Genomic DNA, 57,453 nt, shown 5'->3' with positions numbered 1-57,453 from the left:
GGCGCGGGGAAGAGCGACAGGGGCAGCGGCCCGATCCCGGTGGAACCGGCGGCGGCGGTGGCGAGGGAGACGAGGGCGAGGCGACGCAGCATGAGATCTCCAGGGGCGGGCCCGGCTGGGGGCGGGGATGAGGGAGGGACGGGGGTGGGACGGGGGCGTGTGCGGTCCTGATCCGGCCCGACCCGGACCGGGCGTGTCGGATCGGATACGACGCGAGGGACCGGCGAGCGAGACCGGCGAGCGGGGCCGACGAACGGGACCGGTGAACGGGACTGGCGAGCGGGACCGCCCGGGACACGGGACGGACGCCGACGCCGCCGGGCTTAACGCGTGGGGGGCGGGGTCGTTGCGGAGGGGAGGGCGGGAGGACGGGACGGGAGGGGCGGGGGAGCTGGAGGTACGAGGGCGCCGGGGCACGAGGGAGCCGGGCGGGCCGGGGGATCGGGAGGGGCGGGTGCCGGGAGGGACGGGCGCGGAGGGGCGCCTCGCCCGTCCCTGTGGTCGGTCCCGGTGGGTCGTCACGCCGAGACGGCGTGGGGAGGCGCGGGAAGGGCACGGGGGCGACTGGGGAACGGGGCGGGGAAGGCGTCGCGGTGGGGGCGTGACGGGGGCGCGGCGGGGCGCGCGGGGCTTTGCCCTCGACCCCGGAGGACTAGTACGGTGAGAATCGATTGGTGGCGCACGGTTCGCCTGTGTCATCATCTGCACGCACCACACGCGTCAGCGCGCGGTGCATGGAGGCGTCGCCTAGTCCGGTCTATGGCGCCGCACTGCTAATGCGGTTTGGGTCTTAAAGCCCATCGAGGGTTCAAATCCCTCCGCCTCCGCCCCACCCGAAGCCCCGGCCCCCAAGGCCGGGGCTTCGGCCGTTCCCGGCCGAAGTTTTTTTCGATCCCGACCGCCGCCCTCCCCGCTTCCAGCGGACGACCCTGCGGCAGGCCGCTCGACGTTTTCGCAGGTCACAAGGGGTGTGCCCCATGGATTTCACATGTCGGCGGCAGTCATGTAATGTTCTTCCTGTCGCCGCGAGCGGGTCGAAAGACCGGGGAGCGAAGGCAAGAAAAAAGAACAAGCACTCGTAGCTTAACGGATAGAGCATCTGACTACGGATCAGAAGGTTGCAGGTTCGAATCCTGCCGAGTGCACAGAGACAAGAGGCCCGGACGAGAGTCCGGGCCTCTTGCGTTGTGTGCGGGGGCGTGCGGCAGCGAAGTGTGCCGTCGGGGCCTGGGGGGGAAGGCCCCGGGGGAGAATTCCCGGGGCCTTCCCCGCGGCGACGTGGCTCTGGAGGGTGCGGCCGTGTGCTGGGTGGCCGTGTCTCCGGCTGGTCGGTCAGGGGGGTGCGGGCTTTCGCCGGAGTGAGGTCAGAGCCATCCCCGGATCTGCTTGCCCGCGACGCCTTCCGGGCGGTTCAGCGCGTCGTACACCTTGTGGCCGGAGTCGCGGGCGCCGCCGGCGAAGGAGACGGTTCCGCGGTCGGAGACCTTCGCCGCGATGCCGCCCCAGTACTTCGCTTCGCGCTCCCACTGGACGTCCTCCAGCAGGCGGTCCAGCGTGAGGCCTTCCGGCAGGGGCTCCGAGGCCCAGGACATGGTGCGGTTCATGGTCGCGCCGAGGCCGGCCACGACGGCGGTCTTGGCGTGGAAGAGCGAGGCGTTCTCCTGAAGGAACGCTCCCACCGTCTCCATGACTTCGCGCTGGACGACCGCCTTGTCCGGGCGGTCGCCGTTCTCGTCGGTGGGGAGGTCCTCGTGCTCGATACCGGTCGAGGCGGCATGGATGCCGGCCTTGCCGAGCATGGCCGTGGCGACGAGGGTCCGCTGAATCTCGGAGCGGGTGAGGGCGTACTCGCTGACCGGTTGTCCGGCCTTCTGGGCTTGTTCCACGTCAACGAGTAGCGCCAGAGGAGGTGGCGGCGGAAGTGGCTGCCCGGGAGGAGGTGGGCTGCCTTCCTGCGGATGTCCGACCAGGGCATGGCCGCGTCCTTGACCGGCATGCCGGGCGGGTCCGTCTTGCCGCCGTGGCGGTGGGCGTGCAGACGGGCCGCCGGGACGCCCGCGGCGCTGACCGTCCAGTCCAGCAGGGTCCGGTCGCGGGCCAGGCCGATGATCAGCAGGCGTCCGCCCGGGGACAGGAGGCGGGCCATGGTGCCGATCGCAGCCGTGAAGTCGACGTGGTGGACCACTGCCACCGCGCTGATGAAGTCGTAACGGTCCTCGGGCAGCAGGCCCTTGGTCAGGAAGTCCCCCTCCGTGAAGGTCGCGTTTCCGAGATGTGCGCCGCGTTCACGGGCCAGGCGGATCATCGCGGGGGAGCTGTCCACTCCCGTCACCGCGCCGACCCGCTGGGCCAGCCGGCGGGCCAGCAGGCCCTCGCCGCAGCCGATGTCCAGGGCCTCTCGGCAGACTTCCGGCACCGCGTCGAGTACGAGGGGGTGGTACTGCACGTTGTGGTTCCAGTACTCCATCGCCCCAGCCTGCCCTACCCGCGCGGAGCTGCGTCCCGGGGTGACACGCGGTGGGCGAGGGTTTTTTGCCCGGGGAGTGGGCAGGGGCGGATGATCGGTATTTCTTCATTTCTTCTCTATGGGGGTTTTGGTCATGGCGCTCTTCGGCAACGCGCACTCGATCGATCCGGCGCAGGCGCAACAGGAGTTCGCGCGGCTGTTCGCGCAGGGGGAGCAGGTGCATGCCGCTTATCTGCTGGTTCGTGACACGATCCTCTTCACCGATCGGCGGCTCGTGCTCGTCGACAAGCAGGGGATCACCGGCAAGAAGGTCGAGTACCACTCGATCCCGTACCGGAGCATCACGCACTTCTCCGTCGAGACCGCCGGGACCTTCGATCTGGAGGCCGAGCTGAAGATCTGGATCTCGGGCACCCCCGTGCCCGTCCAGAAGACCTTCACCAAGGGTGTCGACATCTACGAAGTGCAGGCGGTTCTCACGCAGTTCGTCGCCAAGTAGGCGTCCGGTACGGAGGGGAGGTCGCCCGGGTGCCACCCGGAGACCTCCCCTTTTGGGTGAACCTGTCTGATTTGCATGTCAGTTGAATATGCCCTCGGCCTAACTTGCGTGCGGAGGTGATGATCGATGGACGCGATCGACATCGATGACTTTGCGCACGCCGCCACGGGTGGGCCCCTGCGGCGGCTGACCGCGGCGGACGGGACCCATTGGTTTCCTGTGGTGGACGTGGCGAAACAGCTCGGGTACGGCGGGAGCCGGGAGGTGCTGCGGACGGTGGCGCTCGCCTCGGGCTGTCTGGCGTCCGCGCGGGAACTGGTCGACGGCGAGGAGTTCCTCGGCCGGTCCGGGATCAGGGCCTCGACGCGGATGGTGAGCCTCCAGGGACTCGTCCAACTGGTCGGCGCTTGCCGAAGGCCGGAGGCGGCGCCGTTCCGGGCGTGGAGCGCCGAAGTGGTGGCGACCGTCCAGCGGAACGGTGGCTACGGGCTCGAAGCCTCTCCCGTCCACGCCGGGTTCGTCCTGCCACCGGAGCTGGTCGACGTCCTCGTGCGGCTTGAGGGCCGGTTCGACGACCGGGCCGCCGACTACATCGAACACACCGAGTACGTGGAGCTGCTCCGCGAGACCCGGCACAGCCTCTCCAGGGTCGCCGACTCCCTTGAGCGGCTCGCCGTGCCCCGCCAGCGCACCGCCGCCGTCGTCACCCTCACCCCCCAGCAACTCGTCGAGTCCTGGGCCCTCAGCGGGGACGTCCGCACGGTCGCCAACTGTCTGGCGCCCGCGCTCGTCCGGGGCGGGGTCCGCTACCGGCCCCAGGACGTCACCCGTCACACCGGACTCTCCTGTGAGCGCGTCCACGACTGCGTACGCCTCCTGCTGGAGCGGGGCTGCATGCGGGAGGTCGGCGAACCCGACCCGGACGGGGCCCGGATCTACGTCCTTCCCTGACCCGGACCGGGCTTTCCCACCGTCCCTCCTGCCCAGGGCCTGTCCGGCTCGTGGCCCCTGTGGCGGAGACTGGAGAGGTCGGAGAGTACGGGAGGCAGGGCGTGGAGTGGTGGAGCCGGGGGATCACCTGGGCCGGCGGCGAACCCGGGCTTCGATGGCGAGGCGGGCGGGTCAGCCCGCTCGGCCAGGGGCGTGAGCTGGCCTTCCGGGCGGTCGGGGTACGGCGGTGCCCGGGGGCCCGGGGAAATCCGTGCCCGATCGCGGCGGCCGTCCCCGGGCGGGCCACCGGCGGCCGGTGTCCCGAGTGCGCGCGGCTCGACCGGGCCCACTCCGTCGCCGCCGACACCTTCCTCGACGACCCTCGCCCGTACCGCGTCTACCTGGCCTGGTTCGGGCCCGGGATGACCAAGGTGGGGATCACCGGCGAGGAACGCGGGCCGGTCCGGCTGCTCGAACAGGGAGCCGTCACCTTCGGCTGGCTCGGCCGAGGGCCGCTGATGGCCGCCCGGCGCACCGAGGAGGTACTGAGGCAGGCCCTCGGCGTGCCCGACCGGATCGCGTACGAGCGGAAGAGGGCGGTACGGCACGCGCTGCCTCCCGCCCCGGAACGGGCGGCCGAGGTCCTGGCGCTGTACCGGCGGGCCCGGGAGGTCGGCGGCTGGTCGGAGACGCTGGAGCCGCTGGAGTGCGAGCCGTACGACCACGCGGCCGTCTTCGGTCTCGACGGGCTGCCGCCGCTCGACGGCACGGTCACCGAGCTGACCGACGGGGGCGTCGTCGCCGGGCGCCTGCTGGCCACCGCCGGGCCCGATCTGCATCTGCTCGCCCCCGACGGGCGCTGCCTCGTCCTCGACACCCGGTTGATGGGCGGGTGGATGCTTCAGAGTGCCGGGGGCGGGGAGGGCGACGAGCACGGGCACGGTCGTGGTTTCTCCGTGCCGGTGGCCGTGACGGGGGCGCCCGCCGTCGACCCGAGTGCGCAGGGGGAGCTGTTCTGACGGGTCTCGGCCGTCGTGCCGCCGACCTCCTGTCCTTCCTTTCGTGAAGAAGCGGAGCCCTTTTCCCGTCCGTCGTGGACATTCCGGTTCCGGTCCGGCGAGGGTGAGCGCATGAGCCCCGATGGGAACGCCGCCCCCGACCTCCAGGCCCTCGACCCTCAGGGCCCCGCCCCCCAGGCCCTCGCCCGGCGGCTCGGGATCCCCGGGTTCGTCGATGTGCACACGCACTTCATGCCGCAGAACGTGCTGGACAAGGTGTGGGCCTACTTCGACGCCGTGGGGCCGCTGACCGGGGTCGCGTGGCCCATCGCCTACCGCGAGGAGGAAGACCGTCGGCTCGCGCTGCTGCGCGGCTTCGGGACGGTCGCCTTCACCGCGATGCTCTACCCGCACAAGCCCGGCATGGCGGAGTGGCTGAACGCCTGGGCCACCGACTTCGCCGCGCGCGTCCCCGACTGTCTGCACACCGCGACCTTCTTCCCCGAGCCGGGCGCCCACGCGTACGTCCTCCGGGCGCTCGAAGCCGGTGCCCGGGTCTTCAAAGTGCACCTCCAGGTCGGAGGCTTCGATCCGGCGGACAGACGGCTGGACGCCGTCTGGGGAGCCCTCGCCGACAGCGGCACCCCGGCCGTCGTCCACTGCGGATCGGGGCCCGCCCCGGCCCCCTTCACCGGCCCGGGGCCCATGGCGAGGCTGCTCGCCCGGCATCCCCGGCTCCGGGTGATCGTCGCCCATATGGGGATGCCGGAGTACCGGGAGTTCCTCGACCTCGCCCAGCGGTACGAGGGCGTCCGTCTGGACACCACCATGGCCTTCACCGACTTCGGCGAGCGGTTGTCGCCGTTCCCCAGGGAGGAGCTGAAGCGGCTCGTGGACCTCGGTGATCGCATCCTGCTCGGCTCGGACTTCCCGAACATCCCGTATCCGTACGCCCACCAGCTCCAGGCCCTGGAGCGGCTCGGGCTCGGGGACGACTGGCTCCGTGGGGTGCTCTACGGGAACGGGGCCGCGCTGTTTCACGTGAAACCGTAGAGCCAGGCGGGTGGTGTTTCACGTGAAACGTAGAGCCGGGTGGGTGGTGTTTCACGTGAAACCGCAGGGCGGGTCATGGGCCGGTCGGCGAGCGCCGCTCTGACGGAGGCTCCGGGGCGACCTGGCGAGGGGCCGCCGTGCCCGGTGTTTCACGTGAAACCGCATGGCCGTTTCTCAGGGAATTCACAGGAAAGGGCAAGAGGCCTCTCAGCGGCGGTCGGCACCGTGGTGCCATGACCGTCACCACATCCCGCACGAGCACCCGAAGCGGCTCCCGCGCCGAACTGCTCCGCGCCGACGGAACCGCCGTCCGAGTGCTCGTCGTCGACGACGAAGCCTCGCTCGCCGAACTGCTCTCCATGGCCCTGCGGTACGAGGGCTGGCAGGTGCGCAGTGCCGAGGACGGCGCCGCCGCCCTGCGTACCGCGCGCGAGTTCCGGCCCGATGCCGTGATCCTCGATGTCATGCTTCCCGACGCCGACGGGCTGAGCCTGCTCGGGTGCATCCGGCGCGAGCTGCCCGATGTCCCGGTCCTCTTCCTGACCGCGAAGGACGCGGTGGAGGACCGGATCGCCGGGCTCACGGCGGGCGGCGACGACTATGTCACCAAGCCCTTCAGCCTGGAGGAGGTCGTGGCCCGGCTGCGTGGGCTCATCCGCAGGTCGGGGGCGGCGCTCGCGCGCAGCGAATCCCTGCTCGTCGTCGGGGACCTCACCCTCGACGAGGACAGCCACGAGGTCACCCGGGGCGGTGACTCCATCCACCTCACGGCGACCGAGTTCGAGCTGCTGCGCTACCTCATGCGCAATCCGCGACGGGTGCTCAGCAAGGCGCAGATCCTCGACCGGGTCTGGTCCTACGACTTCGGCGGCCAGGCCAATGTCGTCGAGCTGTACATCTCCTATCTGCGCCGGAAGATCGACGCGGGTCGCGCCCCGATGATCCACACCCGGCGAGGGGCCGGCTATCTGATCAAGCCGGGGGAGTAACGGCAGGTGAGTGCCAGGCGCCACGGGCCCGGCATGACCCGAAGGCCACGCCCCGGGGCAGGGCGACGGACCTGGTCGTTGCGGACCCGGCTTGTCGTCTCCGCGGTCGCGCTGATCGCGATCGTCGCAGCCGTCATCGGCACGGTCACGACGATCGCGTTCCGCTCGTATCTGTACGACCAGGCGGACGAACAGCTCGGCGGTCTGACGCAGCGGGCCGCCGGGCCACCGGTCGCCCTGCCCGTCCCCGACCCCGTCCGGGCCCGGGAACCGCTCGCCTTCCTCGGCGGGCCGGGCGTCCCCATCGGAAGCCTCGGCGCCGCCCTGACCGAGGACGGCGTCTCCGCCGCCGGGTACTCGACGGAGGTCGCGGGCGGCGACGGCACGGAAGGCCCGCGCTTCCCGATCCGGTCGCTCGACGAGGCCCAGAGCGCCGCACTCGCCACCGTTCCGCGTGACGGACGACCGCACACCGTCGAACTTCCCGGCGGTCTCGGCTCGTACCGGGTCGCCTTCGCGCGGGGTGGCCACGGAGCCTTCCTCGCCGGTATCCCGCTCGCCGAGGTCGAGGACACCCTCTCCACCCTCGTCCTCGTCGAGCTGAGCGTCACCGGTGCCGGACTGGTCGCCGCCTCGCTCGCCGGGACCGTGCTCGTCGGGGTGGCCCTGCGGCCGCTGCGCCGGGTCGTCGCCACCGCCGGTCAGGTCGCGCAGCTGCCCCTGCACAGCGGCGAGGTCGCGCTGCACCAGCGGGTCCCGGAGACCGAGGCCGACCCGAGGACCGAGGTCGGCCAGGTCGGCGCGGCCCTCAACCGGATGCTCGACCACGTCCACTCGGCGCTCGACGCCCGCCAGCAGAGCGAGACCAGGGTCCGCCGGTTCGTCGCCGACGCCAGCCATGAACTGCGCACCCCGCTCGCCTCGATCCGGGGGTACGCGGAGCTGACCCGGCTCGGCGGGGAGGAGTGCGGGCCCGACACCCGGCACGCCCTCGGCCGGATCGAGTCCGAGGCGGTCCGGATGACGGGCCTGGTGGAGGATCTGCTGCTGCTGGCCCGGCTCGACACCGGACGGCCCCTCTCGTACGAGGACACCGATCTCGTCCCGCTGGTCGTGGACGCCGTGAGCGATGCCCGTGCCGCCGGGCCCGAGTACCACTGGAGCCTCGAACTGCCCGAGGACGGCGGAACCCCGGTCCGCGGGGACCGGGCCCGGCTCCACCAGGTCCTCGTCAATCTCCTCGCCAACGCCCGTACCCACACCCCGCCCGGGACGCGGGTCACCGCCCGGGTCCGCCCGGCGGCCGACTCCGTCACCGTCCTGATCGAGGACGACGGCCCCGGCATCCCGCCCGAGCTGCTTCCCACCGTCTTCGAACGGTTCGCGCGCGGCGACGCCTCCCGTTCCCGGACCGCCGGGTCCACCGGGCTCGGGCTCGCCATCGTCCGCGCGGTGGTCCTCGCCCACGAGGGCGAGGTGAGCGTCGACAGCGCCCCGGGCCGCACGGTGTTCACCGTCCTGCTGCCGTACGCCTCCCCCTCACAGGCAAGGCACAGGCTCGTCATACGGGCGTGACAGCGGCCCCGGCAAGGGTCGGACCATGCGAACCCCAACGATCGCGGGGCCCACGTCCGGCGCCCTCCCCGCCAGGGAACACCTGCCGGTGCACCCGGCCGGACGGCCCGTACTCGACGTGGTGATCCCCGTCTACAACGAGGAGAAGGACCTGGAGCCGTGTGTCCGCCGCCTCCACGAGCACCTCTCCCGGACCTTTCCCTACGGCTTCCGCGTCACCGTCGCCGACAACGCCTCCACCGACTCCACGCCCGCCGTCGCCGCCGCGCTCGCCGCCGAAGTGCCCGAGGTGCGCTCCGTACGGCTCGAACAGAAAGGGCGCGGGCGGGCGCTGCGGACGGTGTGGTCGGACTCGGACGCACCGGTCCTCGCCTATATGGACGTCGACCTGTCCACCGACCTCAACGCCCTGCTTCCGCTGGTCGCGCCGCTGATCTCCGGCCACTCCGACCTGGCGATCGGCTCCCGGCTCACCCGCTCCTCGCGGGTGGTGCGCGGCCCTAAGCGGGAGTTCGTCTCCCGCGCCTACAACCTGATCCTGCGCGGCTCGCTCGCCACCCGGTTCTCCGACGCCCAGTGCGGGTTCAAGGCGATACGGAGGGACGTCGCCGAACGGCTGCTCCCGATGGTCGAGGACACCGGCTGGTTCTTCGACACCGAGATGCTCGTCCTCGCCGAGCGGGCCGGGCTCCGCATCCACGAGGTGCCGGTCGACTGGGTCGACGACCCCGACTCGACCGTGCGCATCGTGCGCACCGCCACCGACGACCTGAAGGGCGTGTGGCGGGTGGGCCGGGCCCTCGCCACCGGTTCGCTGCCGCTCGACCGGCTCGCCAGGCCCTTCGGGGACGACCCCCGGGACCGCGAGCTGAACGGGGTGCCGGGCGGGCTCGCCCGGCAGCTGGTGGGGTTCTGCGCGGTCGGGGTGCTGTCCACGCTCTTCTACCTCGCCCTCTACTCGGGCTTCCGGCTCGGACTCGGGCCGCAGCTCGCCAACGCCGCCGCCCTCCTGGTCTCCGCCGTCGCCAACACGGCGGCCAACCGGCGGCTCACCTTCGGGGTCCGGGGCCGGGACCGGGCCGTCCGCCACCAGGCCCAGGGCCTCGTGGTCTTCGCCATCGGCCTGGCCCTGACCAGCGGTTCGCTGGCCGCCCTCGGCGCGGCGGGCGGCGATCCCGCGCACTCGACCGAACTCGCCGTGCTGGTCGTCGCCAATCTCGCCGCGACCGTCCTGCGCTTCCTCCTCTTCCGGCTCTGGGTCTTCCCCGAGCGGTCCACCGCAAGGAACACCCGATGACGCTGAATCCGACGACTCCGGTGGTGCCCGCGTTTCCCGCAGGCGGGCCCGGCAGGGCCGCCCGGCTCTGGCGCGGGCGCGCCGACGACGCCCTCTGGGTCCGGCCGGCCTTCCTCGGTCTGCTCGCCGCGACCACGCTCCTCTATCTGTGGAACCTGGACGCCTCCGGCTACGCCAACTCCTTCTACTCCGCCGCCGTGCAGGCGGGCGGCGAGAGCTGGAAGGCCTTCTTCTTCGGCTCGCTCGACGCGGCCAACGCCATCACCGTCGACAAGCCCCCGGCCGCCCTCTGGCCGATGGCCCTCTCGGTACGGCTCTTCGGCCTCGGGTCCTGGCAGATCCTCGTACCCGAGGTCCTCATGGGCACCGGCACCGTTGCGGTGCTCTACGCGGCCGTACGGCGCCGGTTCGGCGCGGGCGCGGGCCTGATCGCGGGCGCGGTCCTGGCACTCACCCCGGTGGCCGCGCTGATGTTCCGCTTCAACAACCCGGACGCGCTGCTCGCCCTGCTGATGACGGTCGCCGTCTACGCAGTGCTGAGGGCCCTCGAAGAGGACAAGGGCGCGACGAAGTGGCTGGTGGCGGCGGGGGTGGCGCTGGGGTTCGCGTTCCTCGCGAAGACGCTCCAGGCCTTTCTGATCCTGCCGCCGCTCGCGCTCGTCTACGCGGTGTGCGCGCCGGGCGGGCTCGGGCGCAGGCTCGGCCGGCTCGCCCTCGGCGGCCTCGCGCTGCTGGTGTCGGCGGGCTGGTGGGTGGCCGTGGTCGAGCTGTGGCCCGCGTCCTCCCGCCCGTACATCGGAGGTTCGCAGCACGACAGCTTCCTTGAGCTGACCTTCGGCTACAACGGGCTCGGGCGCATCAACGGCGACGAGACCGGCAGCGTCGGCGGCGGGGGCGGACCCGGTGGCATGGGCGGGGGCCGCTGGGGCGAGACCGGGCTCGGCCGCATGTTCAACGACTCGATCGGCGGCCAGATCTCCTGGCTGCTGCCTGCGGCGCTGATCCTGCTGGCCGCCGGGGTCGTGGTGACCCGGCGGGCGCCCCGGACGGACACCGCGCGCTCCGCGTTCCTGGTGTGGGGCGGCTCCCTGCTGATCACGCTGGCCGTGTTCAGCTTCATGGCGGGCATCTTCCACGAGTACTACACGATCGCCCTGGCCCCGTACATCGCGGCGCTCGTCGGCATGGGCGCGGCGGTCCTCTGGGAGGAGCGCACCCGGCTGCTCGCCTCGGCGACCCTGGCGGTGACGGCGGCGGTGACCGCGTGGTGGGGCTGGTCGCTCCTCGGGCGGACCCCGGAGTGGCTGCCGTGGCTGCGCTGGACGGTCCTGGTGGCGGGCGCGGTGGCCGCGCTCGGGCTGCTGCTCGCGGGCCGCACGGACCGGCGGCTCGGGCTCGGGGCGGCGGGGCTCGGCCTGGCGGCGGGGCTCGCGGGGCCGTTCGCGTACACCCTGGCTACGGTCGACACCGGGCACCAGGGTTCGATCGTGACGGCGGGCCCGGCGGGCGCGGGCTTCGGCGGCATGCGGGGTCCCGGCGGTGGCCGGGGCCGGGGCATGACCTTTCCGTACGGCTTCCCGGGGATGCCGGGCCAGGACGGCGGCCAGGGCCAGGGGATGCCCGGCCAGGGCCAGAACCAGGGGCAGGGGCAGAACCAGGGCATGCCTGGGCAGAACCAAGGCCAGGGACAAGGCACGCCCGGCCAAGGCCAGGGCCGGAACCAAGGCGGTCGCCCCCCGGGCATGCCCCCCGGTATGCCCAGCGGCGAAGGTTTCGGTGGGCCCGGTGGCTTCGGCGGCGGCGGTATGGGCGGGCTTCTCAACGGCACGGCCGTCGGTGCGGAGGCGAAGACCGCGCTCCTCGCCGACGCGGACGTGTACACCTGGGCCGCAGCCACCGTCGGCGCGCAGAACGCGGCCGGATACCAGCTCGCCACCGAGAAGCCGGTCATGGCGATCGGCGGCTTCAACGGCAGCGACCCGTCCCCGACCCTCGCGGAGTTCCAGGCGTATGTGGCCGAGGGGAGGATCCACTACTTCATCGGCGGCGGCGAAGGCGGCACGGGAGGCGAGACGGCCGCCGGATCGGCCGCCGGAGCGGGAGCCGGAACAGGCGACAACAAGGCCGCCTCCGGCGCCGGTGCGGACGGCCGGGGTGGCAGGACCGGCGGTCCCGGCGGTGGCTTCGGCGGCGGTTCGGAGATTTCCTCATGGGTCTCGGCGCACTTCCGGAAGGTCACCTTCGGCAACGCCACCTTCTACGACCTGACCCGCCCCACCACCTGACCGGCCTCACCACCTGACCCGCCTCACCACCCGACCCGCACGCACGGGGAGACCGTCGGCGCACCCCGCCGACCCTCCTTGCCGGAAACAATTTCCTATACAGCGTAAGAGACGCCCTTGTACGGTGTACGAGAACCCCATCCCGTACACCGCCCAAGGAGTGCTGCCCATGACGGCGAAGCCCGTCGCGAACGAGAAAACCGCCCCCGGCGGCCACCCGCAGCGCTGGCTGATCCTCGGCGTCATCTGTCTCGCCCAGCTCACCGTGCTGCTCGACAACACCGTGCTCAGCGTCGCCATCCCCTCGCTGACCTCGGAACTCCACGCGACCACCACCGACATCCAGTGGATGATCAACGCGTACTCGCTCGTCCAGTCCGGACTGCTGCTCACGGCGGGCAACGCGGCCGACCGCTACGGGCGCAAGAAGCTGCTCGCGATCGGGCTCGCGCTCTTCGGTCTCGGCTCGCTCGCCGCCGGGCTCGCCGACTCCACCGGCCAGCTGATCGCCGCCCGCGCGGGCATGGGCGTCGGCGGCGCGCTCCTGATGACCACCACCCTCGCCGTCGTCATGCAGATCTTCGACGACTCCGAGCGGGTCAAGGCCATCGCGCTCTGGTCCACGGTCGCCTCGCTCGGCTTCGCGGGCGGACCGCTGATCGGCGGGGTGATCCTGAACCACTTCTGGTGGGGAATGATCTTCCTGATCAACATCCCGGTCGCCCTGGTCGCCCTGGTCGCCGTCGTCCGGCTCGTACCGGAGTCCAAGAACCCCCAGGGCGAGCGCCCCGACCTGCTCGGCGCGCTGCTCTCCACCATCGGTATGACCGGTGTCGTGTACGCCATCATCACGGGTCCCGGGCACGGCTGGCTCTCCGCCGAGGTGCTGCTCCCCGCCGCCGTCGGCGCGGTCGCGCTCGCCGCCTTCGCGCTGTGGGAGCTGCGCACCCCGTATCCGATGCTGGACATGCACTTCTTCCGGAACCAGAAGTTCGTCGGGGCCATCGGCGGCTCGATCCTGGTCGTCTTCGGCATGGGCGGTTCGCTCTTCCTGCTCACCCAGCACCTTCAGTTCGTGCTCGGCTACGAGCCTCTGGAGGCGGGGCTGCGGATGGCGCCGCTCGCCCTGACGATCGTCGGCCTCAACCTGACCGGCGTCGGGCCCAGGGTCGTGATGAAGCTGGGCACCCCGGTCACCGTCGTCCTCGGCATGACCCTGGTGGCCGCCGGGCTCACCTCGATCGCGCTGCTCGGCGGCGGCACGGACGGCGGATACGCGGGCATGCTCCTCGGGCTCGTCCTGATGGGCTGCGGCATCGCCGTCTCCTCCCCGGCCATGGCCAACGCGATCATGAGCGCGATCCCGCCGGAGAAGGCGGGCGTGGGCGCCGGGATCAACGGCACCCTCGCCGAGTTCGGCAACGGTCTCGGTGTCGCCGTCCTCGGGGCGGTGCTCAACGCGCGGTTCGCCGCCCTCGTCGCGGTCACCGCCACCTCCCTCCCGGCGGCGCTGGCAGCGGCGGGTGGCGCGGGCGAGCGGCAGCAGATCTCCGACGCCTTCGCGTCCGGCCTCCAGACCAGTCAGCTGTTCGGCGCCGCCGCCGTCTTCGCCGGCGGTCTGGTCGCCTACGCCCTGCTCCTGCGGGCCGAACGCGGCGAGGCGAGGGCCGCCGAGGAGGCGGAGCGGGCGGCGGCGAGCGCGTAGGCCACGCGCTCGGGGCCGGGCCGGGGCCACCGGGCCCGGGGCACCCGGCCGGACCTCGCCAGAGGCCGGAGCGTGCCCCGGTGCCGTCCGGAAGCCACGCCCTAGCATGGTGGCGAACGGCTGAAAGACGGAGGAACGCGATGGTCAAGGCAGCGGACCGGGCCCGGAACCCGGCGCGGTCCAGCGTCTGGCTCGAAGAGCGGGCGCCCCGCGCGGGCAGGGGCCCGGCCGGGCTCGACCGGGACCGGATCGTCGCCGCCTCCCTCCGGATGCTCGACGAGGAGGGCCTGGCCAAGCTGTCGATGCGCAGGCTGGCGACCGAACTCGGCGTCACCGCGATGTCGCTCTACTGGTACGTGGACACCAAGGACGACATCATCGAGTTCGCGATGGACCAGGTCTACGGGGAGATCGATCCGGCGGCGGCCGACGCCGCCGGGGGCTGGCGGGAGCGGATCAGGACGCTCTCCCTGGGGTACCGCAGGATGCTGGTCGCCCACCCGTGGATGTCCCAGTGCGCCGGCCAGTACCTGAACCTCGGCCCCCGGGCCATCGCCTTCGCCACCAAGATCAACCAGGCGATCCGGGACACCGGGCTGCCGGTGTCCCGGCAGCCGAGCGCGATGTCGGCGGTCTTCCAGTTCGTCTACGGCTACGGGACGATCGAGTCCCAGTTCGAGCGCCGGACGGCGGAGGCGGGGATGACGCCGGACGACTTCTACCGGGACGCGGTCAAGGGCTTCCGGAACGAGCCCGCCTTCGCCGAGGCCCTCGCCCCGATCACCGAACTCCTCGACGAGCGCGCCTCGCACGGCAGCGTCAGCGACATCTGGGACCGCGACTTCGACTACGCCCTGGACGTGCTCATCGCGGGCATCGAGGTGATGGTCGAGAGGGAGCGCGCGGGGAGCGCGGAGCGCGGAGGGGGCGCGGAGGGCATGGAGCGCGCGGGAGGCGCGGAGAACACCGGGGGGTAGCCGGACCGGGCGCCTGTACGGCCTTCACGGGGTGGGGGGTGTGGGGGAGGGTGGGGGCCTGGGGCTTGGGGGTGGGGGCTTTCGGTGGAGGGGCGGGGCGGGGTGGGCCCGACTCCGTATCGCAGGAGGTCTTCATCGCAGGAGGTCTTCGCGGATATGACGGAGCGGCGGGCTGTCCCCTGCCCGCCGCTCCGTATCGACCCGGTCGCGCCTCCGCTCGAAGCGTGACCGGGAGTTTCGTCAGGCCTTTTCGGTGGCCTTCGGCGCGCTGTTGCTCTTCAGCGCGACCTCCTTGATGAACAGCGTCACCACGAAGGCCAGCAGCGCGAAGGGCGCCGAGTAGAGGAAGACGTCCGCGACGCCGTGCCCGTACGCGCTCTCCATGACCGTGCGGATCGGGGCCGGCAGTTTGTCCATGTCGGGGATGCCGCCGCCGCCCTGGCCGACGGCGCCCGCCGCCTTCGGGCCCAGCTCGGTCAGGCCCTCCTTGACGTACTCCGTGACCCGGTGGGCCATGACCGCGCCGAGCGCCGAGACGCCGATCGCGCCGCCGAGGGAGCGGAAGAAGGTGACGACGGAGGAGGCGACGCCGAGGTCGGCGGGGGCCACCTGGTTCTGGGTGCAGAGCACCAGGTTCTGCATCATCATGCCGATGCCCAGACCGAGGACCGCCATGAAGAGCGCGATGTGCCAGTACGCCGTGTCGTAGCGGATCGTGCCGAGCAGACCGAGACCGCCGGCGGCGAGGGCGCCACCGCTGACCAGCCACGCCTTCCACTTACCGGTCTTGGTGATGATCAGACCGGAGACGGTGGAGGAGACGAAGAGGCCCGCGATCATCGGGATGGTGAGGACGCCGGACATCGTCGGCGACTCGTTCCGCGCCAGCTGGAAGTACTGGCTGAAGAAGACCGTGCCCGCGAACATCGCGACGCCCACGAAGAGCGAGGCGAGCGAGGCGAGGGTGATGGTCCGGTTGCGGAAGAGGCGGAGCGGGATGATCGGCTCGCTCGCCTTGGACTCGACGAGGACGAAGATCCCGCCCAGCGCGATCGCGCCGAGGACCATGACGACCGTCTGCCAGGAGATCCAGTCGTACTTGTCACCCGCGAAGGTGACCCAGATGAGGAGCAGCGAGACGGCGGCGCTGATGAAGAACGCACCCGCCCAGTCGACCTTGACCTGACGCTTCACGACCGGGAGCTTCAGGGTCTTCTGGAGGACGATCAGGGCGATGACCGCGAAGGGCACGCCGACGTAGAAGCACCAGCGCCAGCCGAGCCACTCGGTGTCGGTGATGACGCCGCCGAGCAGCGGACCGCCGACGGTCGCGACGGCGAAGACCGCGCCCAGGTAGCCGCTGTACCGGCCGCGCTCACGCGGGGCGATCATCGCGGCGAGGATGATCTGGGAGAGGGCGGTCAGACCGCCGACGCCGATGCCCTGGACGACACGGCAGGCGATGAGCATGCCGGTGCTCTGCGAGAGACCGGCGACGATCGAGCCCGCGACGTAGATGATCAGGGCTATCTGGACCAGCAGCTTCTTGGAGAAGAGGTCCGAGAGCTTGCCCCAGAGCGGGGTGGTCGCGGTCATCGCCAGGAGCGCCGCGGTGACGACCCAGGTGTAGGCGGACTGCCCACCGCCCAGGTCGGTGATGATCTGCGGCAGGGCGTTGGAGACGATCGTCGACGACAGGATGGCGACGAACATGCCGAGCAGCAGCCCGGACAGCGCCTCCATGATCTGCTTGTGCGTCATCGGGGCGCCGCCGGAGGCGGAGTCCCCCTCCTTGGCGCTCCCGCCGAGCACACCGGTCTCTGGTGTGGTGGTTGCCATCAACTTCCTTCGTTCTCAAGCGTGGTGGGCCCGGCAGTCCCCGAAGGAATCCCGGAGACGGGCGAGCAGGTCGGTGAGCAGTTCGACGTCTTCGGCGGACCACTCCGCGAGCGTCTGGGCGAGCATGTCGGTCAGCCGTCGGTCGAGGACGGCGAGCATGTCTTCGCCCGCGCTGGTCAGGTGGAGGATGCGGGAGCGCTTGTCGGCGGGGTCGGGCAGGCGCTCGACCCAGCCACGGTCCACGGTGTGGGCCACGTGCCGGCTGCTGACCGACATGTCGACGGCCATCAGCTCGGACATCCGGCCGATCCGCATGTCACCGTGGCGGTGCAGCAGAGCGAGGACGATCGCGGATCCGCCGGGGCATTCGGCGGGCAGGGTCCGCGCGAGTCCGCGCTTCACGGCTCCGATGGCACTCACCTGGCGGGCGAGGTTCTCGTAACGATTGCCTCTGTCCATCGGGCACCCCATTGATGTTGTTGCTTAGGGCAACCATAGAGATCGATGGTTGCTCCAGGCAAACTAAAGCGGTCAAATGGCGCTAAAGAATAGGCAAAGGCGGTCTTGGGGGGTGTGTCGCGCTCGACTGCCCGCGTGCGGGGGTACGGGGCTTGGGCCCACCACCCGTCCTTCGCTAGGGTCCTGACCCATGGCACACAACCCCCAAGCACCGTACGGCCAGAACCCCGAGGGTTACGACCCCGCCGGCAACACCCAGATGTTCCGCGCCTTCGTCGACGAGGGCACCCCGCAGCAGCGGCAGCCGCAGGTCGCGGCCGCCTCGGGCGGACCGAAGGTCGGCCTGATCGTGGGCGTGGTCGCGGTCATCGTCGTCCTGGCGGCCGTCGCCTGGCTGGCCCTGGGCTGACTGCCCCGTCCCTTCCTTCCCGCGCCCTCGTCAGGTGGGCCGGTCCCGCGAAGCTCTGACGCGGACCGGTCCACCTTTTTCTTTTGCGGGGGAGTCGGGGGGGAGGGGGGCGGGGCGGCGGGGGAGCCGGGGGCCGGGTACCCCCCTTGCGGGAGGCGCGCGTCGCCGGGCCGGGTACCCCCTTGCGGGGGCATGGAGAGGGTAATGGGGGGACACGGGCGCCTGTCGTCAGGCGTGTCTGACATATGGGACATAAGGGGCAAGTAAATATGATTGCATGACCCCTGCCCTCCCTCGTATTCGCCCACTCTCGTGGCTCTTGGTGGTGTTGCTGGCCATCGGCGCGAACTTGCTCTCCCCACGGCCGGCCTCGGCCGACCCCCGGCTTCCCGTCACCCTGCGCGCGTCGAACGAGGTGGTCGACGCGGGCGACCGGCTGATCTACGACGTCAACGTGGCCTGCTCGATTCCGACGGGCTGCCCGAGCACCACGCTCACCTTCAGCCGTCCGCCCGGTGCTTCCGGGGACGGCACGCTGTCCCAGCCGTGGCCCAGCCAGGTCACCAGCGTGCAGACCGTCAACGGCCGGCTGGTGGTGACCGCGAACCTGGCCGCCGGTGACAGCGTCAACGCCGTGGTCTCCTGGCCCACGGTGAACTACACCACGCCGCCCGGCCCGCAGCCGGTCACGGTGATCGCCGAGACCCCCTCCGGCACGGGTCCCTCCGAGGCCACCGCGACGATCGGTCTGAGGGCCGTGCCGAACATCGCGCTCGTCAAGTCGGGACCGACACAGACGGCCCCCGACACCGTGGTCTCCTACACCGTCTACATCAGCAATCGCCCCGTCGACCCGGACCGGCCGCGCGGCACGCTGGCCCTCGACGAGGTGGTGATCAAGGACGTGCTGCCGGTGGGCGCCGAATTCGTCAGCGCCTCGGGCGGCGGCACGTACGACCCGGCCACGCGTACCGTCACCTGGCAGGTCCCCACGCTCGCGGACAACGTCTTCAGCAACACCGTCAGCGTGCGGTACCCGTCATCCGCCGTCTCTCCGGGCGACACCCTGACGGACACCGCGTCCGTCTCCGGCACCGGCCACGGCACCACGACGACCCACGAGGAAGACACCACCTTCACCACCACGATCACCGCGACGGATCCCGGGGTGAGAGGCGAATTCGCGAAGTCGGGCAGCCCGGCCGGGTTCGAGGGGCAGGCATACGGCTACGAACTCGACGCGTTCAACTACAGCAACGTCGCCGCCACGGCCACGCTCGACGACACGGTCCCGGCCGGTCTGCGGCCCAGGGCCGTGCGGATCCGCTACGGAGGGTCGGCCCCGGTCGGCCAGATCCCGGTGACCGTGACCTACAGCGACGGCAGCACCGCCACCTTCGACGTGCCCACCACCAACGCGGACACCCCGATCCCGGCCGGCCCGGCAGGCACCCGCGTCACCCGGATCCAGGCCACGCTCCCCTCCATCCAGCCGTCCCAGTACGCCCTGCTCGCCTTCACCTCCGACGTCGTGCTCTCCGACCTCCCCGGCGGCAACCCCACCGAGGTCGAGAACTGCGTGATCGGCACGCTGGCCGCCGCATCCGGCACCGGCGGCGAGATCACCGACACCGTCTGCGCGACGACCTATCTGGACCGGAGCAAGCCCGACCCGATCCTGACCAAGGCCAACGACCAGGTGCCGGTGGCCCCCGGCGGCGTCGTCGACTGGGACCTGGACATCCGCAACAACGGCACCAACTCCCGGCTGTTCCCGCACTTCTTCGACCTGATCCCCCCGGACGTGGACTACGTGCCCGGCTCGCTGCGGCTTGAGGACCCCACCACCTCCAACAGGTGCCCCGAGGTGTCCGCCGCCGACGTCACGGTCACCCCCGACTACCTGTTCGGACGCACGGCCGTGATCTGGAAGGCCCCCGCCTCCTCCCAGCCCATCGAGTACCTCGGCGCCTTCGCGTGCAGGTACACCATCAGCGGCAAGGTGAAGGCCGGGACGAGCGCCGGCGTCAAGGGCGGCGACGCCCAGAACCCGGACGGGTACCTCGGCAACCTGGCCTGGCTCTTCGACGCCGAGCAGACCATCGTGGTGCCGCGCTACGACAGGATCGCCGACACGCACGACGTCAACAAGAACGGCAACACCACCGAGCAGGTCTACTTCGCCGCCGACGACTACTCGGTCGCCGACGCCGCCGACATGTTCGTCTACAAGCAGGTCCGGGGCGACGACGGCGAGTGGAAGGACTCGGCGGAGGTGCCCGGCCAGGAGGACCAGGTCGCTCCGGTCACCTCCGGCGGGACGTTCGACTACCGGGTGCGGCTGGGCAACCTGGGCAACCGCCAGCTGACCGATTTCGTCGCCTACGACCTCCTCGGCACTCCCACCAGCCATGGAGTCACCGACGGCCGGTACAACGACACCACCAACACCGTATGGACCCCGGTGCTCACCGGTCCCATCGACACCACCGGGACCCCCGTCACCATCACGTACTCCACGAAGGAAGACCCCTGCCGGCCCGAGATGGACGCCACGCGGGGAACCGCTCCGTTCTGGTGCGGCGGACAGGTCGACACCTCGTTCGTCCCCGCCTCCGAGGTCACTGACTGGACCCTGATCCGGTCCCTGCGCTTCGACTTCGGCGACACCGTTCTCGAACCCGGCCAGATCCTCACCTTCGAGTGGGAGATGACGGTCCCGGTCACCCGCGCCGACCACACCGCGCTCCAGAACGGCGACATGAACTGGAACAAGGTCGCCGCCCAGGCCGAGGTCGTCGAGACCGGCGGCACCACACGCGAACTGCTGCCCGCCGAGCCGCCGTGGGTGGCCGCGCGGGTGGTGAAGCTCAGCGAGCCGACGCACACGATCTCCAAGACCGCCACTCCGCAGACGGCGTCGGTCGGTGACACGGTCGACTACACGGTGACCGTGCGCAACACTGGTGACGTTCCGTACACCGAGATGACTGTCGACGACGACCTGTCCGAGGTTCTGCGGCACGCCACCTACAACGGTGACGCGACGGCTACTTCCGGCACGGTGAGCGTGACTGGCAGCACCTTGCACTGGAGGGGTCCCCTGCCGGTCGGTGGCACGGTGACGATCCGCTACTCGGTGACCATTACGAGCGAGCTGCCCGCCAGTCCCAAGGTCGCCAACCACGTCAGCAGCGTCGATCCGGGAGGTAACTGTCCGCCCGGATCGACCGACCCTGCCTGCACCGTCGAGCTGACTCCGGGCGGTACGCCTCCCGACAACCCGACGCACCGGATCACGAAGACCGCCACCCCCATGACCGCGTCCGTCGGTGACTCGGTCGACTACACGATCACCGTGCGCAACACCGGTGACGTTCCGTACACCGAGATGACCGTCGACGACGACCTGTCCGAGGTTCTGCGGCACGCCACCTACAACGGTGACGCGACGGCCACCTCGGGCACGGTGAGCGTCACCGGCGACACCCTGCACTGGAGGGGTCCCCTGCCCGTGGGCGCAACGGTGACGATCACCTACTCGGTGACCGTCACCAGCGAGCTGCCCGCCAGTCCCAAGGTCGCCAACCATGTCAGCAGCGTCGATCCGGGAGGCAACTGTCCGCCCGGATCGACCGATCCCGCCTGCACCGTCGAACTCACCCCCGGTGGGAAGCCTCCCCACGAGGGCTACGGCTACGACGACCCGTCACCCGCCGTGCTCCCGACGAGGGCCCGCAGGTGACCAGAGCCTGAACGAAGTGAGGAGCCACTGACAGGGGGCTCGCCGGTGTCGGCGAGCCCCCTCTCTCTGACCGGGGTCGCGAGCCCGGTGCGCGCCCTGCTCGCGCACCCCGGCTACACCGCCACCCGTCTCCGGACCCGGGACACCTCCGGTCTCACCCGGCTGTTCCTCGGCCGGATCGGCCCCCCGCTTCCGGCCCAGCGCCCGGAGCGGGGTGTGCTGCCGCAGCTGTGGGCCGCGACCGTGCCGGAGCCGGACGGTGGCGAGTTCTTCGGCCCGGACGGCCCCGGGGAGCTGCGCGGCACCCCGACCGGGTGCGGCTCTCCGCCTCGGCGGCCGATCCCGCCCGGGGACGACGGCTCTCGGCGCTCTCGGAGCGCCTGACCGGGGTGCGTCACCCGAAACCCTGACACCACTACCTAGGGGTGCTAGCTTTTCCCCTAGGGGCCCTAGGGGTTCCATGAGCCTCGGGGAGGGGAGCGGTCCGTGGTGCGTGCGGGAGTCACCGTCGAGCGGCTGGTGCGGGCCGCCGCCGAACTGGCGGACGAGCAGGGCTTCGAGCGGGTCACCGTCTCGGCCCTCGCCCGCCGCTTCGGCGTCAGGGACGCGAGCCTCTATTCGCACATCAGGAACCTGCGGGAGCTGCGGGTGCGGCTCGCGCTGTTCGCCTCGGGCGAGATGAACGACGCCATCGGCGCCGCAGTGGCCGGCCGGTCCGGCAGGGAGGCGCTCGCCGCCTTCGCCGACGCCTATCGTGACTACGCCCTCGCGCACCCCGGGCGCTACGCGGCGACACAGCAGCGGATCGAGCAGGCGGAGGTGGAGGACACCGCCGTCTTCCTGCGCGCCGTCGAGCTGACGCACGGCATGCTCCGCGCCTACGGGCTTACGGACGACGCCCTCGTCGACGCCGGACGGCTGCTCCGCAGCACCTTCCACGGATACGTCCACATCGAGCTGAGCGGTGGCTTCTCGCACGGGCGGCCCGTCGCGGAGTCCTGGGCCCGCTCTCTCGACGCTCTGCACATCCTGCTGGAGAACTGGGGGAACGGTTCATGAACCACGGAACGCTCAAGGTGCCCGGCGCGACCCTGCACCACGAGACACGCGGCAGTGGGCCGGTGCTGCTGCTGATCCCCGGGGGCGCCGGGGACGCCGGGATCTTCGCGGGGATGGCGGACCTCCTCGCGATGACCGGTCATACGGTCGTCTCGTACGACCCGCGCGGTCTGAGTCGCAGCCCGCTCGACGGGCCCGTCACCGATCAGCTGGTCCGGGAGGGGAGCGAGGACGCGGCCCGTCTCCTCGATCACCTCACCCCGGACCGGGAGGCGTACGTCTTCGGCAGCAGCTCCGGCGCGATCGTCGCGCTCGATCTGCTGGCCCGCCACCCGGACCGGCTGCGGAAGGTCGTCGCGCACGAGCCGCCGCTGCTCGGTCTCCTCACCGACCCGGAGCCGTACCGGAGCCTCTTCGCCGAGGTCGCCGAGCTGTCCCGGACGGCAGGGAGCGGCCCGGCGATGGCCCGCTTCGCGGAGGGATTCGGGGCGGGGCCCGCTGAGGAGCCTTCCGCTGGGCGGGAGGCGAAGGGGGCTGATGGGGTCGGTGGGGCTGAAGAGGTCACTGGGAAGGGCGAGATCGCTGCGGTCACCGAGGACTCCGGGGCTCCCGAGGACTCAGGAGTCCCCAAGAACTCAGGAGTCCCCAAGAACTCAGGAGTCCCCGAGAACTCACGAGTCCCCGAGTCCGACGTCGTGCGGGAGCTGCCCGCGAGCATCCGGGAGGCGGCCGGTCGGATGATGGCCAACACTCCCTTCTTTCTGGAGCGGATCCTGGTCCCCTACTCCTCCTCCGTTCCCGAGGTCGCGGGTCTCAGGGCCGCCGCGGACAAGCTGGTCCTGGGCGTCGGCGAGGAATCCGCGGGGCAGCCGGCCCTCGCCGGTCCGGCCCGGCGGCTCGCCGAGCTGACCGGCGCGGTGGAAGCGACCTTCCCCGGCGGACACATCGGCTGTACGGAGCGCCCGGCGGAGTTCGCGGAGGTGCTGCTCACCGTCCTGCGACGGTGACCTCCCGGGTGTCGATCCGCATCCCGAGCGGCACCCGCCAGGACTCCACGCACACGGTGTACGTCTCCGTCCGCGCCGCCCCCGCCTCGATCGGTCCGGGCAGCGGGCGGGTGGAGACGAGCGTCGCCCAGTCGACCCCGAGGGCGCCGATGACATGGGTGGCGAAGGTGACCGTGCCGGTCCGGGCCGCCGTACCCCCGCTGTTGCGGAAGGTGACGGTCACCCGTTCGCACCAGCGCCGGTCCCCGTCGGCGAGCACCGGCGCGGAGACGCTCAGGAGCGCGGGCGCGGGACTGCCGGGCGTGGGCCCCGGAGGCGGTGCCGAAGGGGTCGGGGAAGGGGTGCCGGGCCTTGAGCCCGTAGGGGAGGTCGGCGCGGGTGCCGGGGGCGCGCCAGGGCCCGGCTTCGCCGGGGAACCCGTACCTGACCCTGATCCCGTACCTGATCCCGTACCTGTACCGGCCCCTGATCCCGAACCCGTACCCGCGTCTGGGCCCGTACGGGGACCCGTACTGGTGCCGTCACCTCTGCCCGTACCCCTACTGGCTCCCGTACCGGCTCCCGTACGTGTCCCCGGTCCCGGTCCCGGTCCGGAGGGTGCGTCCGGGCCGTTGCCCGCGCTCCGGTCTCCGTTTCCGTCCGGGCCGTAGGCCGCGCCCCGCTCCGTGCCGGTGCTCAGGCCCGTGCCGGAGGGGGGTGTCGTGGTGGGGGAGGGGGACGAGGTGCTGGAGGTGTCGCCGCCCGGGGTGGGGCCGTCCAGGGGGATCAGGGTGACCGTGCCGGACGGGGTGGCCGCGCCGCCGGGGGAGGGGCCCGCGCCCGCCGCCGCGTAACCCCCGCCGTCTCCGCCGCCGCAGGCCGTCAGCGCGCCGCCGAGGCAGAGCGCCACCGCCACGAGTACCGGCTTCCTTCGCCTCATGGGCGCCAGTGTGACTGACGCCCCGTCACCAAGGGAGGGTTTCGCGGAAGTCGGCCGACCGGGTCAGTCGGCGATGAGACCGTCGCGCAACTGGGCGAGGGTGCGGGTGAGCAGCCGGGAGACGTGCATCTGGGAGATGCCGACCTCCTCGCCGATCTGCGACTGGGTCATGTTGGCGAAGAAGCGCAGCATGATGATCTGCCGCTCGCGGGGCGGCAGTTTGGCGAGGAGCGGCTTGAGCGACTCGCGGTATTCGACGCCTTCGAGCGCGGTGTCCTCGTAGCCGAGGCGGTCGGCGAGCGAGCCCTCGCCGCCGTCGTCCTCGGGCGAGGGGGAGTCGAGCGAGGAGGCGGTGTACGCGTTGCCCACCGCGAGCCCGTCGACGACGTCCTCCTCCGACACCCCGAGCACGGCGGCGAGTTCGGGGACGGTGGGGGAGCGGTCGAGCTTCTGGGCGAGTTCGTCGCTGGCCTTGGTGAGGGCGAGGCGCAGCTCCTGGAGGCGGCGCGGGACGCGGACCGACCACGAGGTGTCGCGGAAGAAGCGCTTGATCTCGCCGACGACCGTGGGCATCGCGAACGTCGGGAACTCCACGCCCCGCTCGCAGTCGAAGCGGTCGATCGCCTTGATCAGGCCGATGGTGCCGACCTGGACGATGTCCTCCATCGGCTCGTTGCGCGAGCGGAAGCGGGCCGCCGCGTACCGCACGAGCGGCAGGTTCAGCTCGATGAGGGTGTCGCGGACGTAGGTGCGCTCGGGGCTGTCGGCGGCGGCTTCCTCGGCGTCGAGGGCGCGCAGCCGGAGGAACAGGGAGCGGGAGAGGGTGCGGGTGTCGAGGGCTCCCGACGGCACGTCCACCGGCGGCGGGGCGGTCTCCGCACCGGCGGTCGAGGCGGCTGCCGTCGGCTGCGCGGGCACGGAAACGGGCGTGAGCGTGAGCACCTTCGAGCTGCCCAGTTCTGTGGACATGCCACCCCCTTGAGGTCGCGGACGGTCGCGGTGGCCGCGACCATCTGAGGAACGCAGCTTCCACCTGAATACCGGCGGCGGGGCTGCGGCAAACTCGGTTCCAGCAGAATGTCACATGTCGGCAACACGCTGTAGTGACTTGTCGACACAGCGTTGACGCATATCCGCAGGAAACAAGGGGTGTGCGGCATTTGGGGGTTGAGGGAGCCGGGTCGAAGTGTTACCCGTTCCGGTTAAGCCTCGATCCTGTTTGCGGATCTCAGCCGGGCGAAGCTCCGGGCAAGCAGCCTTGACACATGCATCTGGGAGACGCCCAGCTCCTGACTGATCTGAGACTGGGTCAAATTGCTGTAGTAGCGCAGCATCAGGATGCGCTGTTCCCTTTCGGGCAGTTGGACGAGCAGATGCCGGACGAGGTCGCGGTGTTCCACTCCGGCGAGCGCGGGGTCCTCGTAGCCCAGCCGGTCGAGCAGTCCGGGCATCCCGTCGCCCTCCTGCGCGGCTTCCAGCGAGGTGGCGTGGTACGAACGGCCCGCCTCGATGCAGGCGAGCACCTCGTCCTCGCCGATCCGCAGCCGGTCGGCGATCTCCGCCGTGGTGGGGGAGCGGCCGTGAGCGGTCGTCAGGTCCTCGGTGGCGCCGTTGACCTGGACCCACAGCTCGTGCAGCCGGCGCGGTACGTGCACGGTCCGGACGTTGTCGCGGAAGTAGCGCTTGATCTCGCCGACGACGGTCGGCATGGCGAAGGTGGGGAACTGCACGCCCCGGTCGGGGTCGAAGCGGTCGATGGCGTTGATGAGGCCGATGGTGCCGACCTGGACGACGTCCTCCATGGGCTCGTTGCGGGAGCGGAAGCGGGCCGCCGCGTACCGCACGAGGGGCAGATTGGCCTCGATGAGGGCGCCGCGCACCCGGTCGTGTTCGGTGCTGCCGGGTTCGAGGTCCTTGAGCTGTCCGAAGAGCACTTGGGTGAGGGCGCGGGTGTCGGCGCCCCGGGTGCTCGGGGGGCGCGTGTGCTGCGGGTGGGCGCCTGGGGGGTGGGTGCCGTCGGGGCGGGGGCTCTGGGGACGGGTGCCGTCGGGGCGTGCGGCATCGGGGCGTGCGCCGTCGGAGGTCCCGGGGGGCTCCGCTTCGTCTGTCTCGTGCCGGGGCGGGGCCGGGTCGTGCCGGGGCGGGACCTGGTCCTGCTGGGGTGGGACCTGGGGCGCTGCACTGGCCGGCACGTTCACGCCACCCCTCCGGCTGGACTTGGTCCGTCGACTGGTTTCACTGGTCCCACTGGTTCCACAGCGGTCAACTCATCCGTCAAAAGCGGTCATAGCATCACAAGAGATGCCCACTGTGTGCAAGCACCCCATTACTACGTGTTGAGCGCATCGTGACGGAAAGACAGGGGCCACGCATGGAAAAGGCCCCCCGCCTCGACGGCGGGGGGCCCGGTCGGCGTCCTGGACGCCTAGAACGCGTAGTCGGCGATCACCCAAGTGGAGAATTCGCGCCATTGGGCGACGCCCGCCTGGTGGGCCGGGTGGTCCAGATAGCGCTGGAGCGCTTCCTTGTCCTCGACGGCCGAGTTGATCGCGAAGTCGTAGGCGATCGGGCGGTCCGTGATGTTCCAGTCGCATTCCCAGAACCGCAGCTCGGGGATCAGGCCGCCGAGTGCGCGGAACGCCTCCACGGCGGCGACCACGCGCGGCTCGTCCCGCGAGACGCCCTCGTCGAGCTTGAAAAGGACCAGATGGCGGATCACGGAGTGCTCCTAGTTGATGAGTTCGGTCATGAACTGGCCGACGCTCCGGGCGGCGCTGGAAATGCCTTCGAACCCTATCTGTACGAGATCGGCGGCACGGGCCGGGGAGGTGACGATCGTGTAGAGCACGAAGGCCATCAGCATGTACAACGCGACTTTCTTCGCCTGCGCCATGGCCGGCCCTCCCCTGGTTCCCCCGCCTGTGTCACCGCCGTGCGACCGCGCCACTCTAACCGAGTGTTTATGGACCAAGGGCCCGGAGATCGGGGCCTTTTGCCGACCTCCGGAAGGGTGACGGGCGAGCAGTATGGATGTCGAGCCCGGCGGATCTGGCAGGAATCCGAGGGGCTCCCGGAACCGGCCCGCACTGCGGGGTCCGCGCCGCCGGCTTTCCCCCTGACTGCGGCGCAGGACTTGTAGGACCGGTTCTCATCGGGGGGAGCGGCTTGTCCCCCCGATGCCGCTCCCCCCGGCCTCCTTCCCGGGTTCCCCGCCCGTGGGGACCAGGCCCCGGACGCGCTCCCCCTGAGCGCGCGTCCGGGGCCTTTCCCGTAGACCCCGTAGACCCCGTAGACCCTCAGGCCCGTAGACCCCGTAGGCCTGTATGCCTATGAGGGCCTGTACGCGGGGTGTCCGGGGTCCGTGGGCAGCCGTGCTCGCATACCCGTATGTCCGCGTATCCGTATGTCCGCGTCCGTGTACGCCGAAGGGCCCGGCGCTGATGCGCCGGGCCCTTCGATCGAAGCGGTAGCGGAGGGATTTGAACCCTCGGTGAGTTTCCCCACACTCGCTTTCGAGGCGAGCTCCTTCGGCCGCTCGGACACGCTACCGAGAGAGAGCTTAGCCGAAGTTCGGGCTGCGATGAAATCCGTATCGAGCCGCAGGTCGGGGTGCCGGTCAGCGGGTCCGGAAGAAGGCCGTGAGCTGCTGCGCGCACTCTTCGCCGAGCACGCCGTGGATCACCTCGGGACGGTGGTTGAGCCGCCGGTCGCGTACGAGGTCCCAGAGGGAGCCCGCCGCGCCCGCCTTCTCGTCGACGGCGCCGAAGACCACCCGCTCGACCCGCGACTGGACGAGGGCTCCCGCGCACATCACGCAGGGCTCCAGGGTCACGACGAGCGTGCAGCCGGTCAGCCGCCACTCGCCGGTGGCCGCCGCCGCCCGGCGCAGCGCGAGGACTTCGGCGTGGGCGGTGGGGTCGCCCGCCGCCTCCCGCTCGTTGTGCGCGCGGGCGAGCACGGCGCCGTCGGGGCCGAGCACGACCGCGCCGACCGGCACGTCACCGGCGGGCGCCGCCGCGTCGGCCTCGGCGAGGGCGAGCCGCATGGCCTCCCGCCAGGGATCCCGTACGGGGTCCTCTACGGGATCCCCCACGGGGTCCCGTACGGGGTTCTCGACGCGCGCGTCCTGTACAGGGGCCGCGGCCGGGTCCCGTACGGGCTCCGGGTCCCGTACGGGATCACCCAGGGGACCCTCTCGGGGGTCGGCCTCGGGGGCGGTGGGGGAACCGCTCGCGCCCTCGCCCAAGGGGTCGCTCGCGGAGTCGGGGACGGGGACCGCGCTGATCACTAGCGGACGGCCTCCAGGACCTCTCCGGCGCCCAGCGCCTCCGCGATCTCCGCGAGTGCGTCGCTGTCGAGCGCCAGCAGCTCCGCCGCCGACATGCCGAGGTCCGCGAGGATCAGGCGGTCGCCGACCGGAGCGGCCGGAACGGCCTCGGACGGGGTGTCCCGTCCGTCGTCGTCGGTGTCGTCGTCGAGCGGCTCACCGTCCTCCGTTCCGTCGAGGTCCAGCGATTCGAGTTCGTCGTCGAGATCGCCCAGTTCGTCGCCGAGGATCTCCCGGGTGAGCATCTCCCCGTACGAGGAACGGGCGGCGGCGGCGCCGTCCGAGACGTAGACGCGAGGGTCTTCCTCACCCTCGATCCGTACGATCCCGAACCACGCGTCCTCCTGCTCGATGAAGACGATCACCGTGTCGTCGTCCGAGGCCTCGCGGGCCAGCTCGGTCAGATCCGACAGGGTCTCCACGTCGTCGAGCTCCGTGTCGCTCGCTTCCCACCCGTCTTCGGTGCGCGCGAGCAGTGCGGCGAAGTACACCTGACTCTCTCCCACTGATCAGAGGTGTGACGATCCGGCGGCGCCCTGCTGATGCCCCGCCCAATCGGCATCGTGACAGAAACCAAGCCCCCAGGAGAGGTCTTCGGCTCTTGCGTCGTGCATCAGTCTGAACGACCCCGCGATCGGGTGGTCGTGCGACCCCGGCGCACATGGGGGGCGCACGGCCGGGTGCTGCGGGGGCGACACGCTGGTGCCGCTCCGGCGCGCTCACCAGCGGAAGCTTCGCATCCGCATGGCCTGGCGCATCCTGGCCGCTCGGGCGCGCCGGGGCTGGACGCGCTCGCGCAGTGCCTTCGCCTCGTGGAGATCGCGGAGGAACTGGGCGCGGCGCCTGCGACGCTCCGCGTCCGTCTCCGGCCCCGCGTCGACGGCGGGTCCCGTCGCCGGTTCCGCAGCGGCTCCGGCAGCCGGTTCGGCAGCCGGTTCGGACCGCGCCGGTCCCGATTCCGGCCCCGTCTGCGGCCCCTTTCCCGTCTCCGGTTCCGGCGTCGTCCCCGGTGTCGTCTCCGTCCTCGGGCCCGGCTTCGGTCCCGGCTCGGTCTCCGGTCTCGGTTCCGGCGTACGGGCCGCCCCCTCGGCGGCTTCCTCGGCCGGTTCTTCCAGGTCGGGCATCGGTCACTCCACCCCATCGCTGGGTCCCCGTGCTCCCACCTTCCCCCAGTGGCGTGGGTCGATGCCAGTGCGCGGCGGGCTTACTGTGGAGTCATGCGTCTCCACGTCGTCGATCACCCGCTGGTCGCCCACAAGCTCACCACGCTGCGCGACAAGCGCACGGACTCCCCGACCTTCCGGCGGCTCGCCGACGAGCTGGTCACCCTGCTCGCCTACGAGGCGACCCGGGACGTCAGGACCGAGCAGGTCGACATCGACACCCCCGTCACGCGCACGGCCGGCGTGAAGCTGTCGTACCCGCGTCCGCTGGTGGTCCCGATCCTGCGCGCCGGTCTCGGCATGCTCGACGGCATGGTCCGGCTGCTCCCGACCGCCGAGGTCGGTTTCCTCGGCATGGTCCGCAACGAGGAGACGCTGGAGGCGTCGACCTACGCCACCCGGATGCCGGACGACCTCTCGGGCCGCCAGGTGTACGTGCTCGACCCGATGCTGGCGACCGGCGGCACGCTGGTCGCGGCGATCAAGGAGCTGATCCGGCGCGGCGCCGACGACGTGACCGCCGTGGTGCTCCTCGCCGCCCCCGAGGGCGTCGAGGTCATGGAGCGGGAACTCGCGGGCACCCCGGTCACCGTGGTCACCGCCTCGGTCGACGAGCGCCTCAACGAGGACGGCTACATCGTCCCGGGCCTCGGCGACGCGGGCGACCGGATGTACGGCTCCGCCGAGTAACGACTCCGGACGTACGACACGCACCGCCTCAGGCGTACGGCTCCGCCGATTCGACGAATTCGGCCGGACGGCTCCACCGCGTGACCCGAATACGTCAAGTAGGACCGTGAAAACGGAACCGGAAGTGCCGATTCTCCGTGCGACCGGAAAAGGGCGGGCCCGCCGAGGCCCGCCTTTTCCGTCGGTACGGGCCCGTCCTTCCGGGCGGTGCAGACCCGTCCTTCCCGTCGGTACAGACCCGTCCTTCCGGGCGGTACGGGCCCGGTCGGTACGGGCCCGCCCTTTCCGTCGTTACCGGCTCAGCACTTCCCGGTCGGGAGCGGCGCGGGCTTGTTCAGGGCGATCAGGGCCGCGTCCGCAGTCGCCTTCGGGTCCAGGGTCTTGAAGGCGGTCCCGATGATCAGGTCGACGTCGGCGGTGGCCCGGGTGTCCGTCTTGGTGGCGGCGCCCTTGAGCTGGGTGCCGAGGACGGGGAAAGCGCCCTTGACGGCGCCGGGCGGGCCCAGCAGCAGCCCGAAGCCGGGGACCTTCTTGTCGTAGGCGGCGGGTGCGTTCCCCACCTTGCCGATTTTGAACCCGCGCTTCTTGAGTTCGTCCGCCGTCGCCTTGGCGAGACCGCCGCGCGGGGTCGCGTTGTAGACGTTCACCGTGATCTGCGCGGGCTTCGGCCGGGTGGCGGCGGTCGCGGTGGTCGCCTGGGGCTCGGGCTTGCAGTCGGCCTGCTTTCCGGCCGCCGTCTTCCTGCCCTCGTCGCCCGAGAAGACGTCCACGAGCTGGAGCGTGCCCCAGCCGGCCCCGCCGAGCACGACCACGGCTGCGGCGGCCGCGAGGACGAGCCTGCGGCGGCGCCGAGGGCGGCGCATGCGGGGGTAAGTGTCCCCTGTGACGCGGTACTTTCCGCCCATTCCTGGGGGAGTGAGCATGCTCATGAACGCAGCGTAGTGCCGCCCGTCGGGGATGCCTACTTGATGATCATGTGATCGCGTCCGGATGGGGGCGAACCATCCCCGAACGGGTCAGCCGACGCGACCGGGCCGATCGTCGGGGCCGATCGCCGGGATCGGTCGCGGGGACCGATCACCTGGACCGGTCGACCGGACGGGTCAGTCCATCTCCAGGACGCGGGCGTGCAGCACCTGCCGCTGCTGGAGCGCCGCGCGGACGGCGCGGTGCAGCCCGTCCTCAAGGTAGAGGTCGCCCTGCCACTTCACGACATGCGCGAAGAGGTCGCCGTAGAAGGTGGAGTCCTCGGCGAGCAGCGTTTCGAGATCCAGCTGGCCCTTGGTGGTCACCAGCTGATCGAGGCGCACCGGGCGCGGGGCGACGTCCGCCCACTGGCGGGTGCTTTCCCGGCCGTGGTCGGGATACGGCTTTCCGTTTCCGATGCGCTTGAAGATCACACGGAAAGCCTACCGGTCGAGCGGCTCCCGGCGCAGCCATGCGCGGGCAGTGGGATGCTGGTGCGAACCGGGACGAATCGGAATTGGGGTGCCGTGATGAGCGCGAGCGAGCAGCCGCCCGAGGTGCCCGTCGGGCCCGCCGCCGAGATCGCCGCCGGATACGCGTTCGAGGGCGCGGCACTCGAACTGGGGGCGCTCCTCTGGGACGGCGTCTGTCACCCGGACGCGCCGATCCGGATTCCGCTCGCCGTACTCAACCGGCACGGGCTCGTCGCGGGCGCCACCGGGACCGGCAAGACGAAGACGCTCCAGCTGATCGCCGAGCAGTTGTCGGCGCACGGGGTGCCGGTCTTCCTCGCCGACGTCAAGGGCGACCTGTCGGGGATCTCGGCGCCGGGCGCGGAGAGCGGGAAGGCGCGGGAACGGGCCGGACAGGTCGGGCAGGAGTGGCGGGCGACGGGCTTCCCCGCCGAGTTCTACGGGCTCGGCGGCACCGGTCCCGGCATCCCGGTCCGCGCCACGGTGACCGGCTTCGGCCCGGTCCTCCTCGCGAAGGTGCTCCAGCTCAATCCGACCCAGGAGCAGTCCCTCGGCCTGATCTTCCACTACGCCGACGCCAAGGGGCTCGAACTGGTCGACCTCAAGGACCTGCGGGCGGTGGCGGCGTTCCTCGTATCGGATGTGGGCAAGCCCGAACTCAAGGGAATCGGCGGTCTGTCGACGGCGACGGCGGGGGTGATCCTGCGCTCGCTCACCGCCTTCGAGCAGCAGGGTGCGGGGGAGTTCTTCGGGGAGCCGGAGTTCGACACGGGCGAGCTGCTGCGGACGGCGCGGGACGGGCGCGGGATCGTCTCGGTCCTCGAACTGCCCGCCGTACAGGACAAGCCGCAGCTCTTCTCGACCTTCCTGATGTGGCTGCTCGCGGACCTCTATCACGATCTGCCGGAGGTCGGGGATCTCGACCAGCCGAAGCTGGTGTTCTTCTTCGACGAGGCGCATCTGCTCTTCAAGGGGGCGTCGAAGGCGTTCCTGGAGTCGATCACCCAGACGGTTCGGCTGATCCGGTCGAAGGGCGTGGGGGTGTTCTTCGTGACGCAGACGCCCAGGGACGTTCCCGCCGACGTCCTCGGGCAGTTGGGCAACCGCGTGCAGCACGCGCTGCGCGCCTTCACCCCCGACGACGCGAAGGCGCTGAAGGCGACCGTACGGACCTTCCCGAACTCGCCGTACGACCTGGAGGAGGTGCTGACCGGTCTGGGCACGGGCGAGGCGGTGGTGACCGTACTGAGCGAGCGGGGCGCGCCGACCCCGGTGGCAGCGACCCGGCTGCGGGCTCCGGAGTCGCTGATGGGGCCGGTGGACCCGGCGGCCCTGGACGCGGCGGTGAAGGGCTCGCCGCTGTACGGGCGGTACGCGCAGGCGGTGGACCGGGAGTCGGCGTACGAGAAGCTGACGGAGGGGGAACGGGAGACGGCCGGGTCCGCGCCCGCCTCGGGTCCGGGGGCCGCCTCGGGGTCCCCGTACGGGTCGGGATCAGGGGCCCCTTCCGGGCCGGTCCCGGATCCCCCTTACGGGTCCGGGCGGACGAAAGCGAGGGCCCCGGAGGAGGAGCCCTCGCTCGTCGAACAGGTCGTCGGCAGCGGGATGTTCAAGTCCCTGGCGCGTTCGGTCGGCACCCAGCTGGGCCGGGAGATCAGCCGCTCGCTCTTCGGAACCGCCCGCCGACGGCGTTGATCACACGGCCGGCCCGGTCGGTGCGGCGGTCCGCCCGGTCGGTGTGATCGTCTTACGGACGTGTCAGCCGGTGACCTCGTCGTGGCCGGTGTGGAGACCGCCGCCGCCGGTGCCGCCGCCGGTGGTCGGGACGGAGGTGACCGGCTTGCGCAGGGACGAGATGTCGTGGGCGTAGGTGCCCACGGCGTTGGCGATGACGCCGATGTTGGCGGCGAAGGCCGTCATGTTGATGTTCTTCAGGTCGTCGCCCTTGGCGTGGTAGTTCACGTCGTACGCGACGCCCGCCTGGCCGCCGAACTTGGCCGCCTCCGCCGGGGACTTGATGCCCTCGGCGCCGGTGAAGGTGCCGCCGGAGGGGATGCCGACCTCGATGAACGGGCCGTAGTCGGAGCGCCCGGTGAAGTCGGTGCCCGCGTGCGGGAGCCCCTTCTTGTCCATGTAGTCGGTGATGTCACGCTCCAGCTGGGCGGAGCCCGCCGGGCCGGGGCCCTCGCCGACGCCGTCCGAGTCGTCGCCGTCGTAGACGAACAGGCCGTAGTTCGGCGACGCGATCATGTCGAAGTTGAGGTAGAGCTTGATCTCGCTCTTGTCGAGCGCGGTCAGGTTGTCGACGTAGTGCTGGGAGCCGAGCAGCCCGTTCTCCTCGGCGGACCACCAGGCGAAGCGGACCTTGTTGCGGACCTTCTCCTTGGACTTGGCCAGTTCGAGGGCGGTCTGGAGGAGGCCCGCGGAGCCGGAGCCGTTGTCGTTGATGCCGGGGCCCGCGGTGACGGAGTCGAGGTGCGAGCCGAGCATCACGGTGTTGGCGGCGTTGCCCGCGCGGGTCTCCGCGATGACGTTGTTGGTGGTCCGGATCTGCTGGAGCTGGCGGATCTCCACGGAGAGCGTGACCGGCCCGGCGGCGAGGTCGGCGGCGAGCCGGGTGCCCTCGTCCTGGGTGAGACCGCCGGTCGGGATCTTCCCGGAGGCCGCGTCGCCGAGGGTGCCGGAGAGGATGCCCTCGGTGTTGTTGTAGATCAGGGCGGCGGAGGCACCGGCGGCGGCCGCGTTCTGCTGCTTCACGGCGAAGGTGCAGCCACCCCGCTTGATCAGGGCGATCTTGCCGGTGAAGGTGTCGGAGGCGAAGTCGGAGGGCTCGCAGCCGTTGGTGCCGTCGGCGTCGATGGGGGCCGCCACCAGGCCCGCGGTGATGCCGCCGACCGGGGTGGACTTGGTGTACGACATCGCCTTGACGTCGATCGTGCGGGGCGCGGGGGAGACGACGGAGGCCCGCTCCGCCTGCGTCTCCGTGTACTCGAAGTCGAACTTCTGGTACGAGACGTCGTAGCCGGCCTTCTTCAGCTGCGTGTACACGTACGCGGCCGAGGCGTCGTGCCCGAGCGAACCGGCCGCACGGTGACCGCCGGCCGAGTCGGCTATCGCCTGGAATTTCTGGAGGTGCTTGTAGGCGTCCTGGGCGGTGGTCTCACGCACCAGCTTCTTCGCCAGCTTGGCGGCATCGCGGGCGGGTGCGGCCGCGGGGTCCTGCCCGGCGGTCGCGGGGGAGGCGAGGACCAGCGGGGTGGCGAGTGCGGCGGCGGCCAGAATGGCCGCGGCACGACGCTGGGTTGCGTTCACAGAGGTCCTTCCCGTTGCGTACGAGGATGAGGGGAAGCTAGCGATGTGCGGGGCCCTTTGTGAACACCTTCTCCACAATTCCTGTCGCAGGACGGAGGATTGAAACCTGGAATACGCAATTCCCTGGGGGTTCTGGGGAGTTGGAGGGGTGTTGGGGTGTTGGGGTGTTGGGGTGTTGGGGTGTTGGGGTGTTGGGGTGGATGGGTGGATGCCTGCGGGCCTGCGCCTGCACCCGCGCCCGCCGTGCCTATGCCTGCCTGCGCCCGTGCCCGTGTCCGTGGGCGTGTCCGGGTCCGTGCCCGTGGGCGTGGCTGGTCCTGCGGTTGAGGGCTTCGGGTTTGCGGGCTACGGCCGGGACGGCGGGTGGGCACCTCGGCGCGGCGGTGCTCCCGATCCATCATCACCGCGCGGCGGGCCGCCCGCCCGGCGGGAGCGTCGCCCGCACGCGCGGGACCGGCCTCCCGTGCACGAGGGACCGGCCTCTCCCGCGTGTCCGGTCGGCGTCTCCGGAAGGGGCCTCCGACAGGGGGTTGCGGTCAGCGTCCCCCGACCCGTACCGCCGAGTCCTCGCACCAGGCCAGGACCGAGGGCCAGGGGCCGTAACCGGTGTCCGGGTTGAGGTGCTCCCCGCCGGGTACGCGGTCCATGTCGAGGCCGAGCGGAAGCCCGTAGTGCAGATCGGCGCCCTCGGGGCAGTACGGGTCCCCGTCGCCGTACACGAGCCGCGCGGAGAGCGGTCCTCGCGGGGTGAGGTCGAGACCGTCGGCGAAGGCGGCGATCGGCGGGATCGAGGCGGTCACCGGGGGTGAGGGCGGGGCGACGAGCAGCACCCGGTCCGCGTCCGGGCGGCGCGCGCCCGCCCGCAGCCACAGCAGGACGGAGAGGCTGTGGGCGAGCACCACGAACTCACCCGATGCGGGCCGCTTCCCGTACTCCTCCAGGACCGCGAGCCAGTCGTCGAGGACGGGCGCGTCCGGCTCAGGGAGCTGCGGGTACCGCACCTCGTGGCCGCGCGCCCGCAGCTCCCCGGCGAGCCAGTGCTGCCAGTGGCCCGGCGGGCGCCGGTTCTCGTAGCCGTGCAGGATCAGGAAGGTCTTCGGGGCGTCGCTCGTCATGACGGGATGGTGCGCCCGGGGGGAAGGTCCGGTCCAGCCCGTTTCAGCGGGCGGTCAGGACCGCAGCCGGAGGAGTTCCCGCATGCCCTCCTTGAGGCGCTCGGCGGACAGTTCGCGCTCGACCGCCAGATGGTGCATCAGCTCGGGCGAGAACGGCGCGAGCAGCAGATGGGCGAGGAGCGCGCTGTCGGCCTCCGGCCTGATCCGGGCGACGAGCAGCGACACGTGCGCGTGCATCAGGTTGTACGCGCCGCTGTGGTGACGGGCGCGGGGCGCGGCGGAGTGGGCGGCGAGCAGGATCTCGCGCTGTTCGCCCGTCCGGTCGACGAGCGCGTCGAGGAAGGCGTCGAGCCGCTCGGCGGCGGGCGCGCCGGGGCCGAGCGGCGGCGGACCGCTCATGTACGCCTCCTGGAACCGGCGCTCGCGGTCGTCGAGGAGCGCCCACAGAAGCTGGTTGACGTCGCCGAAGCGCCGGTAGACGGTGCCGACGCCGATGCCGCTGGCGTGGGCGACCTGGTTCATGGTGACGGCGGCGGGCCCCTCCTCGGCGACGATCCGGGCGGCGGCGTCGAGGATCCGGCGCCGGTTGCGCGCGGCGTCGGCCCGCTCGGGAACGGGGGAGTCGAGACCGGGGAGAAGCTCCAGGGGCCGCGCGGGCTCCAGACCCCCTAGGGGGGCGGGGACTGCACGGGCGCCCGGACCCGGACCCGGGCCCGTAGGGGTCGCCGAATTCGCACCCGCACCCGCACCCGGGCTCGGGGCCGTAGGAGTCGCCGTACCCGCACCCGGGTTCGGGCCCGTAGGGGTCGCCGTGCCCGCACCGGGGCCGGTACTCGCCCCCGTGGGCGCGCTCGCGGGCTCCCCGCCGCTCCCGGCCCTCGCCTCGGCCCCTGTCCGGGCTCCTGCCCCGGCCCCTGTCCCGGTCGTCATCTCGGTCCCCGTCCCGGGGGTCTCCCTGCTCATCCGTCGACTCCTCGTCCCGCTCCCGCCGCGTCCCGTCTCCCCTGCTCCGGTCGCTCGTGCGCTCGCTCGCCCATTGGCTCCTGGGAACCGAGCATACCCGGTCCCCTTGCCAACCGGATAGGAATCCGCTTAGCCTTCCGATCGAAACGGAAAGTAATCCGGTTGAGGAGAGAGCCATGTCCGTCAAGGTCGCCGTCGTCTACTACTCGTCCACGGGTGCCGTCCATCAGCTCGCCCGAGCCGTCGCCGAGGGCGCGGAGAAGGAGGGCGCCGAGGTGCGCCTGCGCCGGGTGGCCGAACTCGCCCCCGAGGCCGCCATCGACGCGAACCCGGCGTGGCGCGCTCATGTGGACGCCACCGGGGACGTGGAGATCGCCACGCTGGAGGACCTGGAGTGGGCGGACGCGTACGCGCTCGGCTCCCCGACCCGCTTCGGCAACGTGGCCGCGCAGCTCAAGCAGTACGTCGACACCACGGGCGGCCTGTGGCAGCGCGGCGTCATGGCGGACAAGCCGGCCACGGCGTTCACCAGCGCGCACAACCTGCACGGCGGCAACGAGTCGACGCTGCTCGCGCTCTACAACACCTTCCACCACTGGGGCTCGGTCATCGTCTCGCCCGGCTTCACGGACCCGGCGGTGTATGCGGCGGGCGGCAACCCGTACGGCACCGCGCACCCCGCCGCGAACGGCGCCCCCGGCGAGGAGGTCCTCCAGGCCGCGCGCTACCAGGGGGCCCGTCTGACGAAGATCGCCAAGCGGCTGAAGGGCCTGGCCGACGCCTGAGCGCACAGGGCTGCGACAGGGCTCACGTACCCCCGGGGTGGATACCCCCGGGGGTACATCTGTTAGGGTCGATTGCATACCCCCAGGGGTAATCAAGCCTCCCGGGCCGCCACGCCGGCCCCCTCCGAGGCCGTGCCACCGGCCCCCCTAGGGGCCCGATCGACCGGCCCTTACGGCCCTTAGGGCCCTCAGGGTTCGCGAAAGGAGGGCGGCGTGCCGCCCACAGACCCCCTCGTCGCCCCGTCGGGACCGGCCCGATGCTGATCGCGCTCGCGGCCGGGGCCGTCGTCGGCCTCGCGCTCGGGGCGCTCGGCGGCGGAGGCAGCGTCCTCGCCGTCCCCGTCCTGATCTACCTGCTCGGCTTCTCCCCGTCCGCCGCCGCCACCGCGAGCCTCCTGATCGTCCTCGCCACCTCGGCGACCGCGCTCTACGGCCACGCGAAGGACGGCAACGTCCGCTGGCGGACCGGCGCGCTCTTCGCGGCGGCGGGACTCGTCCCCGCGGCGCTCGGCGGCCTTCTCGCGGCCCACCTCCCGGAGACCCTGCTGACCGCCGGGTTCGCGGCGGTCGCGGGGATCGCGGCGGTACGGATGCTCAGGCCCGCGGCCCCGGCGGAGGGCGTCCGTCGCTCGACCGGCGCCGTCGCGGGCGCGGGCGCCGGGCTCGGCGCGGTCACCGGAGTCCTCGGGGTGGGCGGCGGCTTCCTCACCGTGCCGGCCCTGGTGCAGGTCGTGGGCCTGCGGATGCGGACGGCGGTCGGCACCAGCCTGCTGGTCGTCGCCACCAACGCGCTCGCCGCGCTGCTCGCGAGGGCGGGCACGGCGCAGACGCTGGACTGGGCGGTGGTCGCCCCCTTCGCGGGAGCGGCGATCCTGGGCGCCTGGGACGGCCGCCGCCTCGCCTCGAAGGTCTCGGGCGACACCCTGCGCCGCGTCTTCGGCGCGGCCCTCCTCGCGGTGGCGGCGCTGATGCTGCTGGACGCGACGGTGCTGTGAGCACGGCCCTACGGGGAGGACCCGTACGGGGCGGACCCCCTACGGGAGGGCCCCCTACGGGAGAGGGACCCTACGGGCCCAGGCCCCGGCCCCACCCAAGGGGCTCGCGCCCCACTCCCGCGCCCACTCCCACCCGCACGCCTACGCCAGCGACAGGAAGAGCTTCTCCAGTCGGGCGCGCATGGCGTCGCGGTCCTCGCCGTTGCGGCGGCCGTCCTCGACGTCCGTCAGGCACTGCTGGAGACCGGTCGCGATGATCGCGAACCCGGCCCGGTCGAGGGCGCGGGAAGCGGCGGCCAGCTGGGTCACGACCTCCTCGCAGTCGCGCCCCTCCTCGATCATCCGGATCACACCGGAGATCTGGCCCTGAGCCCGCCGGAGCCGGTTCAGGACCGACTTCAGCTCCGCACCCGCGAGATCCAGTTCCACAACCACTCCTCCACCGATACCCCAGGGGGTAATTTACTCCCCACCACGGGGCTCCCGTCGAAGACCAAGGATGACACTTGCCATGACCTCTCCTCTCCTGCTCGACCCCGACCAGGCCCTCACCCGGTTGGCCGACCTCACGGTCGTCGACGTCCGCACCCCGGGCGAGTACGCCGCAGGGCACGTGCCGGGCGCCGTCAACGTGCCGCTCGACCGGCTCGACAGCGCCGTTCCGTCCCTCCGGGAGGCGGCGGCACAGGGGACGCTGCTCATCGTCTGCCAGTCGGGCAACCGCTCGGCGCGGGCCTGCGCCCAGCTCGCGGGCCAGGGCGTCAGCGCGTACGACCTCGCGGGCGGTACGAGCGGCTGGGCCGCGCGCGGCCACGCTCTGGAGCGCCCGGCGGGCGCCCCGGCGAAGGCGGCGTGGGCGATGGACCGCCAGGTCCGCCTGGTCGCGGGCTCGCTCGTCCTCCTCGGCCTGCTCCTCGGCCTCCTGTTCCACCCCGCGTTCCAGCTGCTCTCGGCGGCGATCGCCGGCGGCCTGGTCTTCTCGGCGCTCACCAACACCTGCGGCATGGCGATGATGCTCGGCAAGCTCCCGTACAACCGAGGCAACGCGTGCGCGGTCGACCTGGACACCACGCTGGCGGGGCTGCGGCGGGGAGACGGGGCGTAAGAGGCCCGCTGTCTGGGAGCCGAGGCGGTCCCTCGGCTCCCAGGCAGCGGAAACGGCGGGGCGCGCTACCGGGGCCGGAGCTGCTCGAACGGCCTCAGGTGTACGGCGACGGAGCCGTAGAAGTGGTCGACGGCCTGGTCGACGCTGCGGATGAACCCCGATTCCGTACTGCCCCGGCTGCCGCCCATCCCCTTGAAGAGGGAGAGACGGAATCCGGTGATCACCGCGCTGTCCTTGGGCAGCAGATCGCCGGGCTCGGGCCGCAGCCGTTCCAGGGTTCCGCGCGGCCCGCTCCGGCCCTCCAGCAGGGTCTCCACATGCAGGTCGGCCGGGGCTTCCTCCAGGGCGCGCAACAGTCGCTTCGCGACCGACAGGGGGTAGGAGCCGTCCGGCGGGGGAACGTCGATGGACGTACGGATCTTGCTCGTCCGCAGGTCGGCGGTGATGGACAGGACGCTCCGGGTCCCGTCGACGCGTACGTCGGCGGAGAGCTTCCCTTCCTCGCAGAGCCGGTCGGCGAGTTCCGCGCGCCGTGACTTCGGGTCGGAGCCGCGTCGGGCCCGCTGCACGGGCAGGGCCTTCTGCCCGAGTTCACCTCCCAGCCGCAGACAGACCTGGCGGATCAGCCGCTCCCAGCTCTCCACCACCTCCACCGCGCGAGGATCGCCCTGGCACAGGGTCTCGCCGTCGATTCCGTTGCGTACGGGAACCCAGGACGGGCCCATGTTCTGGAAGCCGTGACAACCGGAGTTCTCGTGCCGGAGGTAGTGGAGCAGCTCCTGGAGCAGCCACGCGTGTGCCGCGTTGCCCACGCCCTCGTGCCGGATCAGCATCTGTGCCTGGTGCGCCACCTCCGCCCACGACAGGTGCCAGAGCGAGACCTTGTGCTTACGCCGTCCGTCCGTCTTCACCTCGACCAGCGGACTGCCCTCCAGGGCGACGTCGTTGGAGAGCGTGATGACGGCCTCGTACCCGCGTCGGGCGGCGATGTCCATGTAGTTCTGGACCTGCTCGGACTTCAGGGAGTTGCCGTTGGTCTTGGTCTCCACGAGCGCGGTCCACAGCTTGCCGGCCCGTTCCGTGCGGATGACACCGTCCGGGCGCTTGGGGCTGTCACCGTGCGGGAGCGACACCTCGGTGAACGTCTGCATCCGTCCGGCGGGAGCGCCGAAACCCGCGGTCAGGCGACGGCCGAACTCCGGCACCTCCGCCATCACGGAGAGCAGCACCGAGGTCGCGCGTACCTCACGTTCCCGGTCGCTCTTGTAGGAGGGGGCGGGGAAGAGCCGGGCGGGCTTCCAGGAGTCGTTTTCGGCCAGGGACTTCCTGGGGGCTTTCGGGAGGGTGACCTTCTTCTTGGCTGTCCGGGTGGCACGGCGCTTGGCGGTCGGCGGGGTGTCGTCGGCTGGTGCGGCGACGGCCGCGGGACGGGTGAGCCCGTCGGAAACGGCAACGGGAGCGGGGGCGGAGACGGTGGAGGTATCCGTAGCGGAAACCGCGCCGTCCAGACCTGATTCCGTCGCAGTGGACTTTGTCATGTCGGGGGAGCCCGGAACGGGTCCGGGAGCCCCGCTCTCGGCCTCCGTCCCGGGCGTGGCCGGTTCCTCCCCCTCATCGTCGTCCTCGTCGACGGAGATGCCGAAGTCGGTGGCGAGCCCGGCGAGACCGGTCTCGTACCCCTGTCCCACGGCGCGGAACTTCCACTCGTCGTTCCGCCGGTACAGCTCCCCGAAGATGAAGGCTGTCTCGACCGTGGCGTCCGGGATGGAGAAGCCGAGCAAGGTTTCGCCGGAGCGGTCGGCGACCGTCATGCGCAGGTCGTCCAGGTCCCCGAAACAGCCGCGGTCCTGGCTGGCCGCGACCACGATCGTGGCGATGTCCGCGGGGATCGCCGTCAGGTCCAGGCTGATCCGGTCCTCGTTGCCGTTCTCCGTCGGCACCTTTCCCAGGAGCTGCACGCTGCCGTCCTCGGCGGCGGGGTGGTTGTAGAAATAGAAGTCGGAGTCGTCGCGCACCTTGCCGTCGGCGTCGACCAGCAATACCGAGACATCGGCGTCGCCTTCGCCCGTGTCGCTGCTCCAGCTCAGGCCGACGACGACCGAGCCCACGTCCTCGCTGAGGGCGGCCAGCCCGATGTTGGCTCCCTTGGACATTTCGTGCATACGTTTCCCCCCGGCCCCTGGTGGCGAATGGCGCTCCGGTCGGTGTGCGCCTGAGGGGAACCGTAACGTCCGCAAAGGGGAAGCGAGGAGAGAATGTGAAAATTGGACTAACTGGATGGCGACGGCGGCCGGGCCTGGCGCGCCTCGCGCCCGCCGAGCCCGGCCCTCCTCTCGTCCCCTCCCCTCACTCCTCCCCCGGTCCCCCCTCGTCGATCGGGCGGATGACGACCGGGTAGGTCGGGGTGCCGGGGGGTTGGGGGCTGCGGGCCGCGCGGGTGGCGATCTCCGTCGCGCGGTCAAGGGAGGGGCAGTCGAGGATCCAGAAACCGGCGATGACCACCTTGGTCTCCGGGTAGGGGGCGTCCGTGACGACCGGTGCGCCGGTGGCGTCCACCGTGACGAACCGGGTGGTGGACGGGGCGGCGAGGCCCTGGGCGTCGATGAGTTCACCCGAGGCCCGAAGCTCCTCGTTGAGTGCCCCCATGTGCGAGAACATGGCCTGGAGGTCCTTCTCGCCCCAGGTGGGGCCGCCCGCCGTAGACCGGCCGGCCATCGCCTCGTAGTCGGTCTCCGTGCACTCCACCATCACCAGGTACTTCATGACGTCCTCCTCGCTCCTCGCGGGGTTCACCGCTTCCCGCAGGACAGTCGGAGGCGCGGCCCGGGGCCCGGCACCGCGCGGGCATTCATCGCAAAAACCGGAAAAATCACCCGACCGCACCATGATTCCGGTGTGAACGCCTTCAGCTACTCCGCCGCCTTCATCGCCTTCTTCTCCGTCATCGGCCCCCCGAAGATCCTTCTGGCCTTCGCCGGGCTCGCGCAGGTCCACCCCGCCCGGCAACTGCGCACCATCGCCCTGATCTCCTCCGGCATCGCCGTCCTCGTCGGACTGGTCACCGGCATCACGGCCCCGTGGCTGCTCGACCTCTTCCACATCAGCACCCCCGCCCTCGAACTCGCGGGCGGTGTCATCTTCTTCATCTACGCGGTGGGCCTCGTCCTCGGTTTGCACTTCGGCTCCTCCACGAGCACGCAGGACGCCCCCGACCTGGTCAGCGGCGTCCGCCAACTGCTCATGCCGTACATCGTCAGCCCGCTCGCGATGACCGCCGTCCTGATCGAGGCGGCCGCCCGCTACTCCTTCAGCTGGCGTTCCACCGTCGTCGGCGCGTACGTGTCCGTCATCGCCCTCGACCTGATCTGCGTCCTGCTGCTCACCCGCGTCCTGCGCCGCACCCACCACGCCACGATCGAACTCCTCGGCCGCCTTCTCGGACTCCTGCTCGCCGCCGTCGGCGTCGACCTGGTCCTCGACGGCCTCGCGGCCCTGGGAGTGCCGGGGCTGTACGTACGGCATTGAGGGGGCGCGACGAGGCAGGGGAGGGACGGAGGAGGAGGCGGGACGGGGCGGGGGAGGAGGGCGCGCCCGGGGCCGTCGCGCGCCCCCACCCGGCCGTCACTGACTCCCGCTCAGCTCGCGTTCCAGGGGCGTACGGAAGCGGGGTGTCACCCGTACGTCCGCCGCCCACGCCGTCAGCCGTTCCGCCTCTGCCGCGATCGCCCGCTTCGCCTCCGTACCCACGTCTGTCAGGAGCCGGTGGGCGACCGAACCGTCCGGGCGCTGGGCCCAGCCGCCGACGATCCGGCCGTTCCACCACACCGTCGGCCCGATGTTGCCGCTGCGGTCGTAGAGGGCCGGGCGGTGTTCCGGGTCCAGGTACCAGTCACGGCCCTGCCAGCCCATCGGCGTCGGATCGAGCGCGGGCAGCAGCGCGGCCCACGGTTCACCCTCGGTTACGGGCGCGAGGTCGTCCGGCAGGACGAACCCCGACGCCTTCTCCCCCTCAAGCCGTACCGGTACGGCCCCGACGGCGGCCAGCGCCTCCCGTACCTCCGTCACCTTCCACCCCGTCCACCACTTCAGATCCGCCTCGGTGGCCGGCCCGCACGCCGCCAGCCAGGACCGGAGCAACTCCGCCCGCGCCTCGGCGGGGCCGGGCTCCCGCTCTTTCCGCCGAGCGGGCGGAGCGGGCTGATTGGGTTGCGACGGCTGCTCCGGCTGAGCAGCATGTTTCGGGTGTTTCGGGTGTTCCGGGTGCTCTCCGTGCTCTGCGTGTTCCGATCGCTCCGGCCCGAGCGTCCAGCGGAAACGGCTCGACGTCCAGGTCCCCTGCGGACGGCCCCGTACGATCCGGCCCTCCATCCCGAGTACCCGCAGCACCCGGCTCGCCACCGACTGCACGCCCTCCTGGCGGGTGCCCACGCCGTAGAGATACGTCGACCTCAACTCGGATACGGCCGAACCCAGCTCGGCGCCGGTCGCCTCCCCGCGTACGGCCAGCTCGGCGAGGACCCGGTTCTCGGTCGCCGCCAGCCAGTCGGCGTCGAAGGAACTGCCGGCCGCCAGGTGCCTGAGCAGGGTGGCACGCTCACGGACGGCGGCGGGCCGGGTCGTCGAGGCCTGCACGGCGGGCGCGAGGGCGGCGGGGAAGACGAAGACGGTGTGGCGCATGCCGTGCATCCGGACCAGGGAACGATCCTCGTAAAGGGCCTGCTCCAACCCCGATACGGGCCCGCCCGTCCCGGCAAGCCGGGCCCCCACCGCGAGGAACACGCTCGCGGGGTCCGTCCCGTGCAGCGCCACGAGCGCCTCCGCGACCTCCTCGGCGGACCGGACCCTCGCCCTCCCCGCCAACCGGTGCCGCACCCCGAGCCGCGCCCTGCGCTCCGCCTCGCCGATCGTCCTCGCCGTCTCCGCCATGCGGCCCAGCATGACGGAGAACACGGCGGGATCCGGGAGAAGCGGGGGCCGACCAGGAGGGAGCGGGGGAGCGGGGGGATCGACTGCTCGCCGGGATCCGTCGAGCCCGTACGGGAGGGCCTACTTGCCTGCGGCGAGGGTGTGGGCGACGAGGGCGTTGGCGTGCCCGTGGCCGAGACCGTGGTCGGTCTTGAGCCAGGCGACAAGCTCCATGTGCTTGGCGAGCGGCGAGGAACGGATCAGCTCCTGCCACTCGGCGACCGGGCGGCCGTACTTCTTCTCGATGGAGGGGAAGTAACTGGCGGGTCCCTTGACGGCGTTCTCGGCCACGATGGTCTCCTCGTCGGGTGGGCAACTGGAGGTAGGACCCCCACCCGACCGGAAACTCATCGGCGTACGCGAGGTCAGTCCCGCCGGATGTGCTCGGGGTCGACGTGCCGTCGCACCATCGGCAAGGAGGCGACGGCGGCGGCGAGCAGGACGCCGAGGACGCAGAGGAGCAGCAGGGGAAGCCCCTCCCAGTCCCAGTGCACGGCGCCTCCGCCGGTGATCAGATAGCTGGACTCGGCAAGCCACCCGGCGACGACGGCCCCTCCGAGCCCCACGACGAGCGGCAACAACACCTGCACCACCTGCACCACCCGCAAGGTCCCGGCCCGAGCCCCCAACAACACGAGCGCGGCCACCTGCCTCCGCCGCTCCAAGGCCCGATCGGCCACGGACACGACGAACGCGGCCACCCCGATCACCAGCCCGAGCACCATCCCGACGGCCAGCAGACTCCGAATCACGGTGAGCTGAGCGAGCGAATCGATGACGATGCCCACGGGTTGCACGGAGGCGGTGGGGGCGATGGAGCCGATGGCGTCCAGGACGGAACGGATGGTGGCGGGGTCGGCGTCGCTGAGCAACACCAGATTCCCTTCCGCCAGAACGGAGCCGGGAGGAAGCAAGGACGGGGGGATGAGAAGACTCGGCCCGGCGAACTCCGACGGTTGGTAGGCGCGGACTGTGACGGTTTCCTGGGGGACGGTTACCTGGAGATGGCGGCCGGCGCTCAGCAGGAAGGGGAAGGTCCTTCCGGGCGTGGCGTCCTCATCGATGGAGAACTCTTCGTCTTGGATACGCATCACCTTGTGCTCGACACATCCCTCCGTCCTCTCGACGAAGTCAGCCAGCTGTTGGCATGTGGCCACCAGGCCATACGTCCGGGGGGCATCGGTTCCCGAGACGTACCAAGTTGGCGATGCCATCACGTGTGATTGCACCCCTGCTGCTTCTGAGACTTCGGATCGTTGTTGGGTGCTCAACTGCCGAAGCGGCAGGCTGTACTCCTGAACGGGATTGGTGGGACGACTCACCTGGTCCAACTCCACCAGCACCCCCTGCGTCAGCGACGCCCCGAACACCAGCAGCACCAGCCCGGTGACCACCCGCAGTGACGACCCCGGGTCGACCTCCGTCCTTCGCATCGCCAGCGCCACCGGCAGCGACTTCGTCACCCTCGCCACCCGCCGCGCGAGCCACGCCGTGATCGGCGCCAGGCCGAAGACGAGCCCCGCGCCGGTCAGGAGTACGGCCCCCGGCACCAGTACGGAACTCGCCGACCCTCCCGACGGGTCCCGGCCCATCACGCTGAGCGCGCAGTACCCTGCGATGATCCCGAGCCCGGGGACGAGGAGCAGCGTCCCGAACTTCCTCGGGGTCCGGCGCTCTCCGGTCCTTCGCACGCTGATCGGCGACGAGGCGGCCCGTCGCGCGCTGAACTGTCCGACGAACCAGGCGAGGGCGGGGCACCCCAGCAGGCACACGACGAGGGTCGTCCCTTCGGGGCGCCCGTCCGCCGGATACCAGTGCAGTCCCGGCAGCCCGACCCGCGCCATCACCTCGTTGACCCCGAGGTAGCCCACGATCCCGGCCACGGCGCCGGCGAACGCGGCGGCGACGCTCTCGCCGGCGTTGACGCGCAGGGTGTCCTTCGCGCTGAGCCCGACGAGCCGCAGGGCGGCGAGCCGACGGGCCCGCGACTCGCCTGAGAGCCGTGCGCAGACGGAGAGGAAGATGACGAGGGGCAGCAGCACGATGCAGCCGAGGGTGAACCGCAGGATGTCGAGCGTGGAGGGATCGATGAGCTCGTCCCGCACGCTCTCGGCCCCGAAGTGGCCGAGTTCCCTGGCTTCCGGCAGAGCGGCGGGGTCGGTGCCGATGTAGGCGTAGAGCTCGTCGGGGCCGCCCAGCCCGGCGGGCGCGATCGTTCCGGTCACACGCCCCGGCACGAGACCTGCGGCGCGGGGGTTGGCGGCCAGGAGCGCGGCCAGTCTCGGCGAGACGACGGCCTCGCCCTTCCGGGGCAGCTCGTCGATGCCGGGAGGTACGGGGGCGGGCCCGGTCCCCGTGTGGCCGAAGAAGACACGACGGAGCGGCTGGGAGCCGTACGGGTCCAGGAACTCCTGGTAGACGACGTTCTTGTTGTCGCCCGGGTACACCGCGCGGTTCGTCGTGCGCGCGTCATGCGCGGCAAGGATCGTGGGAATCGTGAGCACCGCCGCCAGACAGGCCACCCCGAGGGCGGACCCGAGAGCCATCAGCGCGAAGCGGACCTTCCCGCGGCGACCGCTTCTCCACAGAAGGCGGATCCCGAGGACGAACGGGTTCACACCGCCACCCGCTGGGCCAGGACACCGTCCGTCATCGTGTACTGGGTATCGGCCTTGGCGGCGACCTCGGAGTCGTGGGTCACCATGACGACGGCGGTCTTCTGCCGCCGCGCCAGCCACAGGAACTCCTTCAGGACCATCTCCGCGTTGGCACTGTCGAGCGCGCCTGTCGGCTCGTCCGCGAACACCACGTCCGGCCGGTGGACCAGCGCCCGAGCGACGGCGACGCGCTGACTCTGGCCGCCGGACAGCTTGGAGGTCCTCCGCTGTAAAAGATCACGCATGCCGAGCCGGCCGAGCACATGGGCGGCCATGACGTGGGCGTGGTCCTTGCTGATTCCGGCGAGCCGGAGGGGCAGTGCCGCGTTCTCCTCGACGGTCAGCTCCGGGAGGAGTTCCCCGTACTGGAAGACGAACCCGAGGCGGGTACGGCGCAGAGCGCTCAACTCCATGTCGGGGAGGGCGCCGAGGTGGATCCCGTCGAAGGTGACGGTGCCCGCGGACGGTGCCAGGACCCCCGCGAGGCAGTACAGCAGCGACGACTTGCCGGACCCGCTGCTGCCCATGATGGCAGCGACCTCACCGGGCTTGAGCGTGAAGTCGGCGCCGTTGACGGCTTGCTCGGTGCCGTAGAAGAGATCCACGCCTTCGGCGCGGAGGATGGGGTTCATCTTCATGTGCTCTCCTGGGGAGAGGGGAGCCGCTGGTCGACGGCTCCCCGAACCGTTGGCTCTTAGCGGGCGAAGGAGCGAGTGCGCGAGCAGTTGTCCGGCCTCAGCGATCCGCGGTCCCGGCACACTCGCATGTCGGCCGTGTTGGTGAAGCGAGTCGCGCCGTCGAAGACGATGTCTTCCACATGGACGGTCTTCTTCTGTACGCCGGGGAATCGATGCCACCCGTAGCGGTGCGCCCGAGCTTCCAGGTAGACGTTGTGCCCGTCGCTCGCCTCGGAGTCACGCAGGGATCCCCTGAAACGGAAAGCTCCGTGCTTCTCCCCTGCGGGCTCCCACCTGTACTCCATCTCTTCGAAGCGGGCGCCTGTGGTTTTCAAGGGCTCCGCGACGGAATGCCACGCATCCGCCCCCGCCACCCCCATCCCCCCAACAAACAACCCCACGACCATCACCGTCATGGCGGACTTCCGAGCGAACTTCCTCATCGATAACCTCTGATACCTAGTGTCGACCGATAGTCACAGAAAGTATCGGTCGACCCTGCACGCCGAGCGCCGCAGTAACGTTGCTTCTCCGAAGTACCCCCCGAACTAGTGAACTTGGGCTCAGTGCTGCCAGCCGGGGGATCGCTGACGCGTCTGCGTCCGTACCGATTGGTAGTAGCCCCACTCCAGCGCGACCGCGCGCTCGGCAAGCCCGGCAGCACAGATGCGACGCCGACCCCGAGGGCGAACCCCCAGCGCTGGCGCGACGACGCAGACCGTCATAGCCTCGGCGAGCGACGAGCACGCCGCTTGGCGTCGAGCCGGGCGGACGACGTGCTCCCCGTGGAACAGCTCCAGCGCGGCAAGGTCATCCGCCGCAGCCGTCACCGCAGCCGTAGCACTCCAGCGCGACGGTGAAGGAGCGGTGCGTCAGGGGCGCCGTCCTCCGTCAGTGGCACGCGGACGGGGTGCGGGGAGGTGCGGGCGGGCTGGAGGAGCAGTGCGGCAGGAACCCGGACGCGGTGACTGTGCCCCTCGCCGGTGGCCCTCAGCCGTGCCCCTCAGCCGTGTCCCTCGGCTGTGCCCCCCATGGCAGGCCATGGCGGGTCTCCTCGACGTGGGTGAGGGCCCGCCGGGCCTCTGGAACGGCGTATGCCCTGGTCGTCGCGGTCGTCGCGGTCGTCGCGGTCGTCGCGGTCGTCGCGGTCGGTCGGCGGGTCTGGCAGCGGTCGGGTGATGGGCCGGGCGCCGATCGGGCCCTCTATCGGCGGAGTAGGGACGCGGATGAGCGAAACGCCGATAGATATGGAGATACCTCAATATTCCCCGTTTGGGTGGTTTGCTGCCGCCAGAAGTGTGCCTTTCATCGGATATCGCTGCCTGCGGCGGACCTGACGCACAGTCGCAGTGCGGCGCACTGAGGGGAGTTCCTGGAATGACCTACCTGAGACGGTGGCTTCGGCCCACCGGGAGTGAGCCGGGGAGATCGCTGTCGTCCCAGTCGGCCTGGCTTCCTCCCGAGGAAGGCGAGTCCGGCCCGCGAGCGGCAGGCGGCGGCCTCGTCGCCCCCGCGTGCGGAATCCGCGGCATATCCCGTCCGGCGCCGGGGGGCGCCGAATGACCGCCACGGTGAGGCGCCCGGGGCGCCACCGGGCGCGGCGGCTCCGGTCGGGAGCGGCCTTGGGCGCGCTGGCGCTGACGGCGTCGTCGATCGGTCTGGCGGTCGCCGCGCTGACGCCGGAGCCCGCGCAGGCAGCCGTGCCGACAGTCACGTGTACGACGAGCCCGAACATCTTCAACACCGGTTACAACGCGGCGACCGGGGGCATCCTCGCCAACAACGCGAAGGACGCGGCCTGGACGGTCGCCGGGCCCTTCACGGCGACCGCCGCGGTCTCCCCACCGCCCGGGGGCGCCGCGTTCGCCGCGGCCAACGTGGGCAACATGGTCCCGGGCGCATGGTCCGCCAGCCCCTACGGCAACGCGCAGTGGATCTCACAGCAGACCATCGCCAGCCCGAACCAGGGCGTCGCCAACGGTGACTGGTACTACCGCTACCAGTTCGACCTCTCTCCCACGGTCAGTCCGTCCGCGTTCGTGCTGTCCATGAACTTCCTCGCCGACAACGCCGTGGCGGAGGTGTACGTCAACGGTGTCGCCCAGTCCAAGCAGACGACAGGGCTGCCGCAAGTCCCGCTGACCGGTCCGGCGCCCGCTGGCGAGCAGACCGGCATCTACTGGAACGCGGGCTACACGACGGCGAAGGCCGCGCAGACGACGCTGAACCACAACTGGCGGGCCGGTCTGAACACGATCGGCGTTCAGATCAAGTCCGCCTCGCCCATGCAGGGGTTCGACGCGCAGGTCCGGCCGAGCACACTGTGCCCGGCCCCCTCGGTGTCGCTGAAGAAGACCGCGACGGTGACGCCGGCCGCCCACCAGGGGCAGGCGCAGCTCGGCGACAGGATCGCCTACTCGTTCACGGTCACCAACACCGGGCTGACGTCGCTGTTGTCGGTCGCGGTCACGGATCCGGGCCTCGGCGCCGTGACCTGCCCGAAGCCGCCGGCGCCAGGTCTTGCGCCAGGCGCCTCGGTCACCTGCACGTCCACAGCGGCGCACACGGTGACGCAGGCGGACGTGGACGCGGGCTCGGTCAAGAACACCGCGACCGCGACCGGGACCGACGACGCCGGGGCGACCAGCCCTCCTGCCTCCGCCACGGCGACCGTGCCGACGCAGGCCGCGGCACCGGCGTTGACGATCAGGAAGTCCGCCACCAGCGGCCAGCCGGACAAGCTGGTCCTCGGCGAGGAGGTCACGTACGACTTCGTCGTCACCAACACCGGAAACGTCACGCTCAAGGACGTCAAGGTCAACGAGAGCCGGTTCACCGGCCATGGCACGCCACCGGTCGCCGACTGCCCCGCCGACCAGGCGGCTTCCCTGGCGCCGCGCGCGGAGATGACCTGCACGGCCACCTACACCGTCGTCCAGGCGGATGTGGACGCGGGCTCGATCGAGAACGCCGCCACCGGCATCGGCAACCCGCCGACCGGTCCGCCGTCGGTGTCTCCGCCGTCCGAGGCGACCGTCCCGTTGCCGCCCGACCCGGCGCTGACCGTGGTCAAGACCTCTTCCACCGACAAGCTCGTGGCCGGTGAGAAGATCACGTACGGCTTCCGGGTCACCAACACCGGCAACGTCACGCTGAAGGACGTCAAGGTCGACGAGGGCGAGTTCACGGGTAGTGGCCGGCTTGACCCGGTCACCTGTCCGAGTGGCGCCGCTTCGCTGGCGCCGGGCGCCTCGATGGCCTGCACCGCCGGTTACACGGTGACGCAGGAGGACGTGGACGCGGGCTCCGTGCGGAACAGCGCGACCGCCACCGGCACCCCGCCGAGCGGCCCGCCGCCGGTCTCGCCGCCGAGCGAGACGACGGTGACGGGGCCGAGCGATCCCGGCCTGACCGTGGTCAAGACCGCGAGCAGCAGTCGGCCGGACAAGCTGGTCGTCGGCGAGGAGGTCACGTACACGTTCACGGTGAAGAACACCGGCAACGTCACGTTGAAGGACGTGAAGGTCGACGAGGGCGAGTTCACCGGCAGCGGCGAGCTGCCGCCGGTCGACTGCCCGACCGCCGAGGCCGCTTCCCTGGCTCCGGGGTCCACGATGACCTGCACCGCCGCGTACACGGTGACGCAGGCGGACGTGGACGCGGGTTCGGTGAAGAACAGTGCGACCGCCACCGGTACTCCGCCGAAGGGCGAGCCGCCGGTATCGCCGCCGAGCGAGGTGACCGTGCCGACGCCGGACGAGCCCTCGCTGAGCGTGACCAAGTCGGCCTCCACCGGCAAGCTCGTGGTGGGCGAGAAGGTCACGTACACGTTCGCGGTGAAGAACACCGGCAACGTCACGTTGAAGGACGTGAAGGTCACCGAGGGCGAGTTCACCGGTCACGGCCCCGCCCCGGCCGTCGCCTGTCCCACCGCCGAGGCCGCTTCCCTGGCCCCGGGGTCCACGATGATCTGCACCGCCGCGTACACGGTGACGCAGGCCGACATCGACGCGGGCTCGGTCAAGAACAGCGCGACCGCCACCGGCACCCCGCCGCGTGGTGAGCCGCCGGTGTCCCCGCCGTCCGAGGTGACCGTCCCGGCGCCCCACGACCCGGCCCTGACGGTGCTGAAGTCGGCTTCGACGGGCACGCTCGTCGCGGGTGAGGAGATCGTCTACAAGTTCGCGGTGAAGAACACCGGCAACGTCACCCTCAAGGACGTCAAGGTCGACGAGGGCGAGTTCACCGGTCACGGCAAGCTCTCCCCCGTCGTCTGCCCGAGCGGTGCCGCTTCCCTGGCCCCGGGGTCCACGGCGACCTGCACCGCCACCTACACGGTGACGCAGACGGACGTGGACGCCGGGTCGGTCGAGAACTCGGCCACCGCGACCGGTACTCCGCCGAAGGGCGAGCCGCCGGTGTCGCCGCCGAGCGAGACGACGGTGACCACGCAGGACGAGCCCGGCCTGTCCGTGGTGAAGTCCGCCTCGACCGGCACGCTCGTCGCGGGTGAGGAGATCGTCTACAAGTTCGCGGTGAAGAACACCGGCAACGTCACGTTGAAGGACGTGAAGGTCGACGAGGGCGAGTTCAGCGGCAGTGGGGCGCTGTCGCCGGTCGCTTGCCCGACCGCCGAGGCCGCTTCGCTGGCCCCTGGCGCGTCGATGACCTGCACCGCCGCCTACACGGTGACGCAGACGGACGTGGACGCTGGTCTGATCGCGAACGACGCGACCGCCACCGGCACTCCGCCGCGCGGTGAGCCGCCCGTCTCCCCGCCGAGCGAGACGACCGTGTGGACGAACGACCAGCCCGGTCTCGCCGTGGTCAAGACCGGTCACAGCAGCAAGCCGGACGAGCTGGTGGTCGGTGAGCAGATCCGGTACGACTTCGCGGTCACCAACACCGGCAACGTCACGTTGAAGGACGTGAAGGTCGACGAGGGCGAGTTCACCGGCAGCGGCGAGCTGTCCCCGGTCGTCTGCCCGACCGCCGGGGCCTCATCCCTGGCCCCTGGCGCGTCGATGACCTGCACCGCCACCTACACGGTCACCCAGACCGATGTGGACGCTGGTTCGATCGCGAACGACGCGACCGCCACCGGCACTCCGCCGCGCGGTGAGCCGCCCGTCTCCCCGCCGAGCGAGACCGTCGTCCCGGCGCCGGAGAAGCCCGCGCTCGCGGTCGTCAAGACCGCCTCCACCGACACGCTGATCGCCGGGGAGGAGGTCACCTACACGTTCGCCGTCACCAACACCGGCAACGTGACGCTGAAGGACGTCAAGGTCGACGAGGGCGAGTTCACCGGTCACGGCAAGCTCGACGCCGTCGTCTGCCCGAAGGACGCGTCCGCTTCGCTGGCTCCGGGCGCCACGGTGCTCTGCTCCGCCACGTACACGGTGACGCAGGCGGACGTGGACGCGGGCTCGGTCAAGAACAGCGCGACCGCCACCGGTACTCCGCCGAAGGGCGAGCCGCCGGTGTCCCCGCCGTCCGGGACGACCGTGACCACCGATGACCAGCCGGGTCTGTCCGTGGTCAAGTCCGCCACCACCGGCGAGGGCGACGAGCTGGTCGCCGGTGAGAAGGTCGTCTACAGCTTCGCGGTGCGCAACACCGGCAACGTGACGCTGAAGGACATCGAGATCGACGAGGGCGAGTTCACCGGCCACGGCAAGCTCGACGCCGTCACCTGCCCGAAGGAGGCCGCCGCCCTCGCGCCGGGTGCCACGGTCACCTGCACCGCCGGTTACACGGTGACGCAGGCGGACGTGGACGCGGGTTCGGTGAAGAACAGTGCGACCGCCACCGGCACCCCGCCGCGTGGTGAGCCGCCCGTGTCGCCGCCGAGCGAGGTGGAGCTGCCGCAGGAGCCCAAGCCCGCGCTCGCGGTCGTCAAGTCCGCCGAGACCGAGGAGCCCGGCAGGCTCGTCGCCGGGGAGAAGGTCACCTACGGGTTCGCCGTCACCAACACCGGCAACGTCACCGTCACGGACATCCAGGTCACCGAGGGCGAGTTCACCGGCACCGGCAAGCTCTCTCCCGTCACCTGCCCCAAGGACGCGGCCACCCTCGCGCCGGGCGCCACGGTCACCTGCACCGCCGATTACACGGTGACGCAGGCGGACGTGGACGCGGGCTCGGTGAAGAACAGTGCGACCGCCACCGGCACCCCGCCGCGTGGTGAGCCGCCGGTGTCCCCGCCGTCCGAGGTGACCGTCCCGTCCAACGGCCAGGGCTCGCTCGGCCTGGTCAAGTCCGCCGACGTCGTCGACGCCGACGGGAACGGGAAGACCGGCACCGGGGACCGCATCGAGTGGAAGCTGACGGTGGCGAACCAGGGCACCGTCACCGTCACCGACATCAAGGTCGACGACCCCACCGCGGGGGAGGTGACCTGCCCGAGGACCAGCCTGGCCCCGGGCGAGTCGATGCTCTGCACCACCAAACCGCACACCATCACCGCGGCGGACGCCGCACACGGGAAGGTGGTCAACACCGCGACCGCCGGCGGCAAGGCGGGCAGCGCCGGGATCACCTCCCCTGAGGCCACCGCCACGGTCGACGCCGACAAGGACCCGGCCACCCCCGTCACCCCGGCCACCCCCGTCACCCCGGCCACCCCTGTCGATCCGGCCACCCCTGTCGATCCGGCCACCCCCGCCACCCCGTCGGCCCCCAAGCCGTCCGGACCGTCCGGCATCCTCGCCAGGACCGGGACCACCGTCCTCGTCGCGGCGGCGATCGGTGGCACGCTGCTGGCCCTCGGCGGCCTCACCTTCATGATCAGCAGGAGGCGCCGCAACAGCTGAGGCAGCTCGATCCGAGCGGGTGTCCGTGGCAGCCGGCCACGGACACCCGCCCAAGGGGCGGGACGACACCACTGGGCACCTGCCACGCCCGATCCGCCTGGGGACCCGCCCGTCACGCCCGTCACGGGCCACCGCGCGGAGACCGCGACCAAGGCTGTGACCACAACTCAGACCACATACGTCGAAGGGCCCCGCTGCAAGCAGCGGGGCCCTTCGACAACGTGCCCGGTGAGGCACTGGCGGAGGATACGAGATTCGAACTCGTGAGGGGTTGCCCCCAACACGCTTTCCAAGCGTGCGCCCTAGGCCTCTAGGCGAATCCTCCGACGGGAACATTACAGGACCGAGGGGGGTGCTCGCGAACTTGATCCGGAGGGGGGCTCGCGAGGGGGTCGGCGTGGGGTCCGGGGTGGAGGTCGGGCAGGGGGAGGCGGGTCGGCGGGGGCTGGGATCGGGTACTCTGGGCGGAGCCCCTCACGCGGTGCTATCTGACTGAACTCCCCCAGGGCCGGAAGGCAGCAAGGGTAGGTCGGCTCTGGCAGGTGCGTGGGGGGCGTTTGCGTTCCCGAGTACGGAGGGTTCTCCCGGGTGCGGAGGGGATCCCCGCGCGAGGACTCCCGGGCGTACGGAGTGCTTCCGGTGTGCGAGGGCTCCCTGCGTACGGAGTGCTCCTGGCGCGGAGGGCTCCCGGCGTACGGAGGGCGTTTCCGGGTGCAAGGCCCTTCCCCGTCTCCATTCCATCTCGCCGGGACCGAGGCTCCCGCACGGAGAAGGCGGGGTGCGGAGGCCGTACCCGCTCCGTACCCGCTCCGTCTCCGCAGGCGTCCGTACGGAGGGGGCGCCGGTGGTTTTTCCCGGGTTGTCGGTGCGCGCCTATAACCTCGTACACGTGTCGTCTCTCGCGCTCTACCGCCGCTATCGTCCCGAGTCCTTCGCCGAGGTCATCGGGCAGGAGCATGTCACCGACCCGTTGCAGCAGGCCCTGCGGAACAACCGGGTCAATCACGCGTACCTGTTCAGCGGGCCCCGCGGGTGTGGCAAGACGACCAGTGCGCGCATCCTGGCCCGCTGTCTGAACTGTGAGCAGGGGCCCACCCCCACACCGTGCGGGGAGTGCCAGTCCTGTCGGGACCTCGCGCGCAACGGGCCCGGGTCGATCGACGTCATCGAGATCGACGCCGCTTCGCACGGTGGTGTGGACGACGCCCGTGACCTGCGGGAGAAGGCCTTCTTCGGGCCCGCGTCCAGCCGGTACAAGATCTACATCATCGACGAGGCCCACATGGTCACCTCGGCGGGCTTCAACGCCCTCCTGAAGGTGGTCGAGGAGCCGCCGGAGCACCTCAAGTTCATCTTCGCCACGACCGAGCCCGAGAAGGTCATCGGGACCATCCGGTCCCGCACCCACCACTACCCCTTCCGGCTCGTGCCCCCCGGCACCCTGCGGGAGTACCTGGGCGAGGTCTGCGGGCGCGAGGGCATCCCCGTCGCGGAAGGCGTCCTGCCGCTCGTCGTGCGCGCGGGCGCCGGTTCCGTACGTGACTCGATGTCCGTCATGGACCAGCTCCTCGCGGGCGCCACCGAAGCCGGTGTGACGTACGCCATGGCGACCTCCCTCCTCGGCTACACGGACGGGTCGCTGCTCGACTCCGTCGTGGACGCCTTCGCCTCCGGGGACGGCGCCGCCGCCTTCGAGGTCGTCGACCGGGTCATCGAGGGCGGCAACGACCCCCGCCGCTTCGTCGCCGACCTCCTGGAGCGGCTGCGCGACCTGGTGATCCTCGCCGCCGTCCCGGACGCCGCCGAGAAGGGCCTCATCGACGCCCCCGTCGACGTGATCGAACGCATGCAGGCCCAAGCCTCCGTGTTCGGCGCCGCCGAGCTGAGCCGGGCCGCCGACCTCGTCAACAGCGGGCTGACCGAGATGCGGGGCGCCACCTCGCCCCGGCTCCAGCTGGAGCTGATCTGCGCGCGCGTGCTGCTGCCCGCCGCCTTCGACGACGAGCGCTCCTTCCAGGCCCGGCTCGACCGGCTGGAGCGCGGCATCGCCACCGCCCCGGCCGCCATGCCGGGCGCCGCCCCCGCCGCCGCGCCCACCTCCGCACCCGTCTTCACCCCCGGGCCGCCCACCTCCCCCATGGGATACGTCCCCGGGCCCGACGCGCACACCCCGATGGCTCCGCCCCCGCTCCCCCCGATGCCCGCCGCGCCCCCGGCCGCACAAGCCCCCGCGCAG

Annotated in this window: 48 protein-coding genes, 4 tRNA genes, 1 other RNA gene and 1 pseudogene (1 of these 54 only partly in view); 26 read left to right on the top strand and 28 right to left on the bottom strand. The window is 71.3% G+C overall.

The window, feature by feature from the left end; all coding sequences use genetic code 11:
• Positions 1-92, bottom strand: the 5' portion of a protein-coding gene (locus BU197_RS13210) for an SSI family serine proteinase inhibitor (protein WP_188268439.1). Its footprint begins 331 nt before the window's first position; the window shows 92 of its 423 coding nt (coding positions 1-92); the start codon lies at positions 90-92; its stop codon lies beyond the left edge, outside the window.
• Positions 93-736: 644 nt separating this feature from the next.
• Here BU197_RS13210 and BU197_RS13205 point away from each other — a divergent pair.
• Positions 737-827 (top strand) — tRNA-Ser (locus BU197_RS13205).
• 245 nt (positions 828-1,072) lie between these two features.
• A tRNA-Arg gene (locus BU197_RS13200) sits at positions 1,073-1,145 on the top strand.
• 219 nt (positions 1,146-1,364) lie between these two features.
• On the opposite strand, the gene BU197_RS31320 is transcribed toward BU197_RS13200, so the two are convergent.
• Both BU197_RS31320 and BU197_RS31315 read right to left on the bottom strand, forming a co-directional pair.
• Positions 1,365-1,886 (bottom strand): hypothetical protein, encoded by a 522-nt coding sequence (locus BU197_RS31320; protein WP_317452026.1) that lies wholly within the window; start codon positions 1,884-1,886, stop codon positions 1,365-1,367.
• Between the two features lie 191 nt (positions 1,887-2,077).
• Positions 2,078-2,467: pseudogene (locus BU197_RS31315) on the bottom strand (class I SAM-dependent methyltransferase); the annotation flags it as partial.
• Between the two features lie 133 nt (positions 2,468-2,600).
• Between BU197_RS31315 and BU197_RS13185 the strand changes: the two are divergent.
• From BU197_RS13185 to BU197_RS13140, 10 genes are all read left to right on the top strand, one after another.
• Positions 2,601-2,966 (top strand): PH domain-containing protein, encoded by a 366-nt coding sequence (locus tag BU197_RS13185; protein ID WP_188268467.1) that lies wholly within the window; start codon positions 2,601-2,603, stop codon positions 2,964-2,966.
• A 228-nt stretch (positions 2,967-3,194) separates the two neighbouring features.
• Positions 3,195-3,917, top strand: a complete 723-nt coding sequence (locus tag BU197_RS13180; RefSeq protein ID WP_411158486.1) for a DNA-binding protein — start codon at positions 3,195-3,197, stop codon at positions 3,915-3,917.
• A gap of 101 nt (positions 3,918-4,018) precedes the next feature.
• Positions 4,019-4,915 carry a DUF2797 domain-containing protein gene (locus tag BU197_RS13175; RefSeq protein WP_188268437.1) on the top strand — a complete coding sequence of 299 codons (897 nt, stop codon included), beginning with the start codon at positions 4,019-4,021 and terminating at the stop codon, positions 4,913-4,915.
• Between the two features lie 111 nt (positions 4,916-5,026).
• Positions 5,027-5,947: an amidohydrolase family protein gene (locus BU197_RS13170; protein WP_188268436.1), complete on the top strand. Its 921-nt coding sequence runs from the start codon at positions 5,027-5,029 to the stop codon at positions 5,945-5,947.
• A gap of 233 nt (positions 5,948-6,180) precedes the next feature.
• The gene (locus BU197_RS13165; protein ID WP_317452021.1) at positions 6,181-6,936 is read left to right on the top strand and encodes a response regulator transcription factor; all 756 of its coding nucleotides are present in this window, start codon (positions 6,181-6,183) and stop codon (positions 6,934-6,936) included.
• Positions 6,937-6,969: 33 nt separating this feature from the next.
• Positions 6,970-8,511, top strand: a complete 1,542-nt coding sequence (locus BU197_RS13160; protein ID WP_188268435.1) for a sensor histidine kinase — start codon at positions 6,970-6,972, stop codon at positions 8,509-8,511.
• A gap of 25 nt (positions 8,512-8,536) precedes the next feature.
• Positions 8,537-9,808 (top strand): bifunctional glycosyltransferase family 2/GtrA family protein, encoded by a 1,272-nt coding sequence (locus tag BU197_RS13155; RefSeq protein WP_223182470.1) that lies wholly within the window; start codon positions 8,537-8,539, stop codon positions 9,806-9,808.
• Entirely contained in the window at positions 9,805-12,093 is a 2,289-nt protein-coding gene (locus BU197_RS13150) for an ArnT family glycosyltransferase (RefSeq protein WP_188268434.1), read from the top strand. Before BU197_RS13155 ends, BU197_RS13150 begins: the two co-directional genes overlap by 4 nt.
• A gap of 169 nt (positions 12,094-12,262) precedes the next feature.
• Positions 12,263-13,798, top strand: a complete 1,536-nt coding sequence (locus BU197_RS13145) for an MFS transporter (protein ID WP_188268433.1) — start codon at positions 12,263-12,265, stop codon at positions 13,796-13,798.
• A 140-nt stretch (positions 13,799-13,938) separates the two neighbouring features.
• Positions 13,939-14,775: a TetR/AcrR family transcriptional regulator gene (locus tag BU197_RS13140; RefSeq protein WP_188268432.1), complete on the top strand. Its 837-nt coding sequence runs from the start codon at positions 13,939-13,941 to the stop codon at positions 14,773-14,775.
• Positions 14,776-15,015: 240 nt separating this feature from the next.
• On the opposite strand, the gene BU197_RS13135 is transcribed toward BU197_RS13140, so the two are convergent.
• Together BU197_RS13135 and BU197_RS13130 are read right to left on the bottom strand one after the other, a co-directional pair.
• Complete coding sequence (locus BU197_RS13135; protein ID WP_188268431.1) at positions 15,016-16,614, bottom strand: MDR family MFS transporter; 1,599 nt, start codon at positions 16,612-16,614, stop codon at positions 15,016-15,018.
• Positions 16,615-16,629: 15 nt separating this feature from the next.
• Positions 16,630-17,073 carry a MarR family winged helix-turn-helix transcriptional regulator gene (locus BU197_RS13130; protein WP_188268430.1) on the bottom strand — a complete coding sequence of 148 codons (444 nt, stop codon included), beginning with the start codon at positions 17,071-17,073 and terminating at the stop codon, positions 16,630-16,632.
• 190 nt (positions 17,074-17,263) lie between these two features.
• Between BU197_RS13130 and BU197_RS13125 the strand changes: the two genes are divergently transcribed.
• The 5 genes from BU197_RS13125 (at position 17,264) to BU197_RS30435 (ending at position 23,293) form a co-directional block, all read left to right on the top strand.
• Complete coding sequence (locus BU197_RS13125; protein ID WP_188268429.1) at positions 17,264-17,482, top strand: hypothetical protein; 219 nt, start codon at positions 17,264-17,266, stop codon at positions 17,480-17,482.
• 322 nt (positions 17,483-17,804) lie between these two features.
• Positions 17,805-21,227, top strand: coding sequence for a hypothetical protein (locus tag BU197_RS13120; RefSeq protein WP_317452025.1), 3,423 nt, complete (start codon positions 17,805-17,807; stop codon positions 21,225-21,227).
• A 45-nt stretch (positions 21,228-21,272) separates the two neighbouring features.
• Positions 21,273-21,611 carry a hypothetical protein gene (locus BU197_RS13115; RefSeq protein ID WP_188268427.1) on the top strand — a complete coding sequence of 113 codons (339 nt, stop codon included), beginning with the start codon at positions 21,273-21,275 and terminating at the stop codon, positions 21,609-21,611.
• Between the two features lie 102 nt (positions 21,612-21,713).
• Positions 21,714-22,286 carry a TetR/AcrR family transcriptional regulator gene (locus BU197_RS13110; RefSeq protein WP_188268426.1) on the top strand — a complete coding sequence of 191 codons (573 nt, stop codon included), beginning with the start codon at positions 21,714-21,716 and terminating at the stop codon, positions 22,284-22,286.
• On the top strand, positions 22,283-23,293 hold the full coding sequence (locus tag BU197_RS30435) for an alpha/beta fold hydrolase (protein ID WP_223182471.1): 1,011 nt from the start codon (positions 22,283-22,285) through the stop codon (positions 23,291-23,293). The genes BU197_RS13110 and BU197_RS30435 overlap by 4 nt, the downstream gene beginning before the upstream one ends.
• On the opposite strand, the gene BU197_RS31310 is transcribed toward BU197_RS30435, so the two are convergent.
• From BU197_RS31310 to BU197_RS13060, 9 genes are all read right to left on the bottom strand, one after another.
• Positions 23,274-23,552, bottom strand: a complete 279-nt coding sequence (locus BU197_RS31310; protein ID WP_317452022.1) for a hypothetical protein — start codon at positions 23,550-23,552, stop codon at positions 23,274-23,276. The two genes, BU197_RS30435 and BU197_RS31310, sit on opposite strands and share 20 nt — an antisense overlap.
• A 723-nt stretch (positions 23,553-24,275) precedes the next feature.
• Positions 24,276-25,181 (bottom strand): RNA polymerase sigma factor SigF, encoded by a 906-nt coding sequence (locus BU197_RS13095; protein ID WP_188268424.1) that lies wholly within the window; start codon positions 25,179-25,181, stop codon positions 24,276-24,278.
• A gap of 233 nt (positions 25,182-25,414) precedes the next feature.
• The gene (locus BU197_RS13090) at positions 25,415-26,404 is read right to left on the bottom strand and encodes an RNA polymerase sigma factor SigF (protein WP_188268423.1); all 990 of its coding nucleotides are present in this window, start codon (positions 26,402-26,404) and stop codon (positions 25,415-25,417) included.
• Between the two features lie 233 nt (positions 26,405-26,637).
• A complete protein-coding gene (locus tag BU197_RS13085; protein WP_188268422.1) occupies positions 26,638-26,931 on the bottom strand; it encodes a Dabb family protein in 294 nt (97 codons plus the stop codon).
• Positions 26,932-26,940: 9 nt separating this feature from the next.
• On the bottom strand, positions 26,941-27,105 hold the full coding sequence (locus BU197_RS13080; RefSeq protein WP_188268421.1) for a hypothetical protein: 165 nt from the start codon (positions 27,103-27,105) through the stop codon (positions 26,941-26,943).
• A 571-nt stretch (positions 27,106-27,676) separates the two neighbouring features.
• Positions 27,677-27,761 (bottom strand) — tRNA-Ser (locus BU197_RS13075).
• Between the two features lie 67 nt (positions 27,762-27,828).
• The gene (gene tadA, locus BU197_RS13070; RefSeq protein WP_223182490.1) at positions 27,829-28,257 is read right to left on the bottom strand and encodes a tRNA adenosine(34) deaminase TadA; all 429 of its coding nucleotides are present in this window, start codon (positions 28,255-28,257) and stop codon (positions 27,829-27,831) included.
• Between the two features lie 242 nt (positions 28,258-28,499).
• The gene (locus BU197_RS13065; protein WP_188268420.1) at positions 28,500-29,030 is read right to left on the bottom strand and encodes a hypothetical protein; all 531 of its coding nucleotides are present in this window, start codon (positions 29,028-29,030) and stop codon (positions 28,500-28,502) included.
• A 228-nt stretch (positions 29,031-29,258) separates the two neighbouring features.
• Positions 29,259-29,663, bottom strand: coding sequence for a hypothetical protein (locus BU197_RS13060; protein ID WP_188268471.1), 405 nt, complete (start codon positions 29,661-29,663; stop codon positions 29,259-29,261).
• A 93-nt stretch (positions 29,664-29,756) separates the two neighbouring features.
• On the opposite strand from BU197_RS13060, the gene upp reads away from it, so the two are divergent.
• Positions 29,757-30,392: a uracil phosphoribosyltransferase gene (gene upp, locus BU197_RS13055; RefSeq protein WP_188268419.1), complete on the top strand. Its 636-nt coding sequence runs from the start codon at positions 29,757-29,759 to the stop codon at positions 30,390-30,392.
• A 299-nt stretch (positions 30,393-30,691) separates the two neighbouring features.
• On the opposite strand, the gene BU197_RS13050 is transcribed toward upp, so the two are convergent.
• Positions 30,692-31,321 (bottom strand): LytR C-terminal domain-containing protein, encoded by a 630-nt coding sequence (locus BU197_RS13050; RefSeq protein ID WP_188268418.1) that lies wholly within the window; start codon positions 31,319-31,321, stop codon positions 30,692-30,694.
• Positions 31,322-31,495: 174 nt separating this feature from the next.
• Positions 31,496-31,792, bottom strand: a complete 297-nt coding sequence (locus BU197_RS13045) for a type II toxin-antitoxin system VapB family antitoxin (RefSeq protein WP_015034993.1) — start codon at positions 31,790-31,792, stop codon at positions 31,496-31,498.
• Between the two features lie 96 nt (positions 31,793-31,888).
• Here BU197_RS13045 and BU197_RS13040 point away from each other — a divergent pair, with 96 nt between their 5' ends.
• Complete coding sequence (locus BU197_RS13040; protein ID WP_188268417.1) at positions 31,889-33,526, top strand: helicase HerA-like domain-containing protein; 1,638 nt, start codon at positions 31,889-31,891, stop codon at positions 33,524-33,526.
• A 63-nt stretch (positions 33,527-33,589) separates the two neighbouring features.
• Here the strand turns inward: BU197_RS13040 and BU197_RS13035 are convergent, their stop codons facing one another.
• From BU197_RS13035 to BU197_RS13025, 3 genes are all read right to left on the bottom strand, one after another.
• Positions 33,590-35,143 carry a M28 family metallopeptidase gene (locus tag BU197_RS13035; protein ID WP_188268416.1) on the bottom strand — a complete coding sequence of 518 codons (1,554 nt, stop codon included), beginning with the start codon at positions 35,141-35,143 and terminating at the stop codon, positions 33,590-33,592.
• A gap of 536 nt (positions 35,144-35,679) precedes the next feature.
• On the bottom strand, positions 35,680-36,258 hold the full coding sequence (locus BU197_RS13030; protein ID WP_188268415.1) for an RBBP9/YdeN family alpha/beta hydrolase: 579 nt from the start codon (positions 36,256-36,258) through the stop codon (positions 35,680-35,682).
• Between the two features lie 54 nt (positions 36,259-36,312).
• Positions 36,313-37,221 (bottom strand): TetR/AcrR family transcriptional regulator, encoded by a 909-nt coding sequence (locus BU197_RS13025; protein ID WP_317452023.1) that lies wholly within the window; start codon positions 37,219-37,221, stop codon positions 36,313-36,315.
• 176 nt (positions 37,222-37,397) lie between these two features.
• Between BU197_RS13025 and wrbA the strand changes: the two genes are divergently transcribed.
• Positions 37,398-38,006, top strand: a complete 609-nt coding sequence (gene wrbA, locus BU197_RS13020) for an NAD(P)H:quinone oxidoreductase (protein WP_188268414.1) — start codon at positions 37,398-37,400, stop codon at positions 38,004-38,006.
• A 257-nt stretch (positions 38,007-38,263) separates the two neighbouring features.
• Complete coding sequence (locus BU197_RS13015) at positions 38,264-39,001, top strand: sulfite exporter TauE/SafE family protein (protein WP_188268413.1); 738 nt, start codon at positions 38,264-38,266, stop codon at positions 38,999-39,001.
• A gap of 141 nt (positions 39,002-39,142) precedes the next feature.
• On the opposite strand, the gene BU197_RS13010 is transcribed toward BU197_RS13015, so the two are convergent.
• Complete coding sequence (locus tag BU197_RS13010; RefSeq protein WP_188268412.1) at positions 39,143-39,430, bottom strand: metal-sensitive transcriptional regulator; 288 nt, start codon at positions 39,428-39,430, stop codon at positions 39,143-39,145.
• 82 nt (positions 39,431-39,512) lie between these two features.
• Here BU197_RS13010 and BU197_RS13005 point away from each other — a divergent pair, with 82 nt between their 5' ends.
• Complete coding sequence (locus BU197_RS13005) at positions 39,513-40,106, top strand: rhodanese-like domain-containing protein (RefSeq protein WP_188268411.1); 594 nt, start codon at positions 39,513-39,515, stop codon at positions 40,104-40,106.
• Between the two features lie 65 nt (positions 40,107-40,171).
• Here the strand turns inward: BU197_RS13005 and BU197_RS13000 are convergent, their stop codons facing one another.
• Both BU197_RS13000 and BU197_RS12995 read right to left on the bottom strand, forming a co-directional pair.
• Positions 40,172-42,268, bottom strand: coding sequence for a TerD family protein (locus BU197_RS13000; RefSeq protein WP_188268410.1), 2,097 nt, complete (start codon positions 42,266-42,268; stop codon positions 40,172-40,174).
• Between the two features lie 184 nt (positions 42,269-42,452).
• Positions 42,453-42,869, bottom strand: coding sequence for a YciI family protein (locus BU197_RS12995; protein ID WP_188268409.1), 417 nt, complete (start codon positions 42,867-42,869; stop codon positions 42,453-42,455).
• A gap of 132 nt (positions 42,870-43,001) precedes the next feature.
• Here BU197_RS12995 and BU197_RS12990 point away from each other — a divergent pair, with 132 nt between their 5' ends.
• A complete protein-coding gene (locus tag BU197_RS12990) occupies positions 43,002-43,631 on the top strand; it encodes a MarC family protein (RefSeq protein ID WP_188268408.1) in 630 nt (209 codons plus the stop codon).
• 96 nt (positions 43,632-43,727) lie between these two features.
• On the opposite strand, the gene BU197_RS12985 is transcribed toward BU197_RS12990, so the two are convergent.
• The 5 genes from BU197_RS12985 to BU197_RS12965 all read right to left on the bottom strand — a co-directional run bounded on the left by BU197_RS12985 (position 43,728) and on the right by BU197_RS12965 (position 48,821).
• Positions 43,728-45,032: a DNA glycosylase AlkZ-like family protein gene (locus tag BU197_RS12985; protein ID WP_411158485.1), complete on the bottom strand. Its 1,305-nt coding sequence runs from the start codon at positions 45,030-45,032 to the stop codon at positions 43,728-43,730.
• A gap of 120 nt (positions 45,033-45,152) precedes the next feature.
• Entirely contained in the window at positions 45,153-45,362 is a 210-nt protein-coding gene (locus BU197_RS12980; protein WP_188268407.1) for a DUF4287 domain-containing protein, read from the bottom strand.
• 74 nt (positions 45,363-45,436) lie between these two features.
• A complete protein-coding gene (locus BU197_RS12975; RefSeq protein WP_223182473.1) occupies positions 45,437-47,617 on the bottom strand; it encodes an FtsX-like permease family protein in 2,181 nt (726 codons plus the stop codon).
• A 68-nt stretch (positions 47,618-47,685) separates the two neighbouring features.
• Complete coding sequence (locus BU197_RS12970; protein ID WP_188268462.1) at positions 47,686-48,360, bottom strand: ABC transporter ATP-binding protein; 675 nt, start codon at positions 48,358-48,360, stop codon at positions 47,686-47,688.
• Between the two features lie 62 nt (positions 48,361-48,422).
• On the bottom strand, positions 48,423-48,821 hold the full coding sequence (locus BU197_RS12965) for a hypothetical protein (RefSeq protein ID WP_223182474.1): 399 nt from the start codon (positions 48,819-48,821) through the stop codon (positions 48,423-48,425).
• Positions 48,822-50,027: 1,206 nt separating this feature from the next.
• On the opposite strand from BU197_RS12965, the gene BU197_RS12960 reads away from it, so the two are divergent.
• Complete coding sequence (locus BU197_RS12960; RefSeq protein WP_188268404.1) at positions 50,028-55,217, top strand: DUF11 domain-containing protein; 5,190 nt, start codon at positions 50,028-50,030, stop codon at positions 55,215-55,217.
• A 237-nt stretch (positions 55,218-55,454) separates the two neighbouring features.
• Here the strand turns inward: BU197_RS12960 and BU197_RS12955 are convergent.
• Positions 55,455-55,542, bottom strand: a tRNA-Ser gene (locus BU197_RS12955).
• 141 nt (positions 55,543-55,683) lie between these two features.
• On the opposite strand from BU197_RS12955, the gene ffs reads away from it, so the two are divergent.
• Positions 55,684-55,778: signal recognition particle sRNA small type (ffs, locus tag BU197_RS12950), an RNA gene on the top strand.
• A gap of 328 nt (positions 55,779-56,106) precedes the next feature.
• A partial coding sequence (locus BU197_RS12945; RefSeq protein ID WP_188268403.1) for a DNA polymerase III subunit gamma and tau occupies positions 56,107-57,453 on the top strand: 1,347 nt, incomplete at its 3' end.

It is taken from the genome of Streptomyces sp. CBMA291, assembly GCF_014596525.1.
Lineage (GTDB): Bacteria > Actinomycetota > Actinomycetes > Streptomycetales > Streptomycetaceae > Streptomyces.
This window is presented reverse-complemented; position numbering and strand designations above follow the sequence as displayed.

What these genes read in the sequence shown, in the direction of transcription:
- BU197_RS13185 (WP_188268467.1), top strand. Translation starts at nt 2,601, where the DNA reads ATGGCGCTCTTCGGCAACGCGCACTCGATCGATCCGGCGCAGGCGCAA.
- BU197_RS13170 (WP_188268436.1), top strand. Translation starts at nt 5,027, where the DNA reads ATGAGCCCCGATGGGAACGCCGCCCCCGACCTCCAGGCCCTCGACCCT.
- BU197_RS13165 (WP_317452021.1), top strand. Translation starts at nt 6,181, where the DNA reads ATGACCGTCACCACATCCCGCACGAGCACCCGAAGCGGCTCCCGCGCC.
- BU197_RS13160 (WP_188268435.1), top strand. Translation starts at nt 6,970, where the DNA reads ATGACCCGAAGGCCACGCCCCGGGGCAGGGCGACGGACCTGGTCGTTG.
- BU197_RS13155 (WP_223182470.1), top strand. Translation starts at nt 8,537, where the DNA reads ATGCGAACCCCAACGATCGCGGGGCCCACGTCCGGCGCCCTCCCCGCC.
- BU197_RS13150 (WP_188268434.1), top strand. Translation starts at nt 9,805, where the DNA reads ATGACGCTGAATCCGACGACTCCGGTGGTGCCCGCGTTTCCCGCAGGC.
- BU197_RS13145 (WP_188268433.1), top strand. Translation starts at nt 12,263, where the DNA reads ATGACGGCGAAGCCCGTCGCGAACGAGAAAACCGCCCCCGGCGGCCAC.
- BU197_RS13140 (WP_188268432.1), top strand. Translation starts at nt 13,939, where the DNA reads ATGGTCAAGGCAGCGGACCGGGCCCGGAACCCGGCGCGGTCCAGCGTC.
- BU197_RS13135 (WP_188268431.1), bottom strand. Translation starts at nt 16,614, where the DNA reads ATGGCAACCACCACACCAGAGACCGGTGTGCTCGGCGGGAGCGCCAAG.
- BU197_RS13130 (WP_188268430.1), bottom strand. Translation starts at nt 17,073, where the DNA reads ATGGACAGAGGCAATCGTTACGAGAACCTCGCCCGCCAGGTGAGTGCC.
- BU197_RS13125 (WP_188268429.1), top strand. Translation starts at nt 17,264, where the DNA reads ATGGCACACAACCCCCAAGCACCGTACGGCCAGAACCCCGAGGGTTAC.
- BU197_RS30435 (WP_223182471.1), top strand. Translation starts at nt 22,283, where the DNA reads ATGAACCACGGAACGCTCAAGGTGCCCGGCGCGACCCTGCACCACGAG.
- BU197_RS13095 (WP_188268424.1), bottom strand. Translation starts at nt 25,181, where the DNA reads ATGTCCACAGAACTGGGCAGCTCGAAGGTGCTCACGCTCACGCCCGTT.
- BU197_RS13080 (WP_188268421.1), bottom strand. Translation starts at nt 27,105, where the DNA reads ATGGCGCAGGCGAAGAAAGTCGCGTTGTACATGCTGATGGCCTTCGTG.
- tadA (WP_223182490.1), bottom strand. Translation starts at nt 28,257, where the DNA reads ATGCGGCTCGCCCTCGCCGAGGCCGACGCGGCGGCGCCCGCCGGTGAC.
- BU197_RS13060 (WP_188268471.1), bottom strand. Translation starts at nt 29,663, where the DNA reads ATGCCCGACCTGGAAGAACCGGCCGAGGAAGCCGCCGAGGGGGCGGCC.
- upp (WP_188268419.1), top strand. Translation starts at nt 29,757, where the DNA reads ATGCGTCTCCACGTCGTCGATCACCCGCTGGTCGCCCACAAGCTCACC.
- BU197_RS13050 (WP_188268418.1), bottom strand. Translation starts at nt 31,321, where the DNA reads ATGAGCATGCTCACTCCCCCAGGAATGGGCGGAAAGTACCGCGTCACA.
- BU197_RS13040 (WP_188268417.1), top strand. Translation starts at nt 31,889, where the DNA reads ATGAGCGCGAGCGAGCAGCCGCCCGAGGTGCCCGTCGGGCCCGCCGCC.
- BU197_RS13030 (WP_188268415.1), bottom strand. Translation starts at nt 36,258, where the DNA reads ATGACGAGCGACGCCCCGAAGACCTTCCTGATCCTGCACGGCTACGAG.
- BU197_RS13025 (WP_317452023.1), bottom strand. Translation starts at nt 37,221, where the DNA reads ATGAGCAGGGAGACCCCCGGGACGGGGACCGAGATGACGACCGGGACA.
- wrbA (WP_188268414.1), top strand. Translation starts at nt 37,398, where the DNA reads ATGTCCGTCAAGGTCGCCGTCGTCTACTACTCGTCCACGGGTGCCGTC.
- BU197_RS13015 (WP_188268413.1), top strand. Translation starts at nt 38,264, where the DNA reads ATGCTGATCGCGCTCGCGGCCGGGGCCGTCGTCGGCCTCGCGCTCGGG.
- BU197_RS13005 (WP_188268411.1), top strand. Translation starts at nt 39,513, where the DNA reads ATGACCTCTCCTCTCCTGCTCGACCCCGACCAGGCCCTCACCCGGTTG.
- BU197_RS13000 (WP_188268410.1), bottom strand. Translation starts at nt 42,268, where the DNA reads ATGCACGAAATGTCCAAGGGAGCCAACATCGGGCTGGCCGCCCTCAGC.
- BU197_RS12995 (WP_188268409.1), bottom strand. Translation starts at nt 42,869, where the DNA reads ATGAAGTACCTGGTGATGGTGGAGTGCACGGAGACCGACTACGAGGCG.
- BU197_RS12985 (WP_411158485.1), bottom strand. Translation starts at nt 45,032, where the DNA reads ATGGCGGAGACGGCGAGGACGATCGGCGAGGCGGAGCGCAGGGCGCGG.
- BU197_RS12975 (WP_223182473.1), bottom strand. Translation starts at nt 47,617, where the DNA reads ATGGCTCTCGGGTCCGCCCTCGGGGTGGCCTGTCTGGCGGCGGTGCTC.
- BU197_RS12970 (WP_188268462.1), bottom strand. Translation starts at nt 48,360, where the DNA reads ATGAACCCCATCCTCCGCGCCGAAGGCGTGGATCTCTTCTACGGCACC.
- BU197_RS12965 (WP_223182474.1), bottom strand. Translation starts at nt 48,821, where the DNA reads ATGACGGTGATGGTCGTGGGGTTGTTTGTTGGGGGGATGGGGGTGGCG.